This window comes from Pseudobdellovibrionaceae bacterium, assembly GCA_015163855.1.
Lineage (GTDB): Bacteria > Bdellovibrionota > Bdellovibrionia > Bdellovibrionales > UBA1609 > JAAOIH01.
In genome coordinates, this window is sequence record JAAOIK010000007.1 from 1 (window position 1) to 57,671 (window position 57,671).

At 32.6% G+C, this 57,671-nt stretch carries 40 protein-coding genes (1 of these 40 running past the window's edge); 21 read left to right on the forward strand and 19 right to left on the reverse strand.

Annotation, left to right across the window (positions count from 1 at the left end; all coding sequences use genetic code 11):
- Window positions 1-839 (reverse strand): CCA tRNA nucleotidyltransferase (locus tag HAW63_00480; GenBank protein ID MBE8162452.1); only part of this gene is annotated, 839 nt, incomplete at its 3' end.
- An 88-nt stretch (window positions 840-927) separates the two neighbouring features.
- Here HAW63_00480 and HAW63_00485 point away from each other — a divergent pair.
- The 6 genes from HAW63_00485 to pepN all read left to right on the forward strand — a co-directional run bounded on the left by HAW63_00485 (window position 928) and on the right by pepN (window position 8,953).
- Complete coding sequence (locus tag HAW63_00485) at window positions 928-1,506, forward strand: superoxide dismutase [Fe] (protein MBE8162453.1); 579 nt, start codon at window positions 928-930, stop codon at window positions 1,504-1,506.
- Window positions 1,507-1,527: 21 nt separating this feature from the next.
- Window positions 1,528-2,400 (forward strand): formimidoylglutamase, encoded by an 873-nt coding sequence (locus HAW63_00490; protein ID MBE8162454.1) that lies wholly within the window; start codon window positions 1,528-1,530, stop codon window positions 2,398-2,400.
- A gap of 30 nt (window positions 2,401-2,430) precedes the next feature.
- Window positions 2,431-3,705, forward strand: a complete 1,275-nt coding sequence (locus HAW63_00495) for a histidine--tRNA ligase (protein ID MBE8162455.1) — start codon at window positions 2,431-2,433, stop codon at window positions 3,703-3,705.
- A gap of 130 nt (window positions 3,706-3,835) precedes the next feature.
- Window positions 3,836-4,912 (forward strand): hypothetical protein, encoded by a 1,077-nt coding sequence (locus HAW63_00500; GenBank protein ID MBE8162456.1) that lies wholly within the window; start codon window positions 3,836-3,838, stop codon window positions 4,910-4,912.
- A 78-nt stretch (window positions 4,913-4,990) separates the two neighbouring features.
- Window positions 4,991-6,361 carry a sodium:alanine symporter family protein gene (locus tag HAW63_00505; GenBank protein MBE8162457.1) on the forward strand — a complete coding sequence of 457 codons (1,371 nt, stop codon included), beginning with the start codon at window positions 4,991-4,993 and terminating at the stop codon, window positions 6,359-6,361.
- Between the two features lie 12 nt (window positions 6,362-6,373).
- Window positions 6,374-8,953: an aminopeptidase N gene (gene pepN / locus HAW63_00510; protein ID MBE8162458.1), complete on the forward strand. Its 2,580-nt coding sequence runs from the start codon at window positions 6,374-6,376 to the stop codon at window positions 8,951-8,953.
- On the opposite strand, the gene HAW63_00515 is transcribed toward pepN, so the two are convergent.
- The gene (locus HAW63_00515) at window positions 8,945-13,138 is read right to left on the reverse strand and encodes a hypothetical protein (GenBank protein ID MBE8162459.1); all 4,194 of its coding nucleotides are present in this window, start codon (window positions 13,136-13,138) and stop codon (window positions 8,945-8,947) included. The two genes, pepN and HAW63_00515, sit on opposite strands and share 9 nt — an antisense overlap.
- Window positions 13,135-14,325: a hypothetical protein gene (locus HAW63_00520; protein MBE8162460.1), complete on the reverse strand. Its 1,191-nt coding sequence runs from the start codon at window positions 14,323-14,325 to the stop codon at window positions 13,135-13,137. The genes HAW63_00515 and HAW63_00520 overlap by 4 nt, the downstream gene beginning before the upstream one ends.
- A gap of 262 nt (window positions 14,326-14,587) precedes the next feature.
- Between HAW63_00520 and HAW63_00525 the strand changes: the two genes are divergently transcribed.
- Window positions 14,588-15,913, forward strand: a complete 1,326-nt coding sequence (locus HAW63_00525; protein ID MBE8162461.1) for a hypothetical protein — start codon at window positions 14,588-14,590, stop codon at window positions 15,911-15,913.
- Between the two features lie 53 nt (window positions 15,914-15,966).
- Here the strand turns inward: HAW63_00525 and HAW63_00530 are convergent, their stop codons facing one another.
- The 5 genes from HAW63_00530 to lgt form a co-directional block, all read right to left on the reverse strand.
- The gene (locus HAW63_00530) at window positions 15,967-18,240 is read right to left on the reverse strand and encodes a hypothetical protein (GenBank protein ID MBE8162462.1); all 2,274 of its coding nucleotides are present in this window, start codon (window positions 18,238-18,240) and stop codon (window positions 15,967-15,969) included.
- 86 nt (window positions 18,241-18,326) lie between these two features.
- Window positions 18,327-19,670 (reverse strand): hypothetical protein, encoded by a 1,344-nt coding sequence (locus tag HAW63_00535; protein ID MBE8162463.1) that lies wholly within the window; start codon window positions 19,668-19,670, stop codon window positions 18,327-18,329.
- 137 nt (window positions 19,671-19,807) lie between these two features.
- Window positions 19,808-22,015 (reverse strand): hypothetical protein, encoded by a 2,208-nt coding sequence (locus tag HAW63_00540; GenBank protein MBE8162464.1) that lies wholly within the window; start codon window positions 22,013-22,015, stop codon window positions 19,808-19,810.
- Entirely contained in the window at window positions 22,005-23,357 is a 1,353-nt protein-coding gene (locus HAW63_00545) for a hypothetical protein (GenBank protein ID MBE8162465.1), read from the reverse strand. Before HAW63_00545 ends, HAW63_00540 begins: the two co-directional genes overlap by 11 nt.
- Window positions 23,358-23,405: 48 nt before the next feature.
- Complete coding sequence (lgt, locus tag HAW63_00550; protein ID MBE8162466.1) at window positions 23,406-24,461, reverse strand: prolipoprotein diacylglyceryl transferase; 1,056 nt, start codon at window positions 24,459-24,461, stop codon at window positions 23,406-23,408.
- A 169-nt stretch (window positions 24,462-24,630) separates the two neighbouring features.
- Between lgt and HAW63_00555 the strand changes: the two genes are divergently transcribed.
- Both HAW63_00555 and HAW63_00560 read left to right on the forward strand, forming a co-directional pair.
- The gene (locus HAW63_00555; GenBank protein MBE8162467.1) at window positions 24,631-24,882 is read left to right on the forward strand and encodes a DUF1844 domain-containing protein; all 252 of its coding nucleotides are present in this window, start codon (window positions 24,631-24,633) and stop codon (window positions 24,880-24,882) included.
- Between the two features lie 14 nt (window positions 24,883-24,896).
- Window positions 24,897-26,303, forward strand: coding sequence for a PDZ domain-containing protein (locus HAW63_00560; GenBank protein MBE8162468.1), 1,407 nt, complete (start codon window positions 24,897-24,899; stop codon window positions 26,301-26,303).
- Between the two features lie 3 nt (window positions 26,304-26,306).
- Here HAW63_00560 and HAW63_00565 read toward each other — a convergent pair whose 3' ends face one another.
- A complete protein-coding gene (locus HAW63_00565; protein MBE8162469.1) occupies window positions 26,307-27,059 on the reverse strand; it encodes a hypothetical protein in 753 nt (250 codons plus the stop codon).
- Window positions 27,060-27,256: 197 nt separating this feature from the next.
- On the opposite strand from HAW63_00565, the gene HAW63_00570 reads away from it, so the two are divergent.
- Genes HAW63_00570 through gspF form a run of 4 tightly spaced genes read left to right on the forward strand, consistent with a single transcriptional unit; the run spans window position 27,257 to window position 33,328 of the window.
- Window positions 27,257-28,153, forward strand: coding sequence for a hypothetical protein (locus tag HAW63_00570; protein ID MBE8162470.1), 897 nt, complete (start codon window positions 27,257-27,259; stop codon window positions 28,151-28,153).
- A 23-nt stretch (window positions 28,154-28,176) separates the two neighbouring features.
- Window positions 28,177-30,432 carry a type II secretion system secretin GspD gene (gene gspD, locus HAW63_00575; GenBank protein ID MBE8162471.1) on the forward strand — a complete coding sequence of 752 codons (2,256 nt, stop codon included), beginning with the start codon at window positions 28,177-28,179 and terminating at the stop codon, window positions 30,430-30,432.
- Window positions 30,428-32,110 (forward strand): type II secretion system ATPase GspE, encoded by a 1,683-nt coding sequence (gene gspE / locus HAW63_00580; protein ID MBE8162472.1) that lies wholly within the window; start codon window positions 30,428-30,430, stop codon window positions 32,108-32,110. The genes gspD and gspE overlap by 5 nt, the downstream gene beginning before the upstream one ends.
- Before the next feature lie 6 nt (window positions 32,111-32,116).
- Window positions 32,117-33,328, forward strand: coding sequence for a type II secretion system inner membrane protein GspF (gene gspF / locus HAW63_00585; protein MBE8162473.1), 1,212 nt, complete (start codon window positions 32,117-32,119; stop codon window positions 33,326-33,328).
- 117 nt (window positions 33,329-33,445) lie between these two features.
- Here gspF and HAW63_00590 read toward each other — a convergent pair whose 3' ends face one another.
- A complete protein-coding gene (locus HAW63_00590) occupies window positions 33,446-36,148 on the reverse strand; it encodes a hypothetical protein (protein MBE8162474.1) in 2,703 nt (900 codons plus the stop codon).
- Between the two features lie 209 nt (window positions 36,149-36,357).
- Between HAW63_00590 and HAW63_00595 the strand changes: the two genes are divergently transcribed.
- Window positions 36,358-37,374: a bifunctional oligoribonuclease/PAP phosphatase NrnA gene (locus HAW63_00595; GenBank protein ID MBE8162475.1), complete on the forward strand. Its 1,017-nt coding sequence runs from the start codon at window positions 36,358-36,360 to the stop codon at window positions 37,372-37,374.
- Here the strand turns inward: HAW63_00595 and HAW63_00600 are convergent, their stop codons facing one another.
- Window positions 37,375-38,910, reverse strand: coding sequence for a phosphoenolpyruvate carboxykinase (ATP) (locus HAW63_00600; protein MBE8162476.1), 1,536 nt, complete (start codon window positions 38,908-38,910; stop codon window positions 37,375-37,377).
- A gap of 98 nt (window positions 38,911-39,008) precedes the next feature.
- Between HAW63_00600 and gloB the strand changes: the two genes are divergently transcribed.
- Window positions 39,009-39,803 carry a hydroxyacylglutathione hydrolase gene (gene gloB / locus HAW63_00605; GenBank protein ID MBE8162477.1) on the forward strand — a complete coding sequence of 265 codons (795 nt, stop codon included), beginning with the start codon at window positions 39,009-39,011 and terminating at the stop codon, window positions 39,801-39,803.
- A gap of 24 nt (window positions 39,804-39,827) precedes the next feature.
- Here gloB and HAW63_00610 read toward each other — a convergent pair whose 3' ends face one another.
- On the reverse strand, window positions 39,828-40,928 hold the full coding sequence (locus HAW63_00610) for a hypothetical protein (protein MBE8162478.1): 1,101 nt from the start codon (window positions 40,926-40,928) through the stop codon (window positions 39,828-39,830).
- A 199-nt stretch (window positions 40,929-41,127) separates the two neighbouring features.
- Here HAW63_00610 and rpmG point away from each other — a divergent pair, with 199 nt between their 5' ends.
- The 4 genes from rpmG to rpsI are packed head-to-tail and all read left to right on the forward strand — an operon-like array spanning window position 41,128 to window position 43,101.
- Complete coding sequence (gene rpmG / locus HAW63_00615) at window positions 41,128-41,310, forward strand: 50S ribosomal protein L33 (protein ID MBE8162479.1); 183 nt, start codon at window positions 41,128-41,130, stop codon at window positions 41,308-41,310.
- Window positions 41,307-42,200 (forward strand): tRNA pseudouridine(38-40) synthase TruA, encoded by an 894-nt coding sequence (truA, locus tag HAW63_00620; protein ID MBE8162480.1) that lies wholly within the window; start codon window positions 41,307-41,309, stop codon window positions 42,198-42,200. Before rpmG ends, truA begins: the two co-directional genes overlap by 4 nt.
- Window positions 42,201-42,252: 52 nt before the next feature.
- A complete protein-coding gene (gene rplM / locus HAW63_00625) occupies window positions 42,253-42,684 on the forward strand; it encodes a 50S ribosomal protein L13 (GenBank protein MBE8162481.1) in 432 nt (143 codons plus the stop codon).
- A gap of 15 nt (window positions 42,685-42,699) precedes the next feature.
- Complete coding sequence (gene rpsI, locus HAW63_00630) at window positions 42,700-43,101, forward strand: 30S ribosomal protein S9 (GenBank protein MBE8162482.1); 402 nt, start codon at window positions 42,700-42,702, stop codon at window positions 43,099-43,101.
- Window positions 43,102-43,155: 54 nt separating this feature from the next.
- Here the strand turns inward: rpsI and typA are convergent, their stop codons facing one another.
- The 5 genes from typA to smc are packed head-to-tail and all read right to left on the reverse strand — an operon-like array spanning window position 43,156 to window position 52,958.
- On the reverse strand, window positions 43,156-44,964 hold the full coding sequence (gene typA, locus HAW63_00635) for a translational GTPase TypA (GenBank protein MBE8162483.1): 1,809 nt from the start codon (window positions 44,962-44,964) through the stop codon (window positions 43,156-43,158).
- The gene (locus HAW63_00640; protein ID MBE8162484.1) at window positions 44,961-46,559 is read right to left on the reverse strand and encodes a glutamate--tRNA ligase; all 1,599 of its coding nucleotides are present in this window, start codon (window positions 46,557-46,559) and stop codon (window positions 44,961-44,963) included. The genes typA and HAW63_00640 overlap by 4 nt, the downstream gene beginning before the upstream one ends.
- A 1-nt stretch (window position 46,560) precedes the next feature.
- Window positions 46,561-48,216, reverse strand: coding sequence for a Na/Pi cotransporter family protein (locus tag HAW63_00645; GenBank protein MBE8162485.1), 1,656 nt, complete (start codon window positions 48,214-48,216; stop codon window positions 46,561-46,563).
- A 4-nt stretch (window positions 48,217-48,220) separates the two neighbouring features.
- Complete coding sequence (ftsY, locus tag HAW63_00650; GenBank protein ID MBE8162486.1) at window positions 48,221-49,315, reverse strand: signal recognition particle-docking protein FtsY; 1,095 nt, start codon at window positions 49,313-49,315, stop codon at window positions 48,221-48,223.
- Between the two features lie 10 nt (window positions 49,316-49,325).
- Window positions 49,326-52,958 carry a chromosome segregation protein SMC gene (gene smc / locus HAW63_00655; protein MBE8162487.1) on the reverse strand — a complete coding sequence of 1,211 codons (3,633 nt, stop codon included), beginning with the start codon at window positions 52,956-52,958 and terminating at the stop codon, window positions 49,326-49,328.
- A gap of 229 nt (window positions 52,959-53,187) precedes the next feature.
- On the opposite strand from smc, the gene nusB reads away from it, so the two are divergent.
- A complete protein-coding gene (gene nusB, locus HAW63_00660) occupies window positions 53,188-53,592 on the forward strand; it encodes a transcription antitermination factor NusB (GenBank protein MBE8162488.1) in 405 nt (134 codons plus the stop codon).
- On the forward strand, window positions 53,592-53,966 hold the full coding sequence (locus HAW63_00665; protein ID MBE8162489.1) for a hypothetical protein: 375 nt from the start codon (window positions 53,592-53,594) through the stop codon (window positions 53,964-53,966). The genes nusB and HAW63_00665 overlap by 1 nt, the downstream gene beginning before the upstream one ends.
- 92 nt (window positions 53,967-54,058) lie before the next feature.
- Here HAW63_00665 and mutS read toward each other — a convergent pair whose 3' ends face one another.
- A complete protein-coding gene (gene mutS / locus HAW63_00670) occupies window positions 54,059-56,371 on the reverse strand; it encodes a DNA mismatch repair protein MutS (protein MBE8162490.1) in 2,313 nt (770 codons plus the stop codon).
- Window positions 56,368-57,671 carry the 3' portion of a UDP-N-acetylmuramate:L-alanyl-gamma-D-glutamyl-meso-diaminopimelate ligase gene (locus HAW63_00675; protein MBE8162491.1) on the reverse strand. The gene runs 217 nt beyond the window's last position, so only the last 1,304 of its 1,521 coding nucleotides appear in the window; the start codon falls outside the window, past its right edge — the gene reads right to left on this strand; it ends in the stop codon at window positions 56,368-56,370. Before HAW63_00675 ends, mutS begins: the two co-directional genes overlap by 4 nt.

Here is a 57,671-nt window from a genome sequence, read left to right on the forward strand (position 1 = left end):
AATAACAAAAAATAGGGCTTTAATAACTTGTGTTGCTTTTTTTGCTCTTGGCAAAGAGAAGATTTTACTGCCGCCTGTGGCTTTAATAAATAGTTACTAGTATCTAACTGCGCTAGTTTTTCTTTAATGTCGGCATACCTAAAGTGCGTAAATAACACCGGTAGCACAGCGTATTCTTTTAATAACTGTAAAGCCTTTACCAAGTTTGCAGAAAACATTTTTCTAAGCTCTGCACCTAATCTTTCTTTAGAAATTTTTTTTAACAAAACCGCTTGTTGTAAAATCGCCTTTTTGGTTTGTTCTTCTATGGAAAAGTTTAACTCTACACAAAAGCGAAGGGCTCGCATTACGCGTAAATGGTCTTCTGCAAAGCGTGTAGTAGCTAAACCAACGCTTTTAATTGTTTGATTTTGTAAATCGTCTTGCCCTTGATGAAAATCTAATATTTCTTGTGTGTGTAAATTATAAAATAAAGCATTAATGCTAAAATCTCGTCTAGCTGCATCGTCTGTAATGCTTCCTGCACTCACCTCCACAGGCCTTCTTCCATCGGCATAAGGGCCATCTTTGCGAAAACTACTTAATTCGATGGAAAAATTTTTATAAGGCAAAATAAACACTCCAAAAGGAAGGCCTATGCTTATGGCTTTAGGAAAAAGCTTTAGCAAGCTATTGGTGCTGGCGTCGGTAACCATGTCAAAGTCGCGGGGTTCTCTTTGTAAAAGAAAATCCCTAACACAGCCTCCAACAACAAAAGCAGAAAAGCCGTTATCCTTTAAAACACTAGCCACTTCTAAAACTTTTTTCCATGGAGGATAATTTTTAAAGCGAATATGCATAATTTTATACTGTAGGACTTTGACAATTTAGGCAACTCTAGTAACTATAAGACAGCTAACAAAAACCCAAGTATTATAAGGAGCCTTTATGCCTTTTACCATTGCCCCCCTACCTTTTGAAAAAACTGCACTAGAACCACACATTTCTTCAGAAACTTTAGATTACCACTACGACAAACATCACCAAGCCTATTTAACTAAGTTAAATGCTGCCGTTAAAGGCACCGATTTAGAAAATAAATCCTTAGAAGATTTAATTGCCAGCCAAACGGGTGGAATTTTTAACAACGCCGCCCAAGTATGGAACCATAGTTTTTATTGGAATTGCTTAAGCCCTCAAGGGGGAGGAGCAGCTTCTGGAAAAATCAAAGATTTAATAGAAAAAAAATGGAGCTCGTGGGAAAAGTTTAAAGAAGCTTTTAGCACCGCTTGTGCTACTAATTTTGGATCGGGCTGGACATGGTTGGTACAAAATGCCGACGGAAATATAGATATTGTTTCCACTAGTAATGCGGGTTGCCCGTTAACAAACAAACAAACTCCTTTATTAACTTGTGATGTATGGGAGCACGCCTATTATGTGGATTACCGCAACGCTCGTCCAAAATATATCGAAGCCTTTTGGAATATAGTAAACTGGGACTTTGTAAATAGTAACCTAAAATAAACAGTATTTTTAAAGCAACCCATGAAAAAAAGCCTGAGTGTATTTTCTTACCCCGACGACGAAGGCATTAAAATTAATGGTGGGCGGCTTGGCGCTCACCTTGCCCCTGCAGTGATTTGCCAATTGCTACAAAAAAGTAAAAAAGATTTTTGGCCATCTAATATTTCTTTAGTAGATGAAGGAAGTTTAAATATTAAAGATCTTAGTTTAGAAAACAAACATGATGCAGCCATAAAAAAAGCATCTAGCTTAGTTAAAAATCACGATTATAATATTTTTTTAGGAGGTGGTCATGATTATGCCTACCCCGACGGTATTGCATTTTTAAAATATTGCAAACAACAAGAACCTTCTACACATAAACCTTTACATAAACCTTTAATTATAAATATTGATGCACACTTAGATGTTCGACCAACCGATAAAGGCTTTAATAGTGGAACACCATTTTACCGATTACTTTCCAAACATCACAGTGAGTTTTCTTTTTGGGAAATAGGAATTCAAAAACCCTGCAATACTCAAGAGCATTGGCAATGGTGTTTAGCCCACAAAGGAAATATTATTAGTAACGACGAATTATTACTACACTCCCCCTCTTGGGCAAAATATGTAATAAACAAATTGCCACTGGATGCTGATAAAAAACAACCCGTGTATTTAAGTATTGATATCGATGCCTTTTCTTCTAGCTACGCCATGGGATGTAGCCAATCTTGGCCTTTAGGAATTCTTCCTCACGAATTTTTTGTATTTTTACATTTATTAATGCAAAATAGTCATGTTAAAGTTATGGGGATTTATGAAGTATCCCCTCCACTGGATCAAGATAATCGAACTAGCAAACTGGCCCTACAAATTATTCATCACTACGCTCAAGGTTTAACGCAATAACAAAAATAGAATTAAACAAAGGCTTACTTAATGGAAAAAATACAAGCAGTTAGAGGAACAAAGGATTTATTTCCCTTAGAACAAAGTGTTCATCGCTATATTATAGAAACCGCTTTGCACACGGCTAAACTTTATAATTTTAAAGAAGTAAGCACTCCTATTATGGAGTTTAGCCAAGTTTTTAAAAGAACTTTAGGCGATTTTTCAGATATCGTAAATAAAGAAATGTACACATTTTTAGATCGCAAAAATAAAGAATTAACTTTGCGCCCCGAAGGTACTGCGGGAATTGTTCGTGCCATTTTATCAGAAGGTTTATTACAAGATTTACCAATAAAATATTTTTACCACGGCCCTATGTTTCGCTATGAACGCCCTCAAAAAGGAAGACAGCGACAATTTCATCAACTAGGAGTGGAACACATTACTGTAGAAAAATCTCCTCAAGCCGATGTAGAAATTATTGCACAAGCACAATTATTTTTATCCAATTTATTAGGAAATAATAAAGACCAGTGGGTTTTAGAAGTAAATTCTTTAGGTAATACTAAAGATAGAGAAAGTTATATTAAAGAATTAACAAAGTATTTAAAAAAACACCAAAACCAACTGAGCCCCGACAGTGTAAAGCGTTTAGAAACTAATCCCTTAAGAATTTTAGACTCCAAATCGCAAGACGATCAACAAATTATTAGTAATGCCCCTTGTTTGACGGATTTTTTATGTAAAGAGTCTCTTCAATACTTTCAACAAGTTAAAGATTTATTAAATGCTTTTGGTATTGCCTTTAAAGAAAATCCACAACTCGTAAGAGGTTTAGATTATTATAGTCATAGTATTTTTGAATTTAAAAGCCACTTATTAGGAGCGCAATCTACCCTATTAGCTGGAGGGCGATACGACCAACTAATGGCTTTAATGGGTGGCCCTAATTATTCGGGAATTGGCTGGGCTGCGGGAATAGAACGCTTAAGCCTAATGGTTCAAGAACAACAGGCTTTAATGCAAGTTTTAAAAAACAGAGTAACTTTAGCGCTACTACCTGTTAGTCAACAGGAGGAGTTTTTTTGCCTAGAACTAGCACAAGAATTAAGAAAAAATACTATTTCTGTGGAACTTATTTTTCAAGGAAACATCAGCAAAAAAATAAAAAAAGCCGTAAAAATAAATAGCGTGTACAATATACTAATAGGCCCTGAAGAAATACAATCGCAAACCTACATAATTAAAAACACCTCTACTAAAAAAGAGAATACTATTACACACAAAGACCTTATTAGCTTTTTAAAAAAAAATACAAACTAGGCCGAAATACAAAAGCGAATAAAATTTAACTTGCTGTGTTATTTATTTAATTTATGCTTTGCTTTCGTCTAGTATTTTAAGATAGAATATTTTTGAAATTGTTAAGAATAAGTCATTAAAGGAGCAACTTATGTTAAAAATAGTATTTGGTTTTATTTTCGCTTTTAGTGTTGTGCAATACACTCCAACAGTGATGGCCAAAGCAAAACACAGCAAGAAATCGAAAAAGAAGAAAAAAAATGTAGATAATGAAATTACTAATGCCCGTATGAGACAAGCCAGTGGAGCAAAAAAGAAATGGAGTTTTTCTGGTGGCCTTGGTTACTACGGCGGAAGTTTAACTAAGCCTTTTGGAGCACAACGCATTAATCTTTACGACCCCACAGGAGACCCAAGCATTACTGCCCTTTCTAGTTCTGTAGGTGTTCGTTACCGTATAAACCCCAATTCTTCTATTTCTTTAGGTTTAGGATTAACTTACTACGAACCATTGCGTGTGTTTCAAGGAAGTATTGATGATGCAGGAGAAGCACTAAAAGACTATAAACTAAAAAATATTATATTAAGCTCTCCTAGCTTATCTTGGTCTTATTATGGAAAGGTTTTTGGAAGACAACAATCCTTTAGCCTTAGCCTTAGTGTTCCTACAAATGTTCGAGCAAAATCTTATGGGTCTATAGCTAGTGTGGGCTTATCTCATAGTGTTATTTTTAATCCTAAAAAGAAGATCAGCGTTGGTGTTTACACAGGTTTTGGCTATAGCTTTCTTAAAAAATGCGAAAATAACCAATGCCAAGACTCTAAGGGAGAAAATGTTACTCACGCTAAAGCCTTATCACAACAAACAAAAATGAGTGCGTATGTTACTCCATTTTTTGAATATGCCATCACTCCTAAATATAGTTTTAGAACAGTATTTAGTTGGTTTGATTTCGAAACAAGATATAGCAGACCTGGAGGATGTGCAGACTCTAGAGAATCAGGAACTCCTGAACCTCCAAGAGCAGATTGCACTACATGGATTGAAGAGGCTGGTGATTATTCAGAAACTGCTAAATGGCAAAGCTCTCCCACAAGAACACAATCTGTTGGTTTAGGTATTGCTTATTCTCGTGATATTTATATTTACCCTAACTTTCAATTTAATATTAAAAATATTAAACCAGAACTAAGCAATGTTGCTGTATCAGTAAGCTTTAGTTTATAATTATTTATTTTTATATTTTAACTTCTAAAAAAGCCTTTTTTATAAAGGCTTTTTTAGTAATAACAACCAGGATTTAATATGGAAGCCATTAATGCAATGCTAGAAAAAATAGCGGGTTTAGTATGGAATTATCCTTTAATAATACTACTAGCCGGTACAGGGATACTCTTAACTATTTATTTACAAGGCGTGCAATTTAAATATCTAAAACATATTTGGCACATTTTAAGAGGGAAATTTGATAACCCTAATGACCCCGGAGAAATTACTCACTTTCAAGCTTTATGCACAGCTTTATCTGCCACAGTGGGTTTAGGAAATATTGCCGGCGTGGCTGTGGCCATTAAATTAGGCGGACCAGGTGCAGTGTTTTGGATGATACTTATTGGTCTTTTAGGAATGGCTACTAAGTTTGCCGAAGCCAGCCTTGCCTTAATGTATAGAAAAATAGATAGCAATGGCGAAGTGCATGGAGGCCCCATGTATTACATTACTTTAGGTTTAGGCTCTAAGTTTAAATTTCTTGCGCAATTTTTTGCAGTGGCTTGTATCTTTGCCACCTTCGGTGCAGGAAATATGTTTCAAAGTAATTCTGTAGCCCAATTGTTAGCTACTAATTTTCAAACTCCTCCTTTATGGACAGGAATTATTTTAAGCCTACTAGTAGGTGTAGTTATTTTGGGAGGGATTAAACGCATTGGTAGTATTTCTTCTAAATTATTACCGTTTATGGGAGGTATTTATATTATAGCCTCTTTATTTGTAATCATTACTCATTTCGATGCCTTGCCTTCTTTAATTGCCACCATTTTTCATGATGCATTTAATGGTACAGCAATGGCCGGTGGTATAACCGGTATTGCCTTACGCACCGTGATTGTACAAGGAATTCGGCGAGCCTGTTTTTCTAACGAAGCAGGGCTGGGTTCTGCTGCCATTGCTCATAGTGCAGCCAGTACCAACGAACCTATTAGAGAGGGACTTGTGGCCTCGATCGGTCCATTTATTGATACGGTTGTAATTTGTACTATGACGGCCTTAGTAATTTTAATTTCTGGCGTGTGGGTAAACACAGACCTGTCTGGAGTGGCTTTAACAGCTAAAGCTTTTGATTCTACCATTCAAGGCTTTGGATTATACTTTATGCCTGTTGCAGTGAGTTTATTTGCCTACTCTACTTTATTAAGTTGGTCTTATTACGGCGAACGATCACTAGATTTTTTATTTAAAGGAAAGGGCATTTTTGTTTATAGACTTTTTTATATCGCCGCTGTGTTTTTAGGAGCTATTTGGAAGCTTATGCCTATTTTAAATTTCTCTGATATTATGTTAGGGCTTATGGTAGTGCCAAACCTTATCGCTGTACTTTTACTTTTACCTAAAATAAAAACAGCTAGTGTTAAATATTTTAACTCTTTAAAAAACGGAGAGTTTAAAACATACTCATAATTATAAATTTTTATGAATAAAAAAATACATTTAAAAGACTATTTGGAACCTAATTTTTGGATTTCTAAAGTCGAACTGTTTTTTGATATTTTTGATACGCACACTATCGTTGTTCAAAAATCTTTAGTGAAGAAAAATACCAACACCACTTTTGATTATTCTAGCCTACATCTACAAGGTGAAGAATTAAAATTACTTTCTGTTTTAATTGATGGAAAAATTTTTAAAGACTACAGCATTACAGATAATGAATTAATTTTAAAAAATTTAGAAAGCTTAGATACTTTTAATCTAGAAATTCAAACAAAAATTTACCCTCACAAAAATACCAAATTAACGGGCCTGTATAAAAGTGGTGACTTATTATGTACACAATGCGAAGCCGAAGGCTTTAGGCATATTACTTATTTTTTAGATCGTCCTGATAATATGGCCATTTTTACTGTGCATATTACCGCCGATAAAACCAAATATCCCGTTTTATTATCTAACGGTAATAAAATAGAAGAAAAAAAAGTAACCGCAGATCGCCACTTGGTTTCTTGGCAAGACCCTTTTAAAAAACCCTCTTATTTATTTGCTTTAGTTGCTGGTAATTTAGATCATATTCACGATCAATTTACTACAAAAAGTAATAAAAAAATTACCTTAGAAATTTATTCGGAAAAAAATAAATCGCACCTGTGCCATTACGCAATGGAATGCTTAAAAAAAGCTATGAAATGGGACGAAGACACTTATAATTTAGAGTATGACTTAAACCGTTTTATGATTGTTGCTGTGGATGATTTTAATATGGGCGCTATGGAAAATAAGGGTTTAAATATTTTTAACTCGAGAGTTATACTTTCTAATCCCGAAATGGCCACAGACAAAATGTTAGATGTTATTGAAAGTATTATTGGACATGAATATTTTCATAATTGGTCTGGTAATAGAGTCACTTGCAGGGATTGGTTTCAACTTAGTTTAAAAGAAGGCTTAACTGTATATCGCGATCAAGAATTTTCTTCAGACCTTAATGATCGTAGTGTGGAAAGAATTCAAAATGTTAACCGTCTAAGAATGCGTCAGTTTGCAGAAGATGCAGGGCCTAATAGCCACCCCGTTCGCCCCTTTTCTTATTTAAGCATTGATAACTTTTATACCGCTACGGTTTACGAAAAAGGGGCAGAACTTATTCGTATGATTCATCTCATTTTGGGTGAACAAAAATTTAAAGCCGGTATTGCTAAGTACTTTGCGCTGTTTGACGGCACAGCGGCTGCCATTGAAGATTTTTTATTTGCTATGGAACAAGCTTCTAATATTTCTCTTAAACAGTTTAAAAAATGGTACGAGGTTCCGGGAACTCCCACATTAAAATTATCTACTAATTATTTACAGGATAAACACACTTTAGAAGTTAATATCCAACAAAGCTACCCTAGTATAGAAAAAAATGGACCTTTGCACATACCCATACTAATTCAGTTTTTAATTCCAGAAGAAAAAAATGACAAACCTCCTAAACTTATTGAGCTAAAAAAAGAAAAAGAAACCTTTGTATTTACCGATTTAGCAAAAAAACCCACTATTTCTTTTTTGCAAAACTTTTCTGCTCCCGTAAAAGTGGAGCACAATCAAACTCCAGAAGAATTAATGCATATTATGGAGAAAGATGTTGATTTATTTAATAAATGGAACTCCTCGCAAATTTTATTTACACAAAATATTTTAAACCATTACGATAAACAAGAAAAAACAAAGTTTAGTTCTATTCAAGTAGATACACAAATTTTATTACAAACTTTTGAAAAAAACTTAAAGCAAGCTACTAATAAACCTTTATTTTTTACTGAACTTTTAACCTTACCTAATTTTTCTTATTTAACCCAATTTATACAAGATTTAAACCCTTTGTTACTTCAAAAAGAAATAAAAAATCTTATTGGTAAAATTGCCGCACATTCTGAACAAACACTTTTACAGTTGTATAAAAATTTAATTTCTAATTTTCAAGAAAAGCCAAATCGTGCTTTATTAAACTTGTGTTTGTACTATCTTAACCATTTGGATAAGCCCGAATATACATTATTAGCTAATCAGCAAGTTACAGACCATTTTAATAATATGACATTGTGCTTAAGTGGCTTAAACGCACTTAATTTAAAAACAAATTCTTACCAGCCACAAGCACTAGAAAAATTTTATGACCGCTGGAAAAACGATACTATTGTATTTAATGATTGGATTCAATTAAAAATGAGTTATCCCAGCTCTGATTTAAAAAAAGAGTGTGAAGGTATTTTTAAAAATTCTTATTTTAAAAACACCAACCCTAATCATTTAGGTGCACTAATGAGTAGCTTTACCGGCCATATAGAACATTTTCATAAAGCAGATGGAAGTGGTTATGAATACACTTTACAAAAAATTATAGATATAGATAAAGTGAACCCACAAGCCGCCTCTGTACTTATAAACCAATTTAATATTTATTCTAAATTAAATAAAAAAAGCCAAGAGCAAATTTCTTTGCAATTGCTTAAAATTAAAAAACAAAATCCCTCTAAAAATTTAATAGAAAAAATAGATAATTTATTAGTCTAAAATTTGATAATGGCCAGGAAACCCTGGTAAAAAAGAACTATAGCTAGATTTAATAGATTTTAATACAGATAAAGGGTCATTGACTACACTGGTAAACGGATTAGCTACACTGCTACCAGGCTTACTGGATTTAAAATCAATTATAGATCTCCAATCTGCTCCTGTATCTTTTCTTAAAGCATTTAAAAACACTAATATATCTCTAGCCCCTCGAACTCTAATTAACCAAGGGTGATTATATAAGGCTCCCATGTCTAATTGATCTCCTGGAGTAAAATGCTGAGAAATATAGTAATACTGCTCGGACAAACGCTTTTTAGCAGTTTGCAGTGCCCCACATAAAACTACCCCTCTAGAAATATTAGTTAGGTGTACTACTGTGCATTTTTTGTACGCTTGTATATTCATAGAAACAACAGACTCTTGAATAGATAGCAAAACTTGAGAGGTTAAAGAAAAGGAGTTTTCCGTACCTTTACTAAACCCCATTCTATAAGGTGACCCCGATAAACCCGTTATTCCTAATAATTTTGCAGGATCCGCTAAAGGGTTAAAATCCATACGAGTCATAAAGGATTGTCTTAAACTAAAATTAGTACCAACATTAACATTAAAGGACTGACCCTCTTTGTAAAAAGAACTACCCGAATCTACTTTATATACTTTATAAAAACTAGATGTTTTAAGATCGTTGTTAGCAAGTTCGGCAGAAGTGCATAAAAAAGAACTTCCCCGCAAACGCTCTTTAGAAAAAGAGTTTAAAAGCTCTCTTTTTTTATTTCTCTCTTCTTTTGTAATTGAATTAATATACTTACTTAAATTAAATTCCACTAATTGAGAATGACTTAATCGGTTGGCTATATAATTACATAGACGCGCTTTTACAGAACTTTTCTTTATTTTACCTGTGTCTAAAAGGTCTTGAATATCTTTTTCTGTAACTGGAGATAAATCGTCTAAAAAGTGGGTAATTTTATATCGAAATTTTTTCCAACTAGAAAAAGGTTTGTTTAACTGCTCTTGAAAAGTGCTTAATGTCATTTGTTTAAGCCCCATATCTACAGAACGCTTAGATAAATTATCAGCCTGTAATTTAACATTACATTTGTCACTAAAATTAGTGCTTTTAAAACAAGGGTCAGATTTTTTTAACATAGAATATTTAGACACATAATCTAACCCATAAAGCTGAGTATAAAAAGCAAGACTAGATTCTTTTCTTTTTATAGCTTGATTTTTTTTATATAAACTTTTTTGACGAGCAATTAAGTCATCGACATTAATACCCTCTAAACGATTTTCATGTTCAAAATATTCGTGAGTTAATTTAGACCGCTGCCCTGTCTTGCTAATTAACTCGGCCTGATTAATTAATTTAGAAGTAGATAAAGAACTATTGGCTTGTGTATTGCTAATTAAACAATCTCCTTTTCCACAGGAGTTTAAAAGCAAAGAATCAGTAGGCCGCATATAAGAACTGTTATCATAAGCAACTAAAGTTACTGGAGCAATAAAAGTTCGTTTAGCTAATCCAGAGTCTTTAGCAACAAACATATTAGGATCTAAAACACTTTTGCCTTTTATATTTACAAAACTATTTTTTTCAATTTCGTTAAAATCTCCCTGCATAAAAGAAAATTCGTCTAATAAAGTTTTTAACTCAGCAGACACAGTTTTAAAATCTATATGGTCTTTAGATTTATGCTTAAAAGATTCTGATCGTTTTTTTAACAATTTAATAAGTTGTGTTAATTTGTCTTGTTTCTTGCTAACAAACCGCTTTAGCTTTTTAATCTTTTCTTCACTATTTGCAGAATTAGATAAGTGTCGTATCATTTTAAGATCCGTCCAAGTTTCTTTTCTTCCAAGTGTTTTGTTTAAAAAATCTTGAGCTTGTTTAGAAATTTTTAAATCACCCAAACGAGCTAGTTGAAGTAGCTTTTCATCCACTGTTTCTAACTGAATTAATAATTGCCCCCTAATTTTCATTAAAATAGGGTTATTCATGTTTAAAGCAACATGTTCAATAATTAAGCCATTTTGTACTTTAATTAACTTTTGATAAACGGTAATATATTCTTCTGCTCGTACTGCACTAGATACAGATTGCAAAGGTTGTGGCTTGTTTGAAGATAATAAAAAATCTCCTACATCCATAGAGGCTAATTCTTCTGCACTAATTCCCGAAACAGACATATTTAAAAATACTTTATTGGGCCGTTCTAAATCAGAAATAACACTTTGCAAAGCTTGTCTTTTTTCTAAAGGCACTTTTTCTATTACACTTTGCACTCGCCTTTCTTGCTCTTTTTTATCTCGTAAAGGAGAGATAGTTACCCCTGGCGCCGCAGGTTTTAAGTAGGTTTTTTGAAAAGCCACTTTCATTAAATAAACCCCATCACGCAAAGTTCTATGAAACTCTTCTCTACCAAAAGATACAGAATGGTATCGTAAAACATAAGGCTGTAATACTAGTTGTAATCTTTTGCGGATTTCTAAATTTAAATAATCATCTACAGTATATTTAAAACCTAAAGTATTATAAGAAAAATTTTGTATAAAAAATTTAGAAGGAATTCTTTTTTGGTTAGCAATACCATTAATATACTCTCTACTAGTATTACGAACATCTGAACCAAAGTTTCCTATTCGTTCATCCCATGGATTTATATATACAGACACTTGTTGATGAAATTTTTTATATTTTTTTGATTTTAGTTCATTGTTTTTATTAATAAACTCATGATTGGGATCATGATATAAATGAAAATTCTTTATAAAATATTTTTGTGGCTTGTAAATTTTATGCGAAACCGTAGCCACTAAAGATAGGCAACCTTGATCGTCGGTATAATAAGAACCTTTCTTTAATTTTTTAGATTCAAAGTTAACAATAAAATGTTCATTAATAACAGGAGCTCCCGTCCAAGAATGTTTTATACAAATTTTTGTTCTAAAACCTACCGTTCTAACGATGGCTGTTTCTCCAGGTAGAACCCCTTGATGAAATACCCGCGCTCGTTCTATTCTAAACGGCCTAATTCCTTGTAAATATCTTTTCTTTTTTAAATCTTTTATATTACTAGATTTTTCTAAAAATTTAGAATAAGAAAACAGTTTTCCATTACTAGATAATTGTTTTGTACTAGAATTTTTTTCTAAAATTAAAGAATGCAATCCATATATTTTTCTATAAGACCCCAAAGAATATAAAGCATCAAAAGGTGCTAAACTAACCCCCTCGGGAATTAACCTAATCGCTATGGCTAAATTTCCTTTATGAAATTGATTATATAAAGTACCTTTGTAAGAAATAACCGCCTTATCTTGAGAGGTAAATTGTACAAACAAAGGTTTTTCAGAGTGTAACAAAACAGCATATTCTTTATTTTCTTTGCCAAGGTTGGTGGCCATTAAGGATGCAAAGGCCCTAACTTGCCCACTTTTTAACTTATATAAAATACTTTCACCATAAGTGTCTTTTAATTTTGCTAAAAGATTCATTTCTAATTTTATTTCTAAGCTTTGAGCATTATTATAGCTTTGTAGTTGTGAAATAAATAGTTTAGCATTGGCTATGTCTAAAGGGTAATGTGATGTAATATTTTTTTTCAAACCTATTTTAGATTGCTGAATTTGTTTAAATCCAGAAGACAATAAACTAACCGGTATTCTGTTTTTTTTGTCTAAATAAATAAAATTAGGGTGCTTTGAACGAAAAACAGCCCATGGATTTACCGCTAAATCTACAATATAAGAACCTTGGTGCAAATCTCTACCAACAATCTCTCTTTTTAAAACCAAATAAGACGGATGATTAGAGAAAAAATTAAAGGCAACATCTTCGTGCCATTCTAACCAACCACTAGCCTTAGTGATTTCTTTAATTACTTTTCCAGATTCCGTTTTGATATAAAATTCATGCCCAATAACTGCTCTAGCATCTTTTTGAGAAACCACTTTAATTTTAAACTGATAACGCAAACTACGAGGAACTTTCCATACCCCTTTTGTTAACACAGGAACTGCAGCACTGTTTTGAACTTCGGCAACGCGAAAAGTAGCCTTTGCATACTTTTTTCCTTTAAAACCATTTAGCAAAGTTTCTTTGCGTTTAGAAGGCCCCCAACACGAAGCAGAAGACATTAAAAAAATAAAAAGCATTACTCTAGAAAAAAATATCATAACTTAGACTCCAAACTTACAGATACGGATTGCAAGGTATCTTGAATATTTTCTAGATTAATAACATTCGACTGCAAATAGCGTAGCCCTAATTTACTAAATTGATTGATGTTCCACAATACTGCCACAGAAAATCCTTCTCTATTTGTATGCCCATAAGTGCCACTGTTATAATAAGACACAGTGGCGTCAGGCTCAACAAAGAATTCTTCTAAAACTAGCGTTAAGTCTTGAGAAAATAAAGAAATATTATCAAAATATAATTTTAAAAATCTAGCCTTAGCCACACTGCTATCGGCTTTATGATTCAAAAGAATATAAGACTCTAGTCCAGTGTTCCAAAGCGGGTAATAATAGTTTAAGCCTGCACCTAATATTCCAAAACCCCAAAGAAAATTGCTATTGCTGGGTTGATCTCCCACTACTGTGTTACCTAATAAACTACTTTGAAAAGCTACAACATTAGGTAATTGTAAATAGTTGGCGTAAAATAATTGTGACTTTAAACTCCACTGTGTTTTTTGGTAATTTACTTCCCCTTGAGCCATTAAAAAATATGGCAGCTTTTCATTTGCTAAACGATAATTGTCATTACTAGTGGAAGGCGGAATACTTTGCTCTAAGTGAAAGGCAAAAGATAAATTTTTTGTATCAGTATTCCATGATTGCCTAGAGCCAATAAAAGAACTAGAAGAACTAATTAGTAAATCTTTATTCCAAAAACCTTCTGATAAAATACCCACATCCACAGACAAACTAGAAAAAGGAAGAGCTACTAGCTTTGCCTGTCTTATTGCATACACTCCTGACTCTTTGCTACCAAAAATATGTTGCTGTAAACGGCTTTTAGAGGCTTTAAAATCGATACTGGTTTTAAAAAGCAAATTGCTTATTAATTCTTTTTCCCAATTTACTTTTACACTTAACAACACTCCTAAAGAATCATTTAATCCCTCTTTCCAACGCCATGTGGATAAACCCCATTGCGAACTAAAATGAGAGGATTGAAAAAAATGTGGTTGCTGCTGTGCAAATACAGATTGAGCTTTTTTAGCCTTTTTTTGAACAAACCCTGATAGTTTTACTTTCGCTAACTTTTTTTGAGCAGCTTGCGCTGTAACAGAAATTGTTAATAATCCAACAACTATAAGACAAAAACTTTGAAAAATACTATTTTTTACTATCAAAAAATATCCTTTTTTAGGTAAAATAAATACCCATTATCTTGCTATTACAATAACTACAAAAATAACATAAAAGCCTAATATATTGAAATCTTTTCGTTATTTAAAAGAAAAAGGACTAGTTTTTGAAAAAAACACAAAAAGCATACAGAAAAAAGTATAAAATGGGTTAATTATATAAAATAATCTAGCTTTTTTAAAAGAATTCATTATGTTAAATAGTTAAGAGCCAAATACTGTAAAATAATTATAATTTATTGCCACTATGCCATCTTCCCCCTCTTCTATTTTTATTATTTTTGGAGAAGTATTTCCCAAAGGTTATATTCAAGGCTTAATCGCTCAAGCTAAAAAACATAATGCCAAAATTATTTATAGCACCATGGGGCGACGCACTTTGGAACAACAATTAAGACCTCTTAACGAAGAGGAATTAGCCAAAAAATGCGAAGAACTAAATTTATCGGATTCTAGTTTATTAATTAATATTCCTTTAGAGGCAGGCTTTGACTTAGAACCTTATGAAGGAAAAAGCCTTGTGGACTGTATTAACCAATACGGCTTAAAAACTTGGGAAGACTTTTCCATAAAAGACATTGCCTTATCCACAGCTAAAAAAGAGGCTAGAATAAAATTTAAAAAACAAATTCAAAAATTTTTAAATGCCGTTAGCCCTTATATAACAGAAGATATAAAAGACATTCATTTTATACACACTATGGCTGGCGGTATCCCTAGAGCTAAACTTTTAATGGCTGTTTTAAATAAAGTTTTAAAAGGTCACGGCAAACGCTTTTATTCTTCAAAACAATTTTGTGCCACAAATTTAGGCACAGCCTCTTTAGAAAGCTTTCAATCAGTAACCGCAGACAGCTTTGAAGACTTAATTACAGAAACAAAAAGCTTAAGAGACTTATGGACTAAAAAAAATATTAATGTCTCTTATGCCGCCTTTGGTTATCGTGGTAACTGCATTTTAGTTAAAGACAAGTATCAGTGGGCCGCTTACGCACCCTATATACAAGGTTGGGCTAAATTAGCACTCGAAGATATTGCAAAACAAGCACAAAAAAATAACATTATTGCCAATGTTTTTAATTGCCCCGAAGTACTGACGCGATCTAGTCAGGCCTTCTCTGGTATCGAAGTGTTTTTGTACCCGTTATTAAATTCGTTAAATGCTTTACACTCTGAGGTTATTTTAAAAAAAATTGGCGATTTATCGATTATACAAGATTTACTAAAACAATTAAAAACTTCGTCTTTAGAACAAAATGCCTTTGCCAAGTATTTTCAAAACGACTTTTCTTTTGAAGCCTTAAAACAACTAACCGATCATTTTTTTACTCACCCCAGCCTTAACGAACAGTTGCAACCTAAGCTTTGGCCTCAGCATAATAACCCAGAACAAATGAACTTAATGATAGAAAAAACGCTAAAGTTAAATCAATATACCATCCCTGAAACAAAATTGCTTTTATACACTCAACTAAGTACAATTTTAATCTACCTAGCTGGTAATCAAATTTATAAACAATTGCACTCTAAGCAAGCCGTGCATCATTTAACTCACAAAAATTTGTTGCAATAGTAAAGAACTAATTGCTTTGTCTATGACTCTTTTATTACTTTGCAGAAATAATATTACTTTTCAGAAACAATAGTCGCCAATATTCGAGCTAAAGATAAAGGGTCTCCCTGCAAAGAAGGCGGATTAAATAAGAAGTTAAACTTTCTCCAAAAATTAGCATCAAAAGGCACAGTTAAAGCATAATGAAAAGCTTGCCGAACAGACGCTTGATCAGTGTCCATATCTTGTGCCTCTAATAATTTAATCACTAAGCCTTCAAAAACCTTCTCTGCTGGTACTAATTCTTTTTTATCTAAAACTCCCGAACTATCTGTATCGTATTTTAACATTACCGATTCAATAAAATTGAATACAGAATAAGATAAAAATAAATTAGTGCGAGTTACTTCTTGGCTTTTTTTAAAAATATTATTATACAATAAAGAAAAGAACTCTTCTTTGGCTGCGGATGTAGCTGTAGAAAAATACTTATCCAAAATCGGAAATCCCGAAGCCTTTTTTATTTTGTCAAAGAAAAAACTTGCACAGTTTTGACTGCATTGTTTTGTTATAGATTTTAGCTCTAAGTTAGATTGTACTAAAGCCGATAAAAGACTACTAAAAAATTCGTAAACCTCTGTAAAAGATAAAGATTCAGATACCAAATGACGATTATTAACAAAATCAATGCTTTCTCCCATATCATCTGTTCCGCAATAAAAATTGCAAGAAATTTTTTGATCTTCTACCACTGACCCTCTAGCACTATAAGAAAAAAACTGAGAAAGAATATGAGTTAAGCTAGCAAATTCTTCTTTTTTGATAGGAATAGTAGGGCCAAAAGTATTTAATAATACTAAAAAATCTTCTGCTAAAGCGTTAATTTCTTTAACACTCAATTCTTGATTAAAAATAATCTTATTAGGTTGATTAGCCTCCACAGCCTTAGCATATTTTACATTATAAGCGTAAAAAATTCCCTCTACTAAGCTTAATATATTATTATGAGTAAATAAATTATAAGGACTTCGTTTTTCTAGTGTTAACTTTGAGGTTAAATGAGCTATTCCTAAATTTTCAAAAGTATAAATACTATTTTTTGAAATGGATAATAATTTGTCGTAGTATTTAAAATCTTTTTCCGATTTTTTTAACCATGGTTTTTTCAATATTTTTGAATTGTGGTTTTTTGATAACAAAATTTGTGCTCTTGTCCATCTATTTACTGTTTCTTTAATCTTTTGTAAGGATTTAGAATTTAAGCCAGAAAGATTAGGCCTGTCTTTTAATTCAGTAAAAAACTTACCAATAAATATAGATAATAATTTTTCGTTGGCTTTAAAAGGCAAAACAGAACGACTGTGAAGCACTTCGAAAACAGGGACTAGCCTAGAGTAAGCGATAGTATTGCTAGGTTGTTTTTCTATCAAGTTACTAATTACTGTAAAAGTTCTATCCATCCATAAAATAAAATATTCTAATTTTTCGGCTTGAAATAAACTCTGCCCCTGCATTGTTAATTGATATTGCACAAATAAAGGATATACCTTAGAAAATAAAGATAAAAATTGTTGTAATTCTTGAGAAGAAATTTGGTTAACATTATTTTCAGGGGATAGTAATGTTTTTATGGCGTTAAACAATTTTTCTTGTTTGTTTATAAATTTAGAAAAAGTAGATTTTTTTCCGGCACCAAAAAACAAATCTATTTGTGCTAATACTTTTTTCAAATTATCATAAGAGTAATTAGTTTTTGAACGCATTGTACTAAAGTAAGATAATACATCAGTAAACACAGCCCCCGAGTGTTTTAGCTTAACCTGCACTTGCGACCAAGAGTATTTAGATAAAAGGCTTTCGATGGAATCTGGTTCTATAGCTAAGTTATAAAATTCCATATTTTTTAAAAGTTTTAATAAATGCGGTGTCATTTCATTTAAAATATTAGAAATTTGCTTTAGTTCTTCTTTGGTAACAATTTCATTACCGCCCACTAGCCACTGCTTTAAAAGAAGCATTTGTTTTGTTAAATCTTCAGTAACTTCTGGCTTTTCATCTAACAATTCAGAAATATAAGTAAATATTTCTTTCATAGTAAATTGTCCGGTTTCTTTTCCCTCAACAGAAGCAGAAAAAATAGCTATGGAATTAGAAAAGCATACCCAAAACCCTTCAAAGTCTTTGGCAGAAATTTTTGCTGCAAAGTAGGCTTTCATGTTTTTTGAAAAGTTTTTTAAACATTTATTAGAATCAACAGAGGATTTAACATAAGTTTTTGCTAATTCTTGAACTTTTAAGTTACAAGAGCTAAAACTAATCATAAAAAAGAGTACAAGTATTAATTTCATAAAGCTATAATCCTACTATTGTATCGGCCTGTTTTAGCCATAAAACCTCTATATAATTCATTATTTTCGTATATATTATATACATATTACAATACATAACTCCACCCTAAGTAAGCAAAATCATTAGAAACATTGCTGGCAAATACCCCTTCTAATTGTTCAGAAAACGGATGCCCTAAAATATCTAATCCAAAGGCTAGTGTATGGCTTCCAATGATTTTAGAATATTTTAATGAAAAAATTTCTACCTTAGAGGTAAAAATTTGTGTGTATTTTACAAAAAAAGTATCTAAAGAAAATAAAATATTTTTTTGTTTCATCTGAAGAAAAACAGCAGATTGATAAGGGTATCCATAAATATTTTTGATCCCTCTTAAATCTTTCCCTGCAGAGAGTAAAGATTGTTGAAGAATATTAAAGCGTGTATAAATACCTCCAAAATTAATATCTGTAGATATATTGCTGTATTTAAGGCCTAATGCTAAAATATTTTTATCTGCTAAAGCAGAGTATTTATCATTGTCTACAAAGGAAAGCTTTTGTGGTTTATCAAGTACTACTGATAAATATTCAGAAAACTGTTTTTGCTTTAATTGCACTTCAAAAAAAGCCAAATGTTGCATCACCGGCTTTGCTTTTACCAATACCTGCACACTATTTTTTAAACCCAAGGTGTCTGTAACATTTGCATAAATATAAGGGCTTGCATAAGGTTTATAAAAATAAGCTCCTGTAAAATACCACTTATTTACTTGCTTTTGTCCCCAAACACCCACACTCCACTGCTGCAAAAAATTATAATAATTAATATCCTGAAGACGGTAATGTATGCTTTTTCCTAAGATAGAGTTATAATACAAAAAAGGTTGCCATCTATTAAAAATATGAATTTTACCATCCGCTATATCCACTGCACCGGTTTGATTAGGAATAAACACGGGACTAACAAACAATCGTAAAAGAATTTTAGAAGTTTGATATTTATAAAACACGCCCAACAAACCTTGTTTTTGAGGTCGTAAAGGGTTTACTTTTACATAAGAACCTAATAAGCCCAAATTCCAATCGGCCTCTAATAGAGACCAATTTATTTTTTTTCTACCAAATACCAGCTGGCTTTTTTTAACCTTTGTAGAAGAAAAATTATATAAAAAAAATAATTCGGGAATTACTACATGACTGTCATCAAACTCGGAAGAAATTATCCCTCCCATATCTGCATAAAAATAACTAGCGTTTTTTTTATGTTGTGAAGAGTAAACTAACCTAGGTTGTAATTGTGTAATGTTTTGTGATAGCTGGCTAAACTGTATAGGGCTTAAATAATAATTAAATTCTGCATTTACAGAAGCCTTCCAAGAAGCACTGGTAGTAATTGTAAAAAATAATGCTGCTATAAAATATAGCAAAATATAAGTACATCTCTTCATTAAAAGCCCTTGTTCTTTCTTATGTTTATAGCCACATTATACTAAATATTCTGCTATAAATCTGAGATAAGTGTGAATATGTATTTTTTACAAAGTCAGTAATTTTAGGTACTTACGCCAAAAAAAGAGGGAATTTGTTAGTTAGCCGTAATGGATCGAAGAGCTTTAAATACTTTTAATATCTGTAAAAAAGACGCCTGATAGGCTTTGTTGGGGTTTAACGACCACGATAGAAGGCGAAACTCTGATAAAACATCAGAACTGGGGTTAGGAAGCGCTCCCTCTTTTAATACATAAGTATATAAATGTTGTAGCTCTAAAGTGTCCTCTACAGGCAGAACGCTTTGTAAAGCTTCTTTGACTAAGGGGAAAAAGTTTAAACTTTCAAAATACGATATTTGTAAATTAGCATCACTATCAAACTTCTGAAAAATAGTAGCAACATATTGTAACAACATTCCTGTTTTAAATAAATTTTTCTTATTAAAAATCTTTCCATCCACATGCCCTGCAGCAATAGTGGCTGCATTAAACCATTCTTTCGAATTATTTAAAAAACCAGATTGATATATTTGTTTTGGTAAAAAAGAGAAATAAAATTTTTGATTAGCTAAAAATTGATTATAAACACAAGAAGTTTTATAAAAAGTATTTAAGCCTTGTTTTTTAGAGGGGCAGTTTTTACTAACTCCGCGAGCCCACATGGTTTTTATGTTTAAACCACTAAAAATATAGTGCAAATACTCTGTGGCCTCTTGCCTATCTATCATAGCATCAGGCTGACTACTAGGCATAAATAAATTGGTTTCTCTATAAATTGTACTAGGAATTTTTTTATTTTTTGCATTTAGTATTTTTGCAGAAACAAAAATTGGTTTAAGTTCATTAAAAGCTAAGTTTAGTTCTTTTAAATTGATTTTTTTATCTTTGCCTGCATATAAAAAAAATAAAGAATTTATTAATAAACTTTCTTGATTTAAATGCGTTAAATTGTTCCATGTAAATAAAGAGTTAAAAGAATTTGTAAATAACAATCTTCCATGGTTATCCATTTTTTGTTTTCCAATATATGTATTTATTCTTTGAGAAAAAGAATGTCTTATAGAAACCAAATTTACTTGGCTAACTATTTGCTTTTTATGTTTTATTAGTAATGTGTCTGATGAAAACAAAGATTGCTTGCTAATACCTAAAAATTGTAAATTTAAATTTTGAACATAAAGCCAGTTAAGTAAGAATGCCTTTAAAGATAACATATGTTGTATAGAAAAAAATTGAGAATTTAATTCTACACCCTCTTTTTTATATAAATTATTATTTAGCAATTTATTAATACTTAACCAAGAAGCGTCTAAAAAGTCAGAAGTAATAGCAAGATTATTTGGTTTAATTTTTTGGTATTGCAATATTAATTTTTTAATATCTTTAACTGCATATCCTTTTTTTCTATTACGAAAACCCGCCTTGTGTATTAAAGATTTTGCAAACATATTTTCGACAAAGCCATAATACTTAAATTGTGCATCAAGGTTATTAAAGCTAGGAGTGTTATTATTTAAATAAAATAGCTGAAAGCCTCTGTAAGCAGAATACAAAGAGGCTAAGGGAGATATTAACCCTCCCCACTGTTTATTAGCAATTTGTTTTTTATTATCTTTAAAGATAAAAGATTTAACAGAAAAGGCAAATTCTGAAATTTCTTTATGTTTTTTAGAAAATAGCTTTAAAAAATTATCCAAGGATTCAAAATTATAAGACGATTTATAAGAAACAAATATTTTTTCAATAGTGTTAAATGCATTTTTTAACGCCTTTGTAGCCTTTAAATATTTATCATAAGAAACAGAGCCAGCGTTTGAAAAAAACAAAATTTTTCTATGAGGGTGTAAATTAATAGATATTATTTTAAATGTATTAATAGTTGATGTTAAAAAATTTATGTCTATTTTATTAAGAAACCTAGTGTCACGAAAAAAAGATAAATCTTTTAGTAAAGTAATAATAGATAGTATTTTTTTAGCAGAGTGTGTGTCTTTTAAAACTTTATGCAAAACACCTTCTATATCTGCATAAGAATACTGCTTCTTTTTCTCCCCTTTTAAAGAAGAAGTAAATAGCTTAAGGCTGTTGTTTATACATTGCCAAAACCGATTTACTTCTTTTAAATCCATACTAGAGGAGCTAAAATATTTTTTCATAGTTTTTGGTAAATTGGTCCAACAAATATCTTGTATGGATTTTAAATTCTTAATCTTCTCTACAGAGCTGTTAACAGGAGACAGTTTTTTACTACAACTTAAAGAGGTGCTAATAATAAAAATAAATACCCATTTACTAAAAGACATATTTTACTCCCATTTGAATAAAGTGGTTTTTTGCAAACCTATGTAGAAAATAATTAGAATTATAAGCAACAGATTTATTTTTATAAAAATTCGTTACATTAAATAAAATTTCTATTTCTGGTTTGGGCCTCCATAATAAATGAGAAACTAATATAGATGCCTGTTGCTTAAAGTCGTAGGTAGCCCGTAGGTTATAATCCACACCAAAGATATTAAATAGATTAACTATTTTAAAGCCTAATGTGACTGCATCTAAGTAATTGTACGGGTAAGAAAACAAATTTTCTTTTAATTGAATATATTGACTATAAGACTTAGCCGTATAGCCTAGTACCTTTTGGTAAGAGGTAAAAACACTATAATTGTTATTATTATTTATAGAGTAATAAAGGTTGTATAAAAAAACATTGGACAATTTATCAAAAAAATATCCAGCTTCTGTGTCTTTACTATTTTTAAAAGACCTATGAGTAGCTGATAGCAATAAACTCCAACTGGGGTTTTTTACCCCTCCCTCTACTGTGGCTAAAGATTCTTGTACAGTGTAAGGTTTAATATTTACATTTAAGGCTTTTGCACTGGCCACTGGTTTTAAACCTAAGTAAATAGCGTTACTTGGCTTATAAGCAAAAGCAGAACGAACAAAAAAAGACAATGGTAGTTTGTAATTCAATTGCAGGGCAATACTATGTTTTGTTAATAACTGCGAAGCCGAAAAATCATTTAATTTATATAGAATAGGCAAATCGTTAAACCTTACTGGTGCAGATTGTCTCCATGGAGTAAATGACTGAATAGTATTTGATGTAATGCTTAAGTGGGAAGAATATCTAGGTAAAAATACAGGGCTAAAAAAAATATAATACGACCACTTTTTATATTCTTTCTGCCAATGCAAACCCAACAAACCCATAGACACAGCTTGTACAGGGTTTTGATAAAACTCTGCTTGCCATAAATTATTATTCCACAACAAATCCGCCCAACTCCATAAATGTTTTTTTTGCCCTATAAACCACGGCTTGTAATTTAAAAATAACTCTTGAGCTTTTAAGTAAATAATTTTTTCGTAGGTACTATAAAATAATTCTTGTTGAAATTGTAATCGTTTATACTTTCCTTTTCCTCCAAAACCTATTATGCCAATTTTATTAGCATAACTAGTATCAATACTTTTAAAATAACTACCTTGAGAATACAGATAAACTTTTGTGCCCTTATAACTGTGCGAAAAGGTAGAGTTTGCAAGAGGCAGAACTAAATTAGTGGCATGACAAATAGTAAACGGAAACAATAAAAAAAGGTACGCACTATAAAGAAAAATATAAGACCTTTTATACATAATTTCTTGTAAAAGTTTAGGCTGTAAAAGTCAAAAAAATTGTAAATACTAAAGAGTTTTTTCTTTAGAGCGCATGGAAAAAAGTAAAAAATACATACTAAGAATAATAAAAGCAATGCTTAGCCACTGTCCTCTAGTTAAGCCCAACCACTGAAAGCCAATGCTCAAATCGGGCATACGGTAGGCCTCTCCGATAATCCGCGCTATGGAGTAACACAAACCAAAACAGCCCGTAATAAAGCCCAAGGGGCGAGGTTTTTGCCAAATAAAAAAACAAACAACAAACACTAAAAAGCCTTCTAAAAAGGCTTGAAAAATTTGCGAAGGATAGCGAACGCTCAAAACCTTTAAACCGTCCACAACCATGGGGTTAGAACGCTCTGCTAATAAAATAATTTTATGAATCCATAAATTGACATGATATTGTGCCGAAGAAGAGTGACTAAGTAATTGAGTAATCCACGAATTCCAAATTTCCGCATTTATCACTTCACCTGGTACTCCAATGTTTTTTGCAGACATGGTTTCTACCAAAGGAGCCAAAGCCCTTAACTTACTAGGCATCTCTTGTAACCAACGGTATAATTCTTGAGGAAAGCGCACTCCAAAAGCACAGGCTTCTACACAAACTCTTCCATAAAGTTCTCCATTAATAAAGTTGGCTAAGCGGCCGAAAAATAAGCCAATTCCAGCGCTTAAAGCTGCCAAATCCACTAAGTGTAAAAAAGGTAACTGCTTTTTTCTGGCATATAAATAACAAGCAGCAATGACTCCCAACATACCACCATGACTAGCCATCCCTCCCTTGTGTAGTTCTAAAATACCCCAAAAAGGAAACGAAGAATGCCATTCTAAAAATAAATGAGGGGCATAAAATATACAATAACCTAATCGCCCACCAATTAAAATGCCAAAAGCCACAAAGTAAACAAAATCAGACACTTCTTTTACCTTTAAAGAAGATTCCAAATCTTTAACTTTCCACTTAATAATAAAAGCTGCAAAAATAAATGCGGCAATATAGGATATACCGTACCAACGCAAGCCTATGCCTTGCGAAAATTCTAGCAAAAAAGGGCTTAAGCTATGCGTGTAAGGAAACATTCTTGTAGTCTTTCATGCTTCTGAATTGCTGTAAATTATGCAAGGCGTTGTTTTTGTTTGAAGTTGATATTTTCTTTCTTTTTTAGCCTTAGTTTTGTAAATTTAGTAGTAGAATGTATTTGGCAGAATGAATGTACCAGTGCTTAATTAAAAATAAAAAGGATACTTTATGGATAACCAATCTTTACCTGCAAATTTATCAACACTAATTATGTCTTTAGCATCTTCTGCGACGGTTTCTATGGGAATAAGCCCTCATCCTGAAACTGAAAAAACGGAAGTAAATAAAAAAATGGCAGAATTTAATATTGATCTTTTGCTAACTATTAAAGAAAAAACTACAAATAATTTAACTCAAGAAGAAAGTAAACTTTTAGATACTGTTATTAGCCAGTTGCAAACACAGTTTATACAAATTTAAACACTAAGGTATTTATGTATAAAATTTTACTCTTTATATTATTATTATTTTCCTTTTCGTTAAATGCAAAAAACATTTTGTCAAAAATTTCTCCAGGAGAAAAATTACCTGCCGATCAATTTATAAAACTGTATAAAATTATTAATCCCACTGTGGTTAATATTGCTGGAAAGCAACAAGGAAGCTTATACACTTACCCTTCTATTTTACCTTTTAATTTGCCTTATAATAATATTCCTCATAGAAGCGAACCTCCCTCTTCTTTAGGAACAGGTTTTATTATTAGTTCTAAGGGTTTAATTATTACCAATGCTCATGTAATTGCCAACGCAAATATTATTACCGTTAAAGTGGCCAAAGATAATAAGGAATATATCGCTAAAATTATAGGGCAAGATAAAAGTAGTGACATTGCCTTGATTAAAATTAACACCAAATACCAATTGCCTTTTGCTTCTTTAGGAAGTAGCCAAGCTTTACAAGTGGGTCAGTGGGTGGCCGCCTTTGGTAATCCCTATGGCTACTCGCACACCATGACTAAAGGAATTATTTCTGCTAAGGGTCGAGAAATTGATGAACTTAATCGCTTCCCTTTTTTACAAACCGACGCCAGCATTAATAAAGGAAACTCGGGCGGCCCTTTAGTAAATATGCAGGGGGAAGTAATAGGCGTAAATTCGGCCATTGACCCTCGAGCACAAGGCATTGGCTTTGCCATTCCTATAGATAATGTAAAGTCTATTTTAAAAGAGCTGAAAGAGTATGGATTTGTAAAGCGCGGATTTTTAGGAATCTATATGCTAGACTTAACTCCCTCTCTTTCAAGAACCGTAGGTGCTCATAAAAAAAACGGAGCCTTAATTGTAGAGGTTTTAAGAAATAGCCCTGCCGAAAAAGGAGGTTTAAGAACCTATGACATTGTTACTAAATTTAATAATAAACCCATTCTCTCTTCAAGAGATTTATCTAAAGCTATAAAAAATAGTGCAAGTGATGCACAAATTTTGTTAACTATTTATAGAAAAAATAAAGTTTTGCAATTAAAAATAAAACTAAGACCTCACTCTCAAAATTTACACAAACGCCCTTTATCAAAAAAAGTAAGTTCTAAAAAAGCAAAGGTGTACTTTTACAAAGCCCCTTATAAGTTAGGCTTTCACCTTGTTAATGCAAACAAAAAATCTGCTAAATATCTGCAACTTCCTTACTTGGCAAAACTTAATAAACCCGTAGTGGTAGAAATATCCAAACACTCCTCTGCCCACTTATCTGGATTAGCTTATTTGGATATTATTTTAGATGTAAATTTAAAAAAAATAAAAACAGCAAAGCAGGCTTTTCGTGCTTTAAAAAAAGGCACAAATTACATTCGTATTTTAAGAAATAAACAAGTTTATTTACTTCAAATGCGTGGACGATAACAACTAAATAACAATACTTGCTGGAGTAGAAAAAACAGGCTCGCGAACATCAGTCCAAAACCAATTTAACATAGGGTCCATAGATATGGACTCTAATTCGGTAAACTGATTAGCCGACAAATTACTAAACTTAACAGGTAAAGATTGGCCTGGCCCCAAATATATAAATTCTTTAAAATTTTCTTTTAAAGCAATCTGTTCAAAACCAAATTTAAAAGTGGCAGAGTCTATTCTTTCTTGCTCTACATACTTTCCTGCAATTCTTTTAAAAATAATATAATAGTTAGTGGGCAATGCATCTTCTATAACACTGTCTTCTTCTAAAATGCTTTTGATCATTTTTTGCATGGAGCAGCGTTTTAAAACAACAGATAAGGCTTTAGAAGATATAGAGTTACCCATTAAAAACTCGGGATAAGAATAGGTTTTTAAATATCGATTAAACAAGCCCACCTGAGATACATAGCTAACAATTATGCTTAGCTTTTTACGCAAAGCCGTTACCTTGGCAGAAGTATTTTCCACACCCTTATGGGTTAGATGACTATTTACCGACGGTTTGCCAACAGGAGGCCAGTCACTTTGCATAATACTAATTAAATCCACAGAGCCTTCAAATTCTTTGTAAGACTCATTAATTATTCTTTCTGCTTCTTTTAATTGAATAAGCACTTCGGGAATACGAATTACATTTTGTCTAACTGATAAAAAAGCAAAAGATTCCCTAATAGGGACAAAAAACACTAAAGACTTCATAATCTTTCCTAGATTAAATTAACTAGTGCTAGAGTACAAAAAATTACAAAAAAAAGGAAAAGAAAAAAGAAAAATGTATTTTTTATACAAAAAGAAGCCCGTCCTTAGTCTGATTATCCTTAGAACTCTGCCTAAAAGACTAAACAATTGCTAAGCTTATTTAGGCGCTAAGTAAATGCATTTAAATATATAAGTATATGAAAAAACTAAATAATCCAATTTTTATTAAATTTCTTTTAGTAAGCGTATTGGCTTATATTGTAGCCGACTTAGCACAGTTGCAAATAAGAAAAATTTTGTTTCCTAAAGCTGCGGGTTTAAAGCTTACTGCAACCACCGACCTCTCTTTTGCTAACTCCTCTAGTCAGTATTATGCCATTTTAGAAAGAAATATTTTTTCTGCAAAAAATATTATTCCCACTCCATTATCTAAGAAAGAGCAAATAGCCAAAAAACAAGCCCTTCCCAGTGGCGAGCCTGTGGCTTCTTCTTTAAGTATTAAATTATTAGGAACCATTGTAAATTCCCTACCTAACTACTCCGTAGCTACAGTTAGCCTTTCTCAAAACAGTGCTGCAGAGGCTTACTCGGTTAAAGACACTATTAAAAATTTAGCAATTATTACAGAAATACATAGAGGAAAAATTATTTTTAAAAATTTAAACTCTAATCGTTTAGAATATATTAAAATTCCAGAAAAAACTCAATTTCAATTTTTTACAAAAACTCCATTGAATGAGGCCAATATTCAAGAAGAATTACCTGGTTCTTATAAGATTGCTAGAAAAACGATAAATAAATACCTTAAACCCAAAAACTTAAGAAAATTACTAAGGCAAGCACATGTTATCCCCAATATTATTTCAAGAAACCCCACTAAAATAGATGGTTTTCGATTTGCGCAAATAAAAAAAGGTAGTATTTTTGAAACCCTAGGCTTTAAACCTAATGATACTATTTTAGAAATTGATGGACAACCCGCCCATGGCACTCCTCCTTGGGAACTATTTAATAAATACAAAAATAGTTCTCACTTAAGACTAAAGATTAGACGAAATGGTCAAGTGAAAGAATTTACCTATAATATAAACTAAACGAAAGAAGAAGGCTGTAACTTATGAAAAAAATAACTTTTACTATTACCACACTTAGTGTTTTTGTTCTTACTAATTTTCCTTATACCAGTTTTGGGCAAACCTCTACAAATAATTTATCTATTCCGAAAAACACTTCTCCCTCGATCGCCACTGCTGACCAAGTTATTGAAAGCTTTGACTACCCTAACGCAGATATAAAAGAAGTTACTAAAGCCATTAGTAAGTTGATGAAACGCAATTTTATTTTAGATCCTGCAGTGCGAGGAAAAATTACCATCATTGCCCCCACTCAAATTACTATAGAAGAAGCTTATAATGCTTTTTTATCTGCTTTAGCTTTAAACAACCTAACTGTAGTTAAGAGCGGAAATTTTTATAAAATTCGCCTTACACGAGACGCTAAGCAAGATAGTATTGCTGTATATACGGGAAAAAACTTTCCTAATAACGATCAACTAATTACAAGAATTATTAAAATTCGTTATTTAAATGTAGATCAAATTCAAAAAAATATTTCGCAACTAACTTCAAAAATGGGACAAGTTAATGCTTATAAAAAAACCAATTCTTTAATCATTACCGATTATGGAAATAATATTTCTAGAATTGCTACTATTATGAAAGAGCTAGATGTTCCGGGGTTTGAAGAAAAGTTGGCAGTAATCCCTATTTATTACGCTAACGCAGAAAAAATGTCTAAACTATTAAATCAAATTATTAATCCTACTAAATCTACATCTAGCTCTAGTCGTTTTTCTAGATTTTCTAGATCTTCCAGTACAAGTTCTACTAAATCGGGAGCCGAATCTTACTCCTTAGTAGTAGCCGACGAAAGAAGTAACTCTATTGTGGTAGTAGGAAATAAAAAAGGTATTGGAAAAATGCGTTCTTTAATTAAAAAACTAGACACCCAATTATCTGCAGAAGATGCTGGTGGTGTTTATGTCTATTATGTTAAACACGCAGAGGCAGAAAAAATTGCTAGCGTACTTAATAAATTAGCTAAAGATATTAAATCTACTAAAAAATCTTCTGAGCCCAACGGAAGAAGTAGTTTTTTTAGGCCCTCTGCTAACCAACTCAACACAAAAACAAAAAACACTAGCATTTTAGGCGAAAATGTTAAACTTACTGCTGATAAAGTTACTAATAGCTTAATCATTACTGCAAATAAACAAGATTACCAAACTTTACTAGCATTATTACAAAAATTAGATATTCCCCGAGACCAAGTTTTTGTAAAAACGATTATCATGGAAATTTCTTCAGACAATAGTTTAAACTGGGGTATAAATGCTTTAAAATTTATTAAGACCCCTACAGGAGTCTCTAGAGTTGGTTTTAATACTTCTAGCTTATCCAATATTTTAAACCCTATAAACTCCATAGGCGCTGTTTTAGGTTTTGGAGGTGGAGCAGAAATTAAATTACCCACACCAGTTGGAGGAGTTAGTTCTGTTTCTAGTTTATTAGGATTAGTAGAAGTATTGAAAAAAACCGCTGAAGGTAATGTACTTTATACTCCTCAAATTACTGCCATGGATAATGAAGAGGCTTTGATAAAAGTGGGTTCTAAAGTGCCTGTGGCAAAAACCAGTTCTTCTTCTGCTGCGGCAGGGATTTCTTCTGGAGTAGAAAGAGAAGAGGTTGCCGTGGAGTTAAAATTTACTCCCTATATTAACAGAGAGTCTAACTCCGTTCGTTTAAAAATCGATCAAAAAATACAGTCCATTTCTGATGCCGCTAACACAGATATTGAAAATGGTGTAAAAACTAATATTAGACAATTAAAAACTTTATTAACTATTAATGACGGTGATACTGCAGTACTGGGAGGGTTAACACAAACCGACAGTAGCAATACAGAAACTAAAGTGCCTTTATTAGGAGATATCCCCCTTATAGGTTGGTTGTTTAAAGGCATTTCCCGCAATAAAGATAGAAAAAACATTATGGTTTTTATTACTCCAAAAATTATACAAAATGAATCTCAACAAAATGCTTTATTTTTAGAAAAGTTAGAAGAGCGACTAGGTTTTATTGATAAATACTTAAGTAATGCTAAAAAATTTAAAGCCAATACTCACTCTGCTTTAAATACCAATTTTAATAATAGTTCGACAAAAGAAAATGTACCGGCTTTGGATGAAGGCGATGACGATAATGAAATTAGTGACGACAATGAAGGCGGTGACGATACTTCTTTTGAAGACAGCGATGAAGAATTATTAATAGAAGACAATCCAAACTTAAACTCTCCCGAAACACAAAATTAAATGTATGAACATAAAGAGTATCTTACTAAAAAACACTAAGCTTTCTGAAGCCCAAATTGTTAATTTATTAAAATTAAAAGGGCCTTTGTCTGAGTTAAATTTGTCGCAAGAAAAATCTAGTCAGTCTTTACAAAAGAAAATACTACAAGCCCTTTCTGAACAATTATCTATCCCCTATATAACTGATTTAAATTATAATGAAATTGCTGTAGATTTAATTAAAAATATTCCCATTCAGTATGCAAAAAATAATTCTGTTTTAGCTTTTAAACAAGATCAAGCAGGTACACATATTATTAGTGCCGAAGCATTTAACTCTCATTTGCTACCCGATTTAAAAAATATTTTTAACACGCCTATTCATTTTTATCTTAGCCCCCCCTCCTTATTACAAGAGGCCATTAACCATGTTTATGAAAAAAATGCCACAGCTCTTGAAGCCATTGATGGTATTGAAGATGAAGAAATGGATTTAGATGACCCTATTATTGATTTACTAGAATCTGATGATGCTGCCCCTGTGGTAAAATTTGTAAATACTTTACTAGCAAGAGCCGTAAAAGAAAAAGCTTCTGATATTCATATCGAACCTTACGAAAAAAAATTAGCTATTCGATTTAGAATTGATGGTGCCTTGTATGATGTGTCCCAACCTCCAAAGCGATTACAAAATTCCATTGCTTCTCGTATAAAAGTAATGGCTAATTTAGATATTGCAGAAAAGCGATTACCTCAAGATGGTAGATTTCCTTTAAAGGTTGCAGGAAAAGCTATTGATATTCGTCTTAGTACTTTGCCTACCACTTTTGGAGAGCGCATAGTGATGCGTTTACAAGATCAATCTAGCACAATTTTACAGCTATCCCAGTTAGGTGTATCAAAACAAAGCTTAAAAAGTATTAAAGAAATTTTAACGCAAACTTATGGTATTTTTTTAGTAACTGGCCCTACAGGAAGTGGTAAAACTTCTACCCTGTATGCTGCTTTATCACAAATTAATAGTATTGATAAAAATATTTTAACCATTGAAGAACCTGTGGAACAAAGAATTCCTGGCATTGGACAAATGCAAGTAAACTCGAAAATTGGACTAAGCTTTGCTTCGGGCTTAAGGTCTATTTTGCGTCAAGACCCTAATGTTATTATGATAGGAGAAATTAGAGATTTAGAAACGGCAAAAATTGCCATACAATCTTCTTTGACCGGTCACTTAGTTTTATCTACCATTCATACCAATGACGCTGCTTCTGCCTTTCCCCGCTTAATAGATATGGGTTGCGAACCCTTTTTAATTGCCACTTCTTTATCGGGAATTATGGCACAAAGATTAATCCGAACATTGTGCAAACATTGCAAAGAAGCCTATCAACCTACCGATGACGAGTTAGCCGACTTACAACTGTCCACAGAACAAACCAAAGGCATTACATTTTACAGAGCCAAGTCTTGCGCGCACTGCAACCACAAAGGTTACTTGGGGCGAACTATGATACAAGAGCTTTTATTAATTACCGATAATATTCGTAGTTTAATTATGCAAAAAAATAATAGTAGCTTAATAAAAGAAGCAGCTTTACAAGATGGAATGCAAACTTTTAGAAATCATGGTATTAGTAAAATTCTAGAAGGAGTTACTACAATAGAGGAAATTTTAGCCAATACCCAAGTGGATCATTAAAACACCATGCCTACTTTTCAATACCAAGCTTTAGATAACCATGGCAAAAATAAAAAAGGTCAAGTTGAAGCAGAAAATATAAAAAGAGCACGGGCTATTCTTAAAGCAAAAAAACTTTATGTTTTAAAAATTGTTAATACTCAAAATAAAAGTAACACAAATGCTTTGTTTACCTCGAAATCTATAAGTACTAAAGAGTTATCTTTAATGACTCGGCAATTAGCTACCTTACTACACTCGCATGTACCTATAGTAGATTCTATTAACGCTACCGCAGAGCAAACCGAAAACCTTTATTTATCTTCTATTTTATTTCAAGTAAAAACAGAAGTTAATGAAGGAGCAGATTTATACAAAGCTTTAAAAAAATATCCTAAAGTTTTTGATTTAACTTTTTTATCCATGATAGAGGCTGGTGAAAGCTCTGGTACTTTAGATGTTATTTTATTACGCCTTGCAGAGTTTACTGAAACCCAAAGTGCATTAATTAGCCGAGTAAAATCAGCCATGATGTACCCTATTTTAATGATGTTTGTTATGACGGGTTTAATGGTATTTTTATTTACAGTAATTATTCCTAAAATTACTGGCATTTTTGACTCTACACCAGAACTAACTTTAGAGTGGTACACCTTAGCTGTAATTGATTTTAGTAATTTTTTAATAACCAAATGGCCTTTAATTATTTTAAGTGTAGGTGTTTTTATTTTTAGTTTCCGTAATTGGAAAAACTCTATTAAGGGACGAAGAAAATGGAATGCCCTTGTGTTAAAATTGCCTCTTGTGGGAAAAATGATTCGTATGTTAGCGGTTTCTCGATTTGCTAGAACACTTTCTACTTTACTTAATGGAGGTGTGCCCATGTTAGAAGCCTTACAAATTGTTAGAAATGTGGTTAATAACGATATTATTGCCGAAGCCATTGACCAAGCTCGTGATAATATTAAAGAAGGAGAGTCCATTGCTGCTCCCTTAAAGGCCTCTGGACAATTTCCTCCCATGCTAATTCACATGGTAAATATTGGAGAAAAAACAGGAAACTTAGAAGAAATGCTATCGCAAGTGAGCGACGCATATGACTTTCAAGTTAATACTTCTATTGATGGATTAACCGCCCTGTTAGAGCCTTTAATGATTGTTTTTATGGGTGGTTTAGTAGGCGCCATTGTCTTTGCCGTGATCATGCCTATCTTACAGCTTTCCAATTTGGGAGGCTAACTTTTGTTTTGTTTTGTTTAGCCACAGATTAAGGCTTAAAAAGCGTTCAGCCCGCAGGGATGTGCGAAGCGTAGCTTTTTCAGCCTTAATCTGTGGCTAAACAAAACAAAACAAAACTTACTTAGTAACTATTTTTAAATTACTACAACTAAACACTTTTGCTTGGATTTTTTTAAAGGCTGCTAAAATATTTTCAGAACTACTATCGTCCCAAGCATCACAATCATCCCATTCATCTTCACAAGCTCCACCTTCTTCTTCTAAGGCATCGGCAAATAATTTTTCCATATCTACCTGTGCACAAAACCGTTGAACATACTTCACTGCAAAAGCTAAGTTATTTTTTATTTTTAAATTCGATAAAACATAGGATAAATTTTGATCGGCAAAATCATATAAACGGTGAACATCTTTTTGATATTTAGAAGTATTCTTACAATTATATAATTGCATCCACTGATTAGCTAACTGATCGGACCTGCCATTGTTATTCCAAGAAATATAATTAGAAAAAAATTTTTCCATCTCTATTTTAGTCGATGTCGCTTTATTTTCTACAGCAATACAAGACCTCCAATTAATATGGTCGGCCACTTTAGAGTAAGTGGGTTTTAAGCTTTGATAGGCTTGGTTTAAAATACTAGCTTCGGAAGCCAACACCGACTCTAAAGCACTTAACTGATTTCTTTTAGTAGGACTTACTTCAATTTCATCCAAGCTAGCCTGCGCATATTTAGCAATAGTATCACGACTTTTTTGCAATACGGGTTTTACACGAGCAATCGCTTCGGTAATAGAAATAGATAAGGTTTTTAAATTATTAATGTCCTTTTTTGTAGAATTAATATGCTTAAAATATTTTTTGGCCTCTGGAATAGTTTTAGTTTCTACTGTATGCACTAAGGCCCTAGAAGACTTAATGGTTTTTACTAATTGCGAAATCCAAGAATTAGCTTTTGCAATTAAATCGTTTCTGTCTTTGCTTAGTTTTTCTCTTTTTAAAATTACAGCTAAATATTTATCCAATCGTGCTTGTAAGGCCAAGCGTGGTGCGATTGTGATTTTTGCTAAACGATCTAAAGGGTTCAACAAAGGGCTTAACTGCAAACGCACATGGTCTAAGTTTTCGGGCCTTTTTTGTTCTAATAATCGATTAAGCACTTCTTGTACTTTACTAATATTGTTAGACACTTTTTTTTCTACATTTATCGCCTTAGATTTAAAAGAAGCAATGTTTGTAACAATATTTGGTTTTTCTACTTTTTGTGCCCGACTTTCCATAGAGCTAGCCTCTAATATAGTTTTATGCACTTGCGCTACTAAATCCCTTGCTACAAATAAAGAGGTTTTTGCTTTTTCTAACACTTCATTGGCTAATTTTTGTGCCTTTGCCAAAATACGCTCTCCTTTAATAACCAAAGGAGTTTCTTTAACAGTAATTTGCGATAAATACTTGGCCTGTTTTTTTAAATGCACTTGTAAGTGATTTAAATTAGGTAAATACCCACTTAGCTGTTTGGTTTGCTCATCCACATCGGTGGGATAAGAAGCTATTACTAAATTATTAAAAAAATAGCGTAAAAGATTGGTTTGTTCTGTTAATTTTTGGAAAGCTTCCTCGCTAATTCTTTTTTGATCACCAATGCGTTGGCTAGAACCATCCACATAAGCCTTGTTAGCACGATCTAACAGTGAGGAAGCTTGTGTATTTATTTTTGTATATTCGGAAAAAATAAAATTTCCTTCAACTAACAAGGCCTTACTTTTGGTAATGACTTTTTGTAATTTTCCTTTTGCAATAGCCAATTCTTTTACAATTTCGGCCTCTCTAATGGCAATGGTATTGTCTTGTTGTGCTAACCACGAAGGTAAAGCCTTTAACTGTCTAGTGTAAGCGTATTCTTCTACTTGCAAATCATTATATTTATCCTCTACCACGGGAATAAAATAATTTATCTCCCTTGTATAAAGAGTCTGCGCTAAAGAAGACATGGCCCGTTTTAAATAATCCATTAAATTATCTATTTGCTCTTTCGCTCTTCTACTAGATTGTATTTTTGTTTGTAAGTTATTAATATTCTTATTCATGCGAGCCACTTTGGCTCGGTCTAACAAAAAAGATAGTGTTCGCAAATAGCCTTTCATCTCTAACTGCCAATTTTCCCAATCCAACAACAAATCATTAGCTTGGTATAAAATGCGTTTTCTATTATTTTTAGCCTGAGCCAATTCTACTTCCATTCTTTCAATAGTTCTTTTATTTCTGCGTATCACTGCTCTTAAATCATCCGCTTTGTTATCAATGCGCCTGCTAAAGTCTCGCGAATAAAAATCATTATATTTTTTTTGCAAAGCCACACGCCTTTTTGGAATGTCTTTATGCCAAGCATTATTATCGTTAACTAGTTCTCTTAACCGACGCACTTTGTGTGTTAAATCGTCTTGACCTTGTTCTGCATTATTTATCTTGCGACGCAAAGCTTGTATTTTTGTATTTAATGCAAAAATAATGTTTTTAGCATTTACCTCTCTTGCTCTTTGTTTTAACTTTCGGGCGCTTTGTATCTTCCAATGCGCATCACTAATAGCATTGCTAACTTTTTCCCTTTCCTTACGCGCTTGACGAATCAATTGCTTAGAGGCCTTTACCTCTTTTTCTTTAAATGCATTATTTTCAGAAGGTTTTTTACGCTCTTTTTTTTCTTTTTTCTCTTTTTTTACTAATTTTTGTGCTGCTGTAAGAGGTGTAGCATGACTAATGTTTGCTAAAATAAAATGAGTACTTAAAACGCTTACTAAACTCAAAACAATGGCTTTCATCCCCAAACTCCTTATATTTCTACTTGTTTACAATATGAGTTACAATTATCTATAGATTAGTTAAAAGTCTAGTTTTTTGCCTAAAAAGCCCTGTTTGTTGATTAAATAGCTATGTTTTAGACAAAAAATCAAAATTTTCCTTATACTTTCCAAAAAAAAAACTAGGCAAATGGCCGAATAAATAAGTATAGACCAGAGGAAAAACAATTATGATACCTATCTCCGAAAACGAACAATTGCAAAAAAATACCCTTGTTAAGCTAATTCAAAATTCTCAAAGTTTTATTATCACTACTCACAAGCAGTGTGATGCCGACGGCTTAGGTTCTGCTTTAGCAATGCTTTACGCTCTTAAAAAAATGGGAAAATCGGCCAGACTATTATTAGTGGATGACTTGCCTGATCGTTATAATTTTTTAAATAAAGACTTACTAGTGCAAACTTATAATAGTCCTCATACCCCTATTGAAGATGCCGATGTGGCTTTAATTTTTGACACCAACTCTGAAAGCCTTGTTAATCCTTTGTACAAAGAACTAAAAAAGCATTGTAAATATATTTCTTTTATAGACCACCACCCCTTTGGAGACACTCTTCCTACAGAGTACTCCTTTATACAGGTACACTCTGCCAGCACTGGTGAATTGGTTTTTGATTTAATTCAATCTTTAAATGTTTCTTTAGACAAAAAAATTGCACGCAGCCTTTACAGTAGTATTGCTTTTGACACTCAAGTATTTCGTTATATTAGAGGCTCTTCTCGATCTTTAAAAATTTGTGCAGAACTTTTAGAATACGAAAAAGAACCAGAAAAAATTCATAATTATTTATTTGCATCTTATTCAAAAAATAAAATTAGTTTGTTAGCAGAAGTGTTTGCCACAGTGGAATACCCTTTACCAGAAGTGGTGATTGCAAAAGTACGATTAAAAGATTTAGAAAAACATAATTTAAAAATGGATGATGTTCGTGATATTTTAGATTTGTTAATGAGTATTCGTGAAATTACCATTGGGGCTTTTTTTAGAGAAGATCATCCTAATGAATTTAAATTAAGCTTAAGAAGTAAGGGTTTTTTACACATTAACTCTATTGCAAAACATTTTGGTGGAGGAGGGCATAAACAAGCCGCAGGGGCCTTAATTAAAGGCGATTACTCCACGGTAAAAAATCAAGTGTTAAAAGAAATTCTAAAGACTTTAGAAGATAAAAAAAAAGCGTCGTAACTAAATAACTGGTCCACCTTTTTTAACCACTTCATCAGAAATAACCGCTGCGCCTAAGTTTTGGATATTTTCCATAAACTTTACAGCCAATTCTTTAACGACTTTTCCTTCTGGAATTTGCAAATAATCTGCATCTAGCCCTGGGCATTGTGTGGGAACATCAAAACCAAAAATAGCATGTTGCTTCATGGGTACATTATTTAAAGAACCGTCTTGAATAGCTTTTAATAAAGTTCTACTAACGGAAATAGGAAATCTTTTCCCTTTAGCATAACCACCCTGCCAACCCGTATTTACTAGCCACACAGGGACATCATATTTTTTACTTAATTTGGTTAAAAGCTCAGCATAAACTTTTGCAGCCCTTGGCATAAATGGTGCCCCAAAACAAGAACTAAAAGTTGCCTCTGGTTCAGTAACCCCTATTTCTGTACCTGCAACCTTGGCAGTATAACCCGAGATAAAATGGTACTGTGCCTGCCATTGGTTAAGTCTTGCCACTGCAGGTAAGGCGCCAAAGGCATCTGCAGTTAAAAAAATAATACTTTTAGGATGGCTAGACTCTATATTCTGCCGAAATACTTTATCTAATGCTTCTAAACTATAAGAACCTCTAGTGTTTTCGGTGTACACATTGCTGAAAAAATCAATAACTTTATCTTCATTATAATAAACATTCTCTAAAATAGAGCCTTCTTTATGAACGGCTTTGTAAATTTCTGGCTCTTTACTTTCTTCTAAATTAATTAATTTAGCGTAACAGCCTCCTTCCATATTCGACAGCCCTTCGTGAGACCATACAATTTCATCATCACCAATTAAATATCTATCAGGGTCTGCTGACAAAGTGGTTTTTCCCGTTCCCGATAAACCAAATAAAATACAAGCTTCTTTGCCGTCTTGATTACAGTTAGCCGAGGCATGCATAGGAAATATTTTATCTTCTGGAAATTTATAATTACAAACAGAAAAGGCCGCTTTTTTAATTTCTCCAGCATAACCCGTTCCCACAATAGCCACTTGCCCTTTTGTAGGATCTAAAACCACACCTCTTTCTTCAAAGGGAAAAGTAATGTCTTTGTTTAATTCTGCTCGAATATCTTTTACCGACACCTCTGGTGCGTGCCAAATTTGTATTTTAAAATCTTTACTAATTTGTCCTCGTAAAGATTCCACTGCATGGCTACGAAACATATTATAAGCAAAAGCCACATGCCAAGGGGAGGTGGAGTACACCTCCACAGGAAAACAACCTACAAAGGCTTTTAGTGAATAATTTTTTTTTGATAATACATATTTTTTTACAGAATCAATAAAATTTGTTCCCGTTTTAGTATCTAAAGCTTTGTTAACTGTTCCCCAAAAAAAATTATCTTTAGTATCCGAATGTTCCACTAAAAACCGCTCTTTAGTAGACCTGCCTGTGCACTTTCCCGTTTTTACCAAAAAAGATCCTTGAGGCCCTTCTTCGCCTAAAGAATTCAAGATACTTTGCTTAATTAATTCTTTTTGCATTTTTAATGTGGCGCTATCCATAGTCTCTCCAAATTAATATTTTTTACTTATAACTTGTACAGCTTATACTCCAAAAATTATACCTGTCCAGAGGTTTAAATGCATGTTATTTTCATAAAATGATTGAAGAAAATACATTTTTAAACTTCTCAGTTTTCACTATCCCCGTATTAAAAGATAATTATGTTTTTGTAATAAAAGCACATAAAACTACAGAAAATCTTACAGATACTTGGGTAATAGACCCCGCCCTAGCTAAACCCGTTATTGAGTTTCTACAAACTAAGAAGTGGTCATTAAATGCTATTGTTAATACTCATCATCATGAGGATCATACGGGAGGTAACTTAGAGCTAAAAACCCATTATAATGCCTCCATACTAGCCCCTCAAAATGACCCCATTGTAGCCGATCAAAAATTATCACAAAATAGTAATCTGCATTTTGCAAAAGAACCCGTGCAGATTATAGAAGTTCCTGGACACACCTTAGGACATATTGTGTATTATTTTGCAGAATCGAAAGTGGCCTTTGTGGGAGATTGTTTATTCTCTTTAGGTTGTGGAAGACTATTTGAAGGTAGCCCAAAACAAATGTTAAGTGCCTTAAATAAAATTGCACAACTTCCTGATGATACAAGCATTTTTTGTGCTCATGAATACAGTTTAGCCAATGCTAAATTTGCGCTGCAGGCTGACCCCGAAAACTTGGCCTTACAAAAAAAAATCACGCAAATACAAAATTTACGCAAGCAAAATAAATTTACCATTCCCTTTAATCTTGGTTTAGAAAAACAATGTAACCCTTTTTTAAGAAGTGACTCTGTTGCTATTAAAAAATATTTACATTTACCAAACTCCTGCTCCACAGAGGAAAGCTTTGCAAAGCTGAGAAAATTAAAAGATACTTTTTAGTAGTAAGTGCATGGTTTTAACCATCTAATTATTTAAAAAATCTAAGTTGAAAGCTTCATTAATGTCAAAAAAACTTGGCAAATCTAAAGATCCTGTATTTGATGAGGCCCCACCATTACGCTCAATGGAACCATTGGCCCCATCCTCAATAATGTATCTTCCGTTTCCAGATACCGCAGAATTAATACAAGTTTCCTCTCTTAAAGGACATTGATCATATTTTAGATTAACTGTTTTACGACCACTGCTTTCACCGACTACACTTCCAGAAATAGTAATCACTTTTAAATTATCAGACTGAGCTCCAGTCTTTATATTAGTAACCCATTGAGGCCTAATTAAGCGAGCAGTTAACTCTGCACGATTTTCTCTTAATTTACCAACAACAGTTACTGTGTATCTTTTTTCCCCTTGAGGATTGCTTCCTGTTTTATAGCTAGTAATATCAATAGAGTCGGCATTAATAATTGCGTTAATGGCTTCTTTATGAGTGGATCCATCACTATTGATTTGTATAAAAACCGTTCTAACAATCATTCTATTGGTTTCTTGTTTCCAGCCAACAAAAGTCTTGATATCTTCATTAGCACTCGCGTGAATCCATGATTTCTTTTCCTCTGTATCATCCTTTAATTTTAAAGGCAGACTACTATAAACTTTATATTTTATTTCTAGTGCTTTTACCCATAAATTTTGCCAAAGGCCATAAAAAACAAGCCCTGCACTTGCGCGCTTTTCTTCACTTATCCCCAACTGTAATAAAGTATTATAATTAATGCCGTTATGATTTTTAGACTGAAAAGTTTGCAGAGCTGCATAGTGTTCTTTTCTAAACTGAGTGGCTACAGAACTGGAAAAATTACCTTGATTAGGTTTAGTAATGCCTCGAAAAAAGTTAGAAACTAAAGGAGTAACTGCCGCATAGACAGGTTCAATGAGTAAGTTTTTCCAAGAAAAGGTTTTTTCTATTTTTTGAGGATGATAGCCAATATCTCGATTATTTTTTAAATTGTTAGGGTTCCCTAAAGATAAACTAACTGCAGAAAGCACAATACCACTTCCCCTGCCAGAAGAACCACAAGAGCTTAAAAATATACAAAGTGCCATTAACCCTAATATTTTCACTTCCCTCTCCTTTTTTATACAAAAGTATTTACTGCAAAACTATTATAAACTATTCGTCATACAGCGAAAATTTCTTAAATCCCTGTTATTTCTTGTAAATCTTAAAAAATCCACAAGAAATAGATAAAAAGAGCCTTGTCATTACTACTCTTTTATACTAAAAAATAAGATAGATATTGGTACTTTAACAGGAGTGGCTATGGCTAAGAAGAAGGGTAAAGTTAGAATTATTACATTAGAATGTACAGAAGCTCGTAAATTAGGAGAAACTCCCTCGCGATATACCTCTACTAAAAATGTACAAAATCATCCAGAAAGAATAGAACTTAAAAAATACAATCCTTTTATGAAAAAACATACCCTTCATAAAGAGATAAAATAAAAGTTCTACTAAGCCTCTCTTACGATGGTAGCCTTTTTAAAGGTTGGCAAAAGCAATTGCAAGAAGCTTCTGTGCAAGAAACTTTAGAAAAGCTTTTATCTAATTTATTTAAAGAAAGCATTTCCCTACAAAGCTCTGGACGAACCGATGCAGGGGTGCATGCCTTTAACCAAATTGCCCATTTTTCATTACCAAAAATGATTTCTCTTTCTTGTGATTTTCCAGATTTATCGAAATTTCAAAAAGTAGAAAATACCAATGCTTTTAAAATTTTGTTAAACTTACTAAAAGTTGCCAAAAAAAAATGCCCTAAAAATATTCAAATTAAAAAGGCTTTTTTAGTCGATGATGATTTTCATGCACTACGGTCTGCTGTGGATAAAACTTATACTTATTTTATTAGTTCTGAAACCACCCCCTTTAACTCGTCGCAAATTTATAATATTGGCGTAGAAAGTTTTACCTATTTAAAAAAAAATATACATATCCTTCAACAATTAGCCGCGACTTTAATAGGCGAAAAGGATTTTAAAAGCTTTCAAAACACAGGCACACCCGTAAAAAACACGGTTCGAAACATTTTTGAAAGCTCGTGGCAAATACAGAAAACAACACCCCCTCAAATAGCACCCATTTCTCTTTTAGGAGCTCCTGCTGAGTATCTGGAATTTAATATCACTGGAAATGGATTTTTAAAACAAATGGTACGCAATATTGTAGGCTGCCAACTCTACTTGATACAGAAAAAATCAGAGCCCCTAAAGCACTTGCAAAGCATTATTGAACAAGCAAGTACGCAAAAAATCTTTGCCCCTGCCCCTCCTCAAGGCCTATATTTACGCAAAATTAACTACCCTGCATCCCTTGACAAATTCCCCTTAAAAATTTAGTATTCTTGCGATTAGTAAGACTCATATTTAGATACAGAGCCAAGGAAGAGAAATGCACAAAACATGGATGGCCAAAAAAGAAACTACGCAAAGGGAGTGGCGACTAATAGACGCTACCGATCAAACACTGGGCCGTTTAGCTACCACAGTGGCTAATATTTTGCGTGGAAAAAACAAAGCAGAATATACACCTCATGTAGATGTGGGTGATTTTGTGGTAATTATTAATAGTGATAAAATTAGAATGTCTGGTAGAAAATTAGAGCAGAAAAAATACTATCACCACACTGGTTTTTTTGGCGGAATTAAAGAAAAAACAATGAAAAATATTATGGAAGAAGATTCTACAAAAATTATTATTTCTGCAGTTAAAGGAATGCTTCCTAATAATCGCCTTAATAGTTTAGTGTTAAAAAAATTAAATGTTTATAAAGATGACAAACATCCGCATGAGGCACAAAAAGTAACGATTGTTACTTTATAATAGGAGAAATTAATAATGGCAAAATCCACAACACCTGTTTATTATGCTGGCGGAAGTCGTAAAACTAGTCATGCTCGTATTTTTTTAAAAGCGGGAACAGGAAAAATTACTGTTAACAAAAAATCTCCAGAAGATTACTTTAAATCTAAAATTTATTTTAATGCTTTATTTTCTCCTTTTCAGGTTACTAAAACAGAAAGCCAGTGGGATGCTTATATCACGGTAAAAGGTGGCGGAAGTACTGGTCAATTAGAAGCCATTCGTCACGGAATTTCTAGAGCTTTAGTAATTGCAGAAGAGTCTTACAAAGCCAGTTTAAAATCGGCAGGGTTTTTAACTCGTGACTCCAGAATGGTTGAGCGTAAAAAATACGGACTACATAAAGCCCGTAAGAGCACTCAGTTCTCTAAACGCTAATTCTTATTACTTTATAGTTATTACTTTTTTTGACTAAAATTCAAAGTTAAAAAGTTATTTTTTAAATCGCTTTCTTTCGTTTTCTGTTAACAGTTTTTTACGAATGCGAATGGAGGTGGGTGTTACCTCTACTAATTCATCATCATTAACAAATTCTACAGCTTGTTCTAAACTAAATTTTATAGGTGGAGTTAAAATAGTATTTTCATCTGTTCCTGCAGAGCGCATATTTGTTAACTGTTTTCCTTTCATGGGGTTAACCACTAAATCATTATCACGAGCATGAATACCAATGATCATACCTTCGTAAACTTGCGTAGCATGATCAATTAATAACTTACCTCGGTTTTGTAAATTAAATAACATATAGGCTAAGGCTTTTCCTTGGCCCATAGAAATTAATACACCATTTAATCTTTGTCCCACATTATTTTTTTTCATTTCACCATAATGAGAAAACAGGCTGTATATTAAACCAGAGCCTTGAGTTAAAGTTAAAAAGTCTGTACGAAATCCAATTAACCCTCGCGCAGGCATTAAATATTCTAGTCGAATACGCCCTTTTCCATCGGGAGACATATTTTTTAATTCCCCTCCCCGTTCTCCTAATTTTTCAATAACAGAACCTTGGTGTTGCTCTTCAATATCTACGGTGACATCTTCATAGGGCTCTAAGGTTTTATCTCCCTCTTTTTTTAAAATAACCTCGGGGCGAGAAACACCTAGCTCAAAACCTTCTCTTCTCATGGTTTCAATTAAAATACCCAAATGAAGCTCACCACGACCAGACACTCTAAATTTATTAGGGTCTTCAGTAGTTTCTACTCTTAATGCCACATTATGAATTAACTCTTTATCAAGCCTTTCACTAATTTGACGGCTAGTTAAAAGCTTTCCCTCTTGCCCAGCAAAAGGAGATGTATTGACCTGAAAGGTCATGCTTACTGTGGGTTCATCCACAGATAAAGCCGGTAAAGCCTCTACCTGATTAGGGTCACATAAAGTATCTGATATACTTAAGGTTTCAACACCACTAAAGGTAATAATATCTCCAGCAGTAGCCTCTGTGGCTTCTATTTTTTCTAAACCCATAAAGCCCATAATTTTTAAAATACGACCACTTCTTGTTTTTCCTTCTTTATCTATAATTGTAACAGGTGTATTTATTTTAATTTTTCCTCTAGCAACCCTGCCAATACCAATAACACCAACATAGCTACTATAATCTAAGGCACTTACTTGTAACTGAAAGGGGCCATTGACATCTACCTTTGGTGCAGAAACATTTTCAACAATAGCTTTAAACAATGGTTGCATGTCACCACTAGAAACTCCCTCCTCTAAACTAGAAAAACCATTTAAAGCAGAAGCATATACTATGGGAAAGTCTAATTGTTCATCTGTGGCTTCTAGATTAGAAAATAAATCAAAGGTTTGATCTACCACCCAAGCCGGTCGCGCACTAGGCCTGTCTACTTTATTAATAACCACAATAGGTTTTAAACCTAAGGCTAAGGCTTTTTTAGTAACAAAGCGTGTTTGGGGCATTGGGCCATCAACAGCATCTACTAAAAGTAAAACCGAGTCTACCATGGACAAAACCCTTTCCACTTCGCCTCCAAAATCGGCATGGCCCGGAGTATCTACAATATTAATATGGTAATCTTTCCATTTAATAGCTGTGTTTTTTGCTAAAATAGTAATGCCTCTTTCTTTTTCTAAGTCATTAGAGTCCATAAGCCGTTCATTAGAAGGGCCTCGGTCGCCCAAAGTTCCTGACTGTTGTAAAAGTTTATCTACTAAAGTGGTTTTTCCATGGTCCACATGGGCAATAATGGCTATGTTTCTTAATTTTTCTATCATGAGGAGGTTTCCTTATTGGTTTTATTCTCTAAAACTTTTTTTATTACTTTTTCTGCTCTTTGTATTAAATTTTTGACAGAGATTAAAGGCACTAATTCTTTTAACTCTGCTCCATGAGGTTTGCCAATAACTGCTACTCGAATAGGCATAAATAAATGTTTACCTTTAACTTGGCAAGTTTCTTTTATTTGATTTTGTATACTAATAAATTCTTCTGTTGTTAAGCAAAAATGTTTTTGCTCTTCTGTCTCTTCTGTGGGGAGGTTACTGTCCTGTAACTGCTGCTTTAACTGTGCTACCCAAGCTTTTAATACGGTTTTAGTTTCTGGAAAGTTTAATACCTCTTGGCTCTCTTTTAAAATCTCTAGAGGGAAAAAAATTAATTTTAAAAGTTCCATTGCCTCTTTTAAAGTTTTAGCTGATGAACAAAAGCCTGTAATTTTTTCTCCTAAAGAGTCAGTAAAATACTCCTGCACACTGTTATCCTTTAGCAAGTTAGTAAAAAGTGCGTAGTCCAATAATCGCTCGCGTAGATTATCTAAACTCATGGCTTTCATATACTCCCCATTCATCCAAAGTAATTTTTTAGTGTCAAAAACGGCGGGTGCTGAGTTTAGGCGCTTTAAATCAAAAACTTTAGCAGCGTCTTTTAAAGTAAAAATTTCTTTAGCTTCAGGGTGAGACCAGCCTAGTAAACATAAAAAGTTTACCAAAGCTTCGGGTAAATAACCTTCTTTTAAATAGTCTTCCACCGAAGTGGCACCGTGCCTTTTGCTTAACTTTTTTTTATCTTCTCCTAAAATTAAAGACATGTGAGCAAACCGAGGAATAGTAAATTTTAAGGCTTCATAAATCATTAACTGCCTTAAGGTGTTACTTAAATGCTCTTCGGCCCTAAGCACATGAGTAATCTTCATTAAAGCATCATCGACTACACAACAAAAATTATATACAGGCATACCATTGGAGCGTTGAATAACAAAATCTCCCACCATTTCAGAAGGAAGTGTAACTTTGCCTCGAACCAAATCTTCAATTATGTACTCGGGTTTTACTGAACTAGTATTAAATCGAACGCTTGGTTTTTGTCCTTGCTGTATTTTTTCTTGTGATTGTGCAATTTTTATTTTTGCGTCTTCTAAATTTTTAGGCCTGTAAGGACTAATAATTTGCTGAGTACTTTTATTTTTTTTTGCTAAATCTTTTTGTATATCAATTTCTTCATCCGTTAAAAAACAATAGTATGCCAAACCCTTAGCTAATAAAATATTTACATATTCTTGATAAATATCTAGTCGATCACTTTGCCTGTAAGGGCCTAGATCTCCTTTTTCACTAAGCTTGTTATCATTAAAAAATACCCCTTCGTTAGAAATTATTCCAAGGTTTTTTAAATCCTGTAATTGAGATTTTAAAAAAACCTCACTGCTTCGTTCTTTATCGGTATCTTCTACTCGCAATAAAAATTGAGCGTCTATACCCTTTTCCTTTTGAGATTTTGCAAATAAATAATTAAATAAAGCTGTTCTTGCCCCTCCCACATGTAAATGTCCTGTAGGACTGGGTGCAAATCTTACCCGCACAGTATTACTCATTTTAAGACTCGATTTCGTGTTTAATATAATATAATGGATTAATCATCAACTCTGCAATATGACGATATTCTGACAAAATATCAAGATAAATATTGGTTAAATTAATGTTCAACTTTTCGCCCTCTTCTTTGCGACAATTATTAATATGCTCCACTCTAAAAGTGTATTCTGCCTGGCGAATAGCCTCTTTTCGCTTCTTTAACTCTTTTAAAATACTAAGCTCTTTAGAGTCAAAGTAGGTCATAGATAACACTACAATATCGGCTACCGCATTTTGTAATTTTACTAAATTTTTTTGATCTAGCTCTGAAAATTGAATATGTAATTTTTGCTTTTTAACCGCTAGTTTTACTAAATTTTTATCCACAGAATCAGCGGCACTTTCCACATCTGATGAAAAGGAAATAGCCTGTAGAATATTAATTTTTTCTATATCTGCTTCTCCTGCCTCTTCACTGTCTTTACTAGATCTTTCTATTAAAGCCAATAAAAAGCGATTAATTTCTGCACACAACAGGTCGACATTGTTATCCCCTTCTTTAATTTTAAAAAATGCTTTTTTCTCCCCTGTATCAAATAAAAATAATGAACGACTCAACATACTTCCCATAATATCACCCATACGCAAAATTTCTCTTTTTGCCTGGGTAAAGGCTACGGCAGTACTTAAATTTTTAATATCTTTAAAAGAAAAATATTTTACTCCAAATTTTCCTATACTTTTGGGTTTAGGAATTAAATATTCAATAATCGCTACAGCATAGTTTATAAATGGGTAAAAAATAATTACACTAATAGTATTAAAAAGCGTATGAAAGTGAGCAACACCTCTAATATTAGAAAAACTATCAGCGATTAAAGGTAAAATAAATGGCGTTAAAAAAAAGAAAAGCCCCACGCTAATGGTTTTAAATAAAAAATGCGCCCAAGCTACTCTTTTACCAATATAATTACCCGATACAGCAGATAAAATAGCCGTAGCTGTAGTTCCGATATTGGCTCCATACACCCAGTAAATGCAATGCTCTAAAGAAAAATAACCTGCCGACATTAAACTAATGGCGATCCCAATAGTTACCACACTGCTTTGTACTACGGCAGTAAAAGCTGCAGCAATAAGCAATGTAAGAATAGGACTATCTATAAAAAAATGTAAAAATTTAATAAACAACTCTGCATCTTTTAAGTGAGTACTTCCCAAACTAATAAGCTCTAACCCAAAAAACATTAAACCAAAACCAAAACAGATACGAAAAAATCTTTTCATTTTTTTCGTTTTTATAAAAAAATAAGAAAATAAATAAAAAACAGAAAATAGTGCTAAACCAAAATTAGAAATTTTAAAACTTAAAATTTGTACAATAAAAGTACTACCAATAGCCGAACCTAAAATAATTCCCATGACTTGAAATAAAGTTAAAACACTAGAGGAGCCTAAACTCACCAACATAGAAACCACTGCCGCAGAGCTTTGAATACTAAAGGCTAATAGTATTCCAAAAAATACTCCATAAATAGGCTTGTTAGACATTTTAGATAATAGCCTTTGTATTAAATCTCCTGATATTTTTTGCAAATTTTGACTAATGGTTTTTAAACCATATAAAAAAAAGGCTAAACCTGCTAAAGTATAAATAAAAGCCGTGTGTGCTAGCATAGCATTACTCCTCGTTTCCCATTAATGCAGATACAAACTGCTTAGGGGCAAATACTTGAATGTCTTTTAAAGACTCCCCCATACCTAAAAACAAAACGGGCAAGTGTAAATCTTTAGCTAAACTAATTGCTACTCCACCCTTAGAACTGCCATCTAATTTTGTTAAAAGTACCCCTGTAATATTTAATTTGCGGTGAAAGTTTTCTGCTTGCACACAGGCATTTTGACCCGAATTAGCATCTAAAACTAAAAAAGACTCTTGAGGAGATTGTGGTAATAATTTTTTTACTACTTTTTTAATTTTTTCTAATTCATTCATTAAGTTCGATTGTGTGTGCAATCTTCCCGCAGTATCAATTAACACTAAATCATAATTTTGTGCCTTAGCTTTTTGGCAAGCATTATAAGCTACCGCAGAAGGGTCTTTCATATCCTCGGGAGCAAAAATACATACACCCGCTTGCTTACTCCACTGTACTAGTTGTTCTTGTGCTGCCGCTCTAAAAGTATCTGCAGAAGCCATTAATACCTTATAGCCTTTTTGATGAGCCATATAAGCCAATTTACCAATGGAGGTGGTTTTCCCTGCACCATTTACCCCTGAAATTAACCAAACTACTGGGTCTTTTCTTTCGGGTGCATCTAAAGCCGTCCAAACAGTATTTGCATCTCTGTAAGCTAAATTTAACACATTTAACATTTCTAATTTTAAAGAGGATAACAATACAGGATAAGTTAAATTATCTTTTTTTTGAATTTTTTCTAAAAAATAATGAGCGGTTTTAGGGCCTAAGTCACTGCCATAAAGTAACTCCTCTAAAGACTCCATATCTTCATCATTTAAAACCTGTGTTTTGCTAGAAAATATTTTTAACTTATCCGACCATGAACTTCGTGATTTTTCTAAAATAGAAAACAGGTCTTGATTTTTATTAAAAGTCACAGCTTCTTTGGAAGGTTTTGCTGTAAATTGTTTTTTTAAAGTGGCTTTGCTGTTTTTAAAAAAAGAGCTTTTTACTTTTGGGTATAATAAAAAAAAGAAAAGCAACAAAATTACCACAGCCACTAACAAAGGCCATTGTTGCACCAACCATTGCATATTCATTATACTAAGACCACTTTTCTATTTTATCAAAATCTACTGATAATAATTTAGAAACCCCTTTTTCTTGCATGGTCACACCAAAAAGTTTGTCCAACCTCTTCATGGTCTGTTTATTATGAGTAATAACGATAATTTGTGTATTTTTTGACATTTCTTTAACTAAATCATTAAACCGAATAACATTGGCTTCGTCTAAAGGAGCATCCACCTCGTCTAATAAACAAAATGGCGATGGATTTACTAAAAATAAAGAAAAAATAAAAGCCACAGCAGATAAAGCTTTTTCTCCACCAGATAGTAATTGAATGCGTTCTAATTTCTTACCTGGAGGGCTAACCATAATGTCCACTCCCTCTTCGCCAGTTTTTTCGTTAACTACTAAGCTTAGTTTAGCCGAACCCCCTCCAAATAAAGCAGGAAATACTTTTGTAAATTTATCATTAATTTTAGTAAATGTAGTATGAAACCTTTCTTTACAAATACCATCAATTTTAACCACTACTTTATTTAATTGGTCTTTTGCAGATAATAAATCTTGGTGTTGGTTTTCTAAAAAAGTAAATTCTTGTAGCTGCTTTTCGTACTGTTCGCTAGCTACTAAATTAACCTCTCCAATGCGCTGTAATTGCGAATATGCTTTTTCCATTTCTAATTCGATATTTTTAATAACTGCATCGATATCTTGGTTATTTAATACAGATACTAATTCTTCTTCCTTTTCTTGTGCAATAACAGGTAAGTCGACTAAATACTTTTCTTTAACTTGTTCTACAAAATTATTTTGTTGTAAAACATAGGCTTCTAAGTTTAATTTTAAATTATGAGTTTTATCTTTCCAAGAAAATTGTTTAGTTCGTAAAGATTTTAATTTAGAATCTTTTTCCTCGATAGTATTTTTTTCTATTTCATAATTGTTTACTAGTTCGGAATATTGCAATTGTAAGTTCTCTAAGTGCTTAATTTTTTCTGACAAAGCTTCTCTTTGCACTTTAATAGATTCTTCATAGGCTTTAATTGAAGAAACATTATTTACAATTTGCTTTTCTGCTTGCTCTTGCTCGACAGTTAATTCTTGTAAAGAAAGCGTTAGTAGTTCTTTTTGTTTTAGTAACCCGTCATGCTCTTTTTCAAATTGCGTAAACTGAATAGTTATGCGTTGTCTTTCATTTTGAACAGAAGAAAAGTCTTTTTCTAAAAAGACAAGTTCTTTTCCTAAAACTTCTAAATGTTCTTTTTTCTCTTTTACTTTTTTTGATAATTGTCCATTTTTTTCTTTAAAATTTTCTAATTGGCTTGCTTGTTCTTTTTCTTGATTAGTAAGAATACTAATTTCTTGGTATATACTATTTAACTTATCATTAAAGTGGTTAAATTTTAATTCTAATTCTTTTTTGTCTCTTTCTAGGTGCAATAAAGTATCTTTTTTATCGGCTTGTACTTTTTGAGCATCTTCGTAAGAGCTTTCTAAAAGCTCGATTTGTTCGTTGATTTTTTTCCACTGTTTTTTTGCCAAAGTTAGCTTCGCTTGCGCTTCTGTTTTTCCCGCTAATAATTCTTTAATTTCGCGATTTCTACTTAATAAACTCGACTCTTCTTTTTGCCCAGAACCTCCCGACAAAATTCCTTCCGAATTTAAAGCGTCTCCTTCTTTAGTAACAAAAGAGCATTGTGGATAATCTTTAATTAAACTCCAAGCTAAACCCATATTTTCTACCAAAACGGTGTTAGAAAAAATGTGCTTCACCGCTTCGGTGTAGTTGTCATCACTTTTTATAAAGTCTACTAATAAACCCTTAACACCCTCTTTTTTCATTAAAGAATTTTTATCAAAATCACAAGTAGGGCTCTGCGGAGACATCGATATAAACTCTTTATTAAAAAATTGCGAATGCCCTTGTTGGCTTTCTTTTAAGTAATTTAATGCCTGTATAGATTCCTCTTTATTAGAGGATAATAATAATTGTTCTTTATGACCTAAAGCTGCCGACACGGCTTTCTCTAAATTTTCGGGAACTTCTAAAACCTCTGCAATAGGGGAAAAACTTAAACTTCCATCGGCTTGTTGTAAAGTTTGTTTTTGCCAAAGAAGTACATTTTTTACTCCTTTTTGAAAGCCAGCCCAGCTAGAAGATAAATCTTCTAAACTTTTTAATTTACTACTAATTGATAAATACTCTTCTTTTTTTTGGTCAATAAAATTCTGAGCTTGCGTGTTTTTTTCTTTTAAAATTTTTAAATTAGCATCAATATTATTTTTATCTTGAGATAAATTAAGATTCGTTTGGTTTTCTTCGTCAATCTTTTTAATTAAACCTTGTTGCTCTGCTTTGTTTTTCTTTTGCAACTCTTCTATCTGTAGTTTTTCTGTTTTATATTTATCTAATCTAGATAAAGTCCATTTACATTTTTCTTCTATAATTTCTTTTTGACTAAAAAAATGAGAGTTTTCTTGTGCCATAACCAACAAACTTTCTTGCTCTAAAGAAAAATCTTTCTTTTTGGTATCTAACTGTATTTTGGCATTATCAAATGTCTCTTCTATCTTATGTCGAGAGATACTTTGCTCTTTATTAGCAGTTATTAGTTGCTCTATTTCTGTACTAATATCTTCAATTTGTTTAGAAAAATTTTCTTTGCGCGATTTATATTTTGTTAAAAAATTTTCTGACTGCTCTTTGTTCTCTTGTTCTCTAGATAACACATACTCTAAATCTTTGCTTGCCATTTCTTTTTCACGAATAATATTTTGCACACCAGACACTTCTTGTTGCAAAACATTAATGCTTTTTTCTTTTTTTAATAAATTTAGCGATAGCTCGTCTTTGTTAACCTCTAAAGTGTTTAATTGTGTTTGAAAAGCCATTTCTTCTTTTTCGATGTCTGCTAAAGCGGCTTGGTCTTTAGCCATAGTGTTTTCAATATTTTTATAATGCAAAGCTTGCTTAAATAAATCTTTTTCTTCTATTTGTGCTTTAATTTTTTTATATTTTTCTGCCTTAGCAGCTTGCGACTCTAATGCTCTTAAAGATTTTTTTTGCTCTGATAAAATATCTTGTAAGCGTAATAAGTTTTGATCGGTAAGAATTAATTTTCTTTCTGATTCGCGTTTTTTTACTTTAAATTTACTTAACCCAGCCACCTCTTCTATAAAAGTGCGTCTTTCTTCTGGCTTTGATAAAATCATTCGACTAATTTGCCCCTGTTCTACAATGGAGAAACCCTTAGCCCCCGCCCCTGTGTCCATAAATATTTCTTGCACATCTTTTAAACGAACTTGCTCTTTATTAATTAAATACTCTGTTTCTAAGGAGCGATGGATACGGCGAGTAACGGTAATTTCAGAATGTTTTGCATATTTTACAGGAAACTGGCCTCCATCATTTCCTAAAGTAATGGACACTTCGGCCAAAGCTACAGAGCTGTATTTTTGCGTTCCAGAAAAAATCACATCCGACATTGCCGAGCCACGCAAAGCTTTTGGAGAGGTAGAACCCATCACCCATAAAATGGCATCCACCACATTAGACTTGCCACAGCCATTAGGCCCAACAATTCCTGTTCTTTCTTTATCAAAAGTAATTCGCGTTTTATCTTTAAAAGATTTAAAGCCATATAATTCTAAGTGTTTAATTTTCAAGTGAGGCTCCCGTTTTATTTTAAAAATCCATTGTGTATTGTATACTAAAAGTAAGCGTATAAAATCGACCTATAACCTTACTTTATTATCACCCTAAACTTAGGTTCAGTCCAGCCAGAATTGTTAAACAATCCTTAATGGAAAATAAGCATTTTGCGATGCGTTATTTTTTACCTTCCTTTAGCTACTTAATCGTTGACAAATATACTGCAAAACTAGTTTATGCCTTATGCCTTCTACTAGCTTACGCAGACAATCCAGAGAGTTAGCTTTACAGTTTTTACACCAAATAGATTTTACCAAAATGGCTTTGCCACAGTCTTTTCAAGACTTTAAAACCGCCTTTAGCTTTCCTGAAAACACTTGGCCTTATGCCACCAACATCATTTTAGGGGTAGACGCAAATAAACAGGAGATTTTAAAGCTCATTGAAAGTACATCTAAAAATTGGAAGCTAGACCGCATAGCCAAAGTGGATTTGTACATTTTAAGTATTGCTATTTTTGAGTTAAAATTTTCTAAAGAAAACACAGATAAAGCGGTAATTATTAATGAAGCACTAGAGGTTGCTAAAAAATATTCATCAGCAAAGTCTTCTTCTTTTATTAATGGAATTTTAGATGAGGTTGCATAATGATTCGTGAAATTCATCTTAGCAGTGCCTTTTCTTTAGGCGCTAATATTTGGGTCAGCCCTCATGACAACGGAACCTCGGTAATCAAACAGCTAGATTACTTTACACAATTTCAATTAAGCAAAAACAGCAATAAACCCCTATTTATGCTTTACAATCACCGACTACTGCCTTGTACGGCTATTATGCAAGTCCATTATAAACCCTCTGAAAAAGTCGCTTGGATTAAAAATATTTTTACTGTTTGGGAAAAACAAAACAAAGAAAGTTTGCGTATTTTTTTACCAAAAGATTTTGATGCACAATTATGCAAAAAATATTTAACAGAGATTTTTCCAGATAGCGCAGATATTTCTTTAGTTAGCGAAGATTAAGTAAGTTAGCGCAGATATCTCTTTAGTTAGCAAAGCTTAAGTAAGTTAGCGCAGGTATTTCTTTAGTTAGCGAAGATTAAGTAAGTTAATACTTAAGCTTCTAGTTGATGCAAAATATCTTTTGCTCTATTTAATAAATCGGTGGGCAGTCCTGCAAGTTTGGCTACATACAATCCATAGGATTTATTAGCCGAACCCTTAGTTAAGGTATATAAAAATTCTATACTATTATCTTTTTGTGTATTTTCTTTTACTGCCATATGTTGATTTTCCATATTAGAGTATCGACTTTCTAAACTAGCAATTTCGTGGTAATGGGTGGAAAATAATAAAGTGGCTTTTGTTTTTGATAAAAAATATTCTAATATAGCTTGAGCTAAACTTAAACCATCGTAAGTGCTTGTGCCCCTTCCTATTTCATCTAACACCACTAAAGATTGAGTGCTTGCGGTTTTTAAAATACTTGCTGTTTCTTGCATTTCTAACATAAAAGTAGATACCCCTTCGGATAAAATATCACTAGCGCCAATTCTAGTATAAATACCATCAAATAAACATAGCTGCGCCTGTCTTGCAGGAACAAACGAACCTATTTGACACAACAATACACTTAAGGCCACTTGACGCATTATAGTGCTTTTACCAGCCATATTAGGCCCTGTTAACACAATACCGCAACCTTGTTTTAAATGAATATCATTGGCTGTAAAGTTTTGTAACTGCTCTAAAACAGGGTGGCGACTAGCCAATAAACTAAGGTGATTTTCTGTAAACTCTGGACATATATAATTGTTTTCTAAAGCTAGCCACGACAAAGAAGACAATACATCGGTTTCGTTTATAAAACGAGACAATAATAAAAAGTCCGAAAAATATTGAGACACTTCTTTTTTTAAATCATTTAAACATTCATATTCTAAAGATAAAGTTTTTTGTTTAGCTAACAATAATTTATCTGCTACCTTATCTAAAGGCGCATACCCATAACGAGTAGCCTGTTTTAAACTTTGTTTTGCCTTGTATTCTAAGGGAACTTTATCTTTATGCGTATTAGTTACCTCTATATAAAAACCAAACACAGGACTATAAGAAATTTTTAAAGAAGAGATTCCCGTACGCTCTCGTTCTGTTTCTGCTAAATTTTGTAAATAACTATCCCCTTCTTGAGAAGAACTTCTTAATTCATCTAATTGCGCATTAGCATAGGGTTTAATAAAGCCACCATTTTTTAATGCACTGGGAGGGTCGGCTACCAAAGTGTTATCTACTTGCTCACTAATTTTAAAAGCGGCTATAATAATTTCTTGAGGTAAATATTTTTTATCTTCATCGCTAAGTAAATCATACACCTCTGCAGCCGCTTTTAAAGATTTAGATAAAAATAAAATATCTCGAGGATGACAAGAAGGATACGATAACTTTAATAAACTTCTTTGTATATCGCCCACTAATGATAAGTGTTGCCGTACCGCCTTTAACTCTAAGGTTTGCTGTACCCAATATTTTATTTTATTTTGTCTACTTATAATTTTCGCTTTATCTGTTAACGGAAACTTTAAATAATCTTTTAATAGGCGAGCTCCTCCTGCGGTGCGCGTTTTATTAATAACAGAAAATAAACTTCCTTTATTTTGTCCTTCATAGTTTTTAAATACTTCTAAATTATATAAACTTTGGTCAGAAATCGTAAAACTATTTTTTAAACTTCTTTTTTTAAATGCCTGAGTGTGGGTAATATTTGGTTTAACAGTATGTATATAAGATAATAAAAAATTAACCGCAGAAGCTTCGTAAATGATGGGTGGATTTTTAGTATTTTTTATAACTTCTTCTGGCTTTTTTGAGTGAACAGAAAGATGAAAGTTTTTATTTTTATTTAACCAATAGGCTCTTTGCTGAGCGGTTACCACCAACTCCACAGGCTTTAACAAATGTAGTAAAGCTAAAGCTTCTTCCTCGGTATTTATTATATAGTAAAAAGCTTCTCCTGTAGATAAATCTAAAAAAGCAACACTACTTTCATCATAGGCAGCTATAAAGTATTGCGACAATGCATCTAAAGTGTCTGGGTCATAAACCATTCCTGGGCTAAGAATATGGGTTACCTCTCTTTTTACTAAAATTTTTGCTTCGCTTGCTTCTTCCACTTGATCGCAAATCGCTACTTTATAGCCTTGGGATAACAGTGTCGCTATGGGCAATTTTAAACTATGGTGAGGAAAACCACACATGGGAGTTTTTTCTGTGGATTTTTTATTTCTATAAGTTAAACGAATATTTAATAAGGGTGCAGCGACTTTGGCATCTTCATGAAAAAGTTCAAAGAAATCTCCCATTCTAAATAGTAAAATTTTATCTTTATGTTGTGATTTTATATCCCAGTACTGTTTCATTAACGGAGTCATGCTATTACCTTTGAAAATTTTTCTTTTATTTTTTGATAAATACCATCAAAGCTACCATTGCTCATAATAACCACCACATCTCCAGCCCGTAAATGCTTTTGTAAAAAAGAAACAATTTCACTCGCCAAATCAATACACTGTGCCTTGGGAGGTGTACATTTACTAAAAGCATTAATATCCTCCACTAACTGTTGAGAAGAAAACCTTTGGGTTTGTATAATTTTATCTTGATAATAAGCCTTTGCAATAATAACTTGATCGGCCTTATCAAAGGCTTTAACAAAAGCCTTTTGAAAAACATCGCGCCTAGATGTCGCCGAACGAGGCTCAAAAATGGCAAACACCCGACCCCTTGCAGAGTCCTTACTACTTGAAGAAAAGTATTGATTTTTAATAGCGTCTAAAGTTAAGCTTACGGCCGTGGGATGATGAGCAAAATCTTCTATAAAACGAATTCCTCTGCTTTGAAAAAACAAATCTTGCCTTCTTTTTACTCCCTTAAAACTTTGCAAGGCAGTTAATACTTTTTCATTAGACAACTGCTGTGTAGAATATTTTATCCACTCCGAAAACAAAACCCATACCGCTAAGTTGTTTAATATATTGTGCTTGCCAAATAAAGTGGATTGCAAGTTTACTTCTTTATTCGTACTACTATCTTTGACTAAAATGTTTTGAAAAGTATTAGTATAACTATACTCGGTAACTACATAATGATTAGAAAAAGGGGGTTGAATGTCCATTTTATTAAAACCAAAGCCAATAATTTTAGAATTAATTTTTGCAGAGTCTAACAGTGTTTTAATATTTTTATCATCACTGTTAACTATTAATAAGCCTTCTTTAGGAATAAGCTCTACTAATTTTTTAAAGGCACTTAACACTTGATCTAAGTTGTCATAAATATCTGCATGATCAAATTCAATTCCTGTTAAAATTACAAAATGTGGTTTATAGTGTAAAAACTTAGGCCCTTTATCAAAAAAAGCCGTGTCGTATTCATCTCCCTCTATAATAAAATGCTCGCCAGATTGTTCTAAAAAAGATTGGCTAAAATTTTTTGCAACACCTCCTATTAAAAAACTAGGACTTAAATTGCAAGATTCAAAAACCCACGACATTAAAGCAGTGGTAGTGGTTTTGCCATGAGTACCAGCCACAATAACACTCTTTTTCTCTTTTATAAAAAAAGCAGATATAGCTTGAGGCAAACTGATATAAGGTATTTTTAGTCGCTCCATTTCTACAGCTTCTTCAAAATGTTTGCTAATAACATTGCCCACAATAATTAAATCTGGCC

Bases quoted from the DNA above. Each gene is read 5' to 3' on its own strand.
- HAW63_00570 (MBE8162470.1), top strand. From the start codon at position 27,257: ATGAAAAAACTAAATAATCCAATTTTTATTAAATTTCTTTTAGTAAGC.
- HAW63_00530 (MBE8162462.1), bottom strand. From the start codon at position 18,240: ATGAAATTAATACTTGTACTCTTTTTTATGATTAGTTTTAGCTCTTGT.
- lgt (MBE8162466.1), bottom strand. From the start codon at position 24,461: ATGTTTCCTTACACGCATAGCTTAAGCCCTTTTTTGCTAGAATTTTCG.
- gspD (MBE8162471.1), top strand. From the start codon at position 28,177: ATGAAAAAAATAACTTTTACTATTACCACACTTAGTGTTTTTGTTCTT.
- HAW63_00555 (MBE8162467.1), top strand. From the start codon at position 24,631: ATGGATAACCAATCTTTACCTGCAAATTTATCAACACTAATTATGTCT.
- rplM (MBE8162481.1), top strand. From the start codon at position 42,253: ATGCACAAAACATGGATGGCCAAAAAAGAAACTACGCAAAGGGAGTGG.
- rpsI (MBE8162482.1), top strand. From the start codon at position 42,700: ATGGCAAAATCCACAACACCTGTTTATTATGCTGGCGGAAGTCGTAAA.
- HAW63_00590 (MBE8162474.1), bottom strand. From the start codon at position 36,148: ATGAAAGCCATTGTTTTGAGTTTAGTAAGCGTTTTAAGTACTCATTTT.
- pepN (MBE8162458.1), top strand. From the start codon at position 6,374: ATGAATAAAAAAATACATTTAAAAGACTATTTGGAACCTAATTTTTGG.
- HAW63_00495 (MBE8162455.1), top strand. From the start codon at position 2,431: ATGGAAAAAATACAAGCAGTTAGAGGAACAAAGGATTTATTTCCCTTA.
- HAW63_00645 (MBE8162485.1), bottom strand. From the start codon at position 48,216: ATGCTAGCACACACGGCTTTTATTTATACTTTAGCAGGTTTAGCCTTT.
- typA (MBE8162483.1), bottom strand. From the start codon at position 44,964: ATGATAGAAAAATTAAGAAACATAGCCATTATTGCCCATGTGGACCAT.
- HAW63_00500 (MBE8162456.1), top strand. From the start codon at position 3,836: ATGTTAAAAATAGTATTTGGTTTTATTTTCGCTTTTAGTGTTGTGCAA.
- rpmG (MBE8162479.1), top strand. From the start codon at position 41,128: ATGGCTAAGAAGAAGGGTAAAGTTAGAATTATTACATTAGAATGTACA.
- mutS (MBE8162490.1), bottom strand. From the start codon at position 56,371: ATGACTCCGTTAATGAAACAGTACTGGGATATAAAATCACAACATAAA.
- ftsY (MBE8162486.1), bottom strand. From the start codon at position 49,315: ATGCAATGGTTGGTGCAACAATGGCCTTTGTTAGTGGCTGTGGTAATT.
- HAW63_00540 (MBE8162464.1), bottom strand. From the start codon at position 22,015: ATGTCTTTTAGTAAATGGGTATTTATTTTTATTATTAGCACCTCTTTA.
- gloB (MBE8162477.1), top strand. From the start codon at position 39,009: ATGATTGAAGAAAATACATTTTTAAACTTCTCAGTTTTCACTATCCCC.
- HAW63_00535 (MBE8162463.1), bottom strand. From the start codon at position 19,670: ATGAAGAGATGTACTTATATTTTGCTATATTTTATAGCAGCATTATTT.
- HAW63_00490 (MBE8162454.1), top strand. From the start codon at position 1,528: ATGAAAAAAAGCCTGAGTGTATTTTCTTACCCCGACGACGAAGGCATT.
- HAW63_00545 (MBE8162465.1), bottom strand. From the start codon at position 23,357: ATGTATAAAAGGTCTTATATTTTTCTTTATAGTGCGTACCTTTTTTTA.
- HAW63_00515 (MBE8162459.1), bottom strand. From the start codon at position 13,138: ATGATATTTTTTTCTAGAGTAATGCTTTTTATTTTTTTAATGTCTTCT.
- HAW63_00640 (MBE8162484.1), bottom strand. From the start codon at position 46,559: ATGAGTAATACTGTGCGGGTAAGATTTGCACCCAGTCCTACAGGACAT.
- HAW63_00595 (MBE8162475.1), top strand. From the start codon at position 36,358: ATGATACCTATCTCCGAAAACGAACAATTGCAAAAAAATACCCTTGTT.
- HAW63_00505 (MBE8162457.1), top strand. From the start codon at position 4,991: ATGGAAGCCATTAATGCAATGCTAGAAAAAATAGCGGGTTTAGTATGG.
- HAW63_00485 (MBE8162453.1), top strand. From the start codon at position 928: ATGCCTTTTACCATTGCCCCCCTACCTTTTGAAAAAACTGCACTAGAA.
- HAW63_00560 (MBE8162468.1), top strand. From the start codon at position 24,897: ATGTATAAAATTTTACTCTTTATATTATTATTATTTTCCTTTTCGTTA.
- HAW63_00565 (MBE8162469.1), bottom strand. From the start codon at position 27,059: ATGAAGTCTTTAGTGTTTTTTGTCCCTATTAGGGAATCTTTTGCTTTT.
- nusB (MBE8162488.1), top strand. From the start codon at position 53,188: ATGCCTTCTACTAGCTTACGCAGACAATCCAGAGAGTTAGCTTTACAG.
- HAW63_00525 (MBE8162461.1), top strand. From the start codon at position 14,588: ATGCCATCTTCCCCCTCTTCTATTTTTATTATTTTTGGAGAAGTATTT.
- gspF (MBE8162473.1), top strand. From the start codon at position 32,117: ATGCCTACTTTTCAATACCAAGCTTTAGATAACCATGGCAAAAATAAA.
- HAW63_00600 (MBE8162476.1), bottom strand. From the start codon at position 38,910: ATGGATAGCGCCACATTAAAAATGCAAAAAGAATTAATTAAGCAAAGT.
- HAW63_00665 (MBE8162489.1), top strand. From the start codon at position 53,592: ATGATTCGTGAAATTCATCTTAGCAGTGCCTTTTCTTTAGGCGCTAAT.